This window comes from Roseivirga sp. YIW32, from assembly GCF_057219245.1.
Window position 1 is genome coordinate 807400 of sequence record NZ_JBXVVG010000002.1, and the last position, 57671, is coordinate 865070.

49 protein-coding genes (2 of these 49 only partly in view) are annotated in these 57671 nt (G+C 37.9%); 40 read left to right on the forward strand and 9 right to left on the reverse strand.

Translation table 11 applies throughout. The annotated features are described in order from the left end of the window. The 36 genes from AC2D6U_RS12345 to AC2D6U_RS12520 form a co-directional block, all read left to right on the forward strand. Positions 1-980, forward strand: partial view of a GNAT family N-acetyltransferase gene (locus AC2D6U_RS12345; protein ID WP_484721293.1) — the 3' portion only. 52 nt of this gene lie to the left of the window's left edge; only the last 980 of its 1032 coding nucleotides appear in the window; its start codon lies off the left edge, out of view; its stop codon occupies positions 978-980. Next, positions 977-2344, forward strand: a complete 1368-nt coding sequence (locus AC2D6U_RS12350) for an FAD-dependent oxidoreductase (RefSeq protein ID WP_484721294.1) — start codon at positions 977-979, stop codon at positions 2342-2344. The genes AC2D6U_RS12345 and AC2D6U_RS12350 overlap by 4 nt, the downstream gene beginning before the upstream one ends. Further along, entirely contained in the window at positions 2344-3072 is a 729-nt protein-coding gene (locus AC2D6U_RS12355) for a polysaccharide deacetylase WbmS family protein (RefSeq protein WP_484721295.1), read from the forward strand. The genes AC2D6U_RS12350 and AC2D6U_RS12355 overlap by 1 nt, the downstream gene beginning before the upstream one ends. Continuing rightward, the gene (locus AC2D6U_RS12360; RefSeq protein ID WP_484721296.1) at positions 3069-4007 is read left to right on the forward strand and encodes a methionyl-tRNA formyltransferase; all 939 of its coding nucleotides are present in this window, start codon (positions 3069-3071) and stop codon (positions 4005-4007) included. The genes AC2D6U_RS12355 and AC2D6U_RS12360 overlap by 4 nt, the downstream gene beginning before the upstream one ends. 138 nt (positions 4008-4145) lie before the next feature. Further along, entirely contained in the window at positions 4146-5408 is a 1263-nt protein-coding gene (locus tag AC2D6U_RS12365) for a glycosyltransferase family protein (RefSeq protein WP_484721297.1), read from the forward strand. Positions 5409-5511: 103 nt separating this feature from the next. Beyond that, the gene (locus tag AC2D6U_RS12370) at positions 5512-6381 is read left to right on the forward strand and encodes an NAD-dependent epimerase/dehydratase family protein (RefSeq protein WP_484721298.1); all 870 of its coding nucleotides are present in this window, start codon (positions 5512-5514) and stop codon (positions 6379-6381) included. A gap of 39 nt (positions 6382-6420) precedes the next feature. Further along, the gene (locus AC2D6U_RS12375; protein WP_484721299.1) at positions 6421-7668 is read left to right on the forward strand and encodes a glycosyltransferase family protein; all 1248 of its coding nucleotides are present in this window, start codon (positions 6421-6423) and stop codon (positions 7666-7668) included. Between the two features lie 24 nt (positions 7669-7692). Beyond that, complete coding sequence (locus tag AC2D6U_RS12380) at positions 7693-8937, forward strand: glycosyltransferase family protein (protein WP_484721300.1); 1245 nt, start codon at positions 7693-7695, stop codon at positions 8935-8937. Positions 8938-8940: 3 nt separating this feature from the next. Then, the gene (asnB, locus tag AC2D6U_RS12385) at positions 8941-10791 is read left to right on the forward strand and encodes an asparagine synthase (glutamine-hydrolyzing) (RefSeq protein ID WP_484721301.1); all 1851 of its coding nucleotides are present in this window, start codon (positions 8941-8943) and stop codon (positions 10789-10791) included. Between the two features lie 3 nt (positions 10792-10794). After that, a complete protein-coding gene (wecB, locus tag AC2D6U_RS12390; RefSeq protein WP_484721302.1) occupies positions 10795-11835 on the forward strand; it encodes a non-hydrolyzing UDP-N-acetylglucosamine 2-epimerase in 1041 nt (346 codons plus the stop codon). Beyond that, positions 11835-12449, forward strand: a complete 615-nt coding sequence (gene hisH / locus AC2D6U_RS12395; RefSeq protein ID WP_484721303.1) for an imidazole glycerol phosphate synthase subunit HisH — start codon at positions 11835-11837, stop codon at positions 12447-12449. The genes wecB (AC2D6U_RS12390) and hisH overlap by 1 nt, the downstream gene beginning before the upstream one ends. A gap of 2 nt (positions 12450-12451) precedes the next feature. Continuing rightward, positions 12452-13213: an AglZ/HisF2 family acetamidino modification protein gene (locus tag AC2D6U_RS12400; protein ID WP_484721304.1), complete on the forward strand. Its 762-nt coding sequence runs from the start codon at positions 12452-12454 to the stop codon at positions 13211-13213. 10 nt (positions 13214-13223) lie between these two features. Continuing rightward, positions 13224-14336, forward strand: coding sequence for an N-acetyl sugar amidotransferase (locus AC2D6U_RS12405; RefSeq protein WP_484721305.1), 1113 nt, complete (start codon positions 13224-13226; stop codon positions 14334-14336). Positions 14337-14343: 7 nt separating this feature from the next. Beyond that, positions 14344-15339 (forward strand): glycosyltransferase family protein, encoded by a 996-nt coding sequence (locus AC2D6U_RS12410; protein ID WP_484721306.1) that lies wholly within the window; start codon positions 14344-14346, stop codon positions 15337-15339. Positions 15340-15343: 4 nt separating this feature from the next. After that, the gene (locus AC2D6U_RS12415; RefSeq protein WP_484721307.1) at positions 15344-16483 is read left to right on the forward strand and encodes a glycosyltransferase family 4 protein; all 1140 of its coding nucleotides are present in this window, start codon (positions 15344-15346) and stop codon (positions 16481-16483) included. Next, complete coding sequence (locus AC2D6U_RS12420; RefSeq protein ID WP_484721308.1) at positions 16476-17786, forward strand: hypothetical protein; 1311 nt, start codon at positions 16476-16478, stop codon at positions 17784-17786. The genes AC2D6U_RS12415 and AC2D6U_RS12420 overlap by 8 nt, the downstream gene beginning before the upstream one ends. Positions 17787-17814: 28 nt before the next feature. Further along, entirely contained in the window at positions 17815-18624 is an 810-nt protein-coding gene (locus AC2D6U_RS12425; protein ID WP_484721309.1) for a class I SAM-dependent methyltransferase, read from the forward strand. 32 nt (positions 18625-18656) lie between these two features. Further along, positions 18657-20567, forward strand: coding sequence for an asparagine synthase (glutamine-hydrolyzing) (gene asnB / locus AC2D6U_RS12430; RefSeq protein ID WP_484721310.1), 1911 nt, complete (start codon positions 18657-18659; stop codon positions 20565-20567). Next, complete coding sequence (locus AC2D6U_RS12435) at positions 20542-22656, forward strand: bi-domain-containing oxidoreductase (protein WP_484721311.1); 2115 nt, start codon at positions 20542-20544, stop codon at positions 22654-22656. The genes asnB (AC2D6U_RS12430) and AC2D6U_RS12435 overlap by 26 nt, the downstream gene beginning before the upstream one ends. Then, a complete protein-coding gene (locus AC2D6U_RS12440; RefSeq protein ID WP_484721312.1) occupies positions 22646-24253 on the forward strand; it encodes a heparinase II/III domain-containing protein in 1608 nt (535 codons plus the stop codon). The genes AC2D6U_RS12435 and AC2D6U_RS12440 overlap by 11 nt, the downstream gene beginning before the upstream one ends. Next, complete coding sequence (wecB, locus tag AC2D6U_RS12445) at positions 24243-25328, forward strand: non-hydrolyzing UDP-N-acetylglucosamine 2-epimerase (protein ID WP_484721313.1); 1086 nt, start codon at positions 24243-24245, stop codon at positions 25326-25328. Before AC2D6U_RS12440 ends, wecB (AC2D6U_RS12445) begins: the two co-directional genes overlap by 11 nt. Continuing rightward, positions 25325-26503, forward strand: a complete 1179-nt coding sequence (locus AC2D6U_RS12450) for a glycosyltransferase family 4 protein (RefSeq protein WP_484721314.1) — start codon at positions 25325-25327, stop codon at positions 26501-26503. The genes wecB (AC2D6U_RS12445) and AC2D6U_RS12450 overlap by 4 nt, the downstream gene beginning before the upstream one ends. Continuing rightward, on the forward strand, positions 26503-27381 hold the full coding sequence (locus tag AC2D6U_RS12455; protein WP_484721315.1) for an NAD-dependent epimerase/dehydratase family protein: 879 nt from the start codon (positions 26503-26505) through the stop codon (positions 27379-27381). Before AC2D6U_RS12450 ends, AC2D6U_RS12455 begins: the two co-directional genes overlap by 1 nt. Then, positions 27365-28585 carry a polysaccharide biosynthesis protein gene (locus AC2D6U_RS12460; RefSeq protein WP_484721316.1) on the forward strand — a complete coding sequence of 407 codons (1221 nt, stop codon included), beginning with the start codon at positions 27365-27367 and terminating at the stop codon, positions 28583-28585. Before AC2D6U_RS12455 ends, AC2D6U_RS12460 begins: the two co-directional genes overlap by 17 nt. Positions 28586-28589: 4 nt before the next feature. Next, on the forward strand, positions 28590-29255 hold the full coding sequence (locus AC2D6U_RS12465; RefSeq protein ID WP_484721317.1) for a sugar transferase: 666 nt from the start codon (positions 28590-28592) through the stop codon (positions 29253-29255). 30 nt (positions 29256-29285) lie between these two features. Next, entirely contained in the window at positions 29286-30413 is a 1128-nt protein-coding gene (locus AC2D6U_RS12470) for a glycosyltransferase family 4 protein (protein WP_484721318.1), read from the forward strand. A 29-nt stretch (positions 30414-30442) separates the two neighbouring features. After that, the gene (locus AC2D6U_RS12475; protein ID WP_484721319.1) at positions 30443-33013 is read left to right on the forward strand and encodes an SLBB domain-containing protein; all 2571 of its coding nucleotides are present in this window, start codon (positions 30443-30445) and stop codon (positions 33011-33013) included. 1 nt (position 33014) lies between these two features. After that, positions 33015-34073: an exopolysaccharide biosynthesis protein gene (locus AC2D6U_RS12480; protein WP_484721320.1), complete on the forward strand. Its 1059-nt coding sequence runs from the start codon at positions 33015-33017 to the stop codon at positions 34071-34073. Between the two features lie 127 nt (positions 34074-34200). Further along, positions 34201-35223, forward strand: a complete 1023-nt coding sequence (locus AC2D6U_RS12485; protein ID WP_484721321.1) for an NAD-dependent epimerase/dehydratase family protein — start codon at positions 34201-34203, stop codon at positions 35221-35223. A gap of 10 nt (positions 35224-35233) precedes the next feature. After that, positions 35234-36148, forward strand: a complete 915-nt coding sequence (locus AC2D6U_RS12490) for a sulfotransferase family protein (protein WP_484721322.1) — start codon at positions 35234-35236, stop codon at positions 36146-36148. Continuing rightward, positions 36145-37077, forward strand: coding sequence for a glycosyltransferase family 2 protein (locus AC2D6U_RS12495; RefSeq protein ID WP_484721323.1), 933 nt, complete (start codon positions 36145-36147; stop codon positions 37075-37077). The genes AC2D6U_RS12490 and AC2D6U_RS12495 overlap by 4 nt, the downstream gene beginning before the upstream one ends. Positions 37078-37139: 62 nt before the next feature. After that, complete coding sequence (locus AC2D6U_RS12500; protein WP_484721324.1) at positions 37140-38567, forward strand: O-antigen ligase family protein; 1428 nt, start codon at positions 37140-37142, stop codon at positions 38565-38567. After that, a complete protein-coding gene (locus tag AC2D6U_RS12505) occupies positions 38564-39682 on the forward strand; it encodes a glycosyltransferase family 4 protein (protein ID WP_484721325.1) in 1119 nt (372 codons plus the stop codon). Before AC2D6U_RS12500 ends, AC2D6U_RS12505 begins: the two co-directional genes overlap by 4 nt. Positions 39683-39711: 29 nt before the next feature. Continuing rightward, on the forward strand, positions 39712-40839 hold the full coding sequence (locus AC2D6U_RS12510) for a glycosyltransferase family 4 protein (protein WP_484721326.1): 1128 nt from the start codon (positions 39712-39714) through the stop codon (positions 40837-40839). Further along, a complete protein-coding gene (locus tag AC2D6U_RS12515) occupies positions 40829-41905 on the forward strand; it encodes an acyltransferase family protein (RefSeq protein WP_484721773.1) in 1077 nt (358 codons plus the stop codon). The genes AC2D6U_RS12510 and AC2D6U_RS12515 overlap by 11 nt, the downstream gene beginning before the upstream one ends. Further along, positions 41898-43013 carry a DUF1972 domain-containing protein gene (locus tag AC2D6U_RS12520; RefSeq protein WP_484721327.1) on the forward strand — a complete coding sequence of 372 codons (1116 nt, stop codon included), beginning with the start codon at positions 41898-41900 and terminating at the stop codon, positions 43011-43013. The genes AC2D6U_RS12515 and AC2D6U_RS12520 overlap by 8 nt, the downstream gene beginning before the upstream one ends. Here the strand turns inward: AC2D6U_RS12520 and AC2D6U_RS12525 are convergent. From AC2D6U_RS12525 to AC2D6U_RS12540, 4 genes are all read right to left on the reverse strand, one after another. Further along, entirely contained in the window at positions 43003-43884 is an 882-nt protein-coding gene (locus AC2D6U_RS12525) for a glycosyltransferase (protein WP_484721328.1), read from the reverse strand. The genes AC2D6U_RS12520 and AC2D6U_RS12525 overlap by 11 nt on opposite strands. Continuing rightward, on the reverse strand, positions 43881-45317 hold the full coding sequence (locus AC2D6U_RS12530) for a flippase (RefSeq protein ID WP_484721329.1): 1437 nt from the start codon (positions 45315-45317) through the stop codon (positions 43881-43883). Before AC2D6U_RS12530 ends, AC2D6U_RS12525 begins: the two co-directional genes overlap by 4 nt. Positions 45318-45414: 97 nt before the next feature. Then, a complete protein-coding gene (locus AC2D6U_RS12535; protein ID WP_484721330.1) occupies positions 45415-47001 on the reverse strand; it encodes a capsule assembly Wzi family protein in 1587 nt (528 codons plus the stop codon). A 49-nt stretch (positions 47002-47050) separates the two neighbouring features. After that, positions 47051-47770 (reverse strand): hypothetical protein, encoded by a 720-nt coding sequence (locus tag AC2D6U_RS12540; protein WP_484721331.1) that lies wholly within the window; start codon positions 47768-47770, stop codon positions 47051-47053. Between the two features lie 79 nt (positions 47771-47849). Between AC2D6U_RS12540 and AC2D6U_RS12545 the strand changes: the two genes are divergently transcribed. Beyond that, positions 47850-49388 carry a hypothetical protein gene (locus AC2D6U_RS12545; protein WP_484721332.1) on the forward strand — a complete coding sequence of 513 codons (1539 nt, stop codon included), beginning with the start codon at positions 47850-47852 and terminating at the stop codon, positions 49386-49388. Between the two features lie 59 nt (positions 49389-49447). Continuing rightward, complete coding sequence (locus AC2D6U_RS12550) at positions 49448-50833, forward strand: exopolysaccharide biosynthesis polyprenyl glycosylphosphotransferase (RefSeq protein ID WP_484721333.1); 1386 nt, start codon at positions 49448-49450, stop codon at positions 50831-50833. Positions 50834-50857: 24 nt separating this feature from the next. Here AC2D6U_RS12550 and AC2D6U_RS12555 read toward each other — a convergent pair whose 3' ends face one another. From AC2D6U_RS12555 to galE, 3 genes are all read right to left on the reverse strand, one after another. Continuing rightward, on the reverse strand, positions 50858-51847 hold the full coding sequence (locus AC2D6U_RS12555; protein ID WP_484721334.1) for a UDP-glucuronic acid decarboxylase family protein: 990 nt from the start codon (positions 51845-51847) through the stop codon (positions 50858-50860). Position 51848: 1 nt separating this feature from the next. Then, positions 51849-53165, reverse strand: coding sequence for a UDP-glucose dehydrogenase family protein (locus tag AC2D6U_RS12560; protein ID WP_484721335.1), 1317 nt, complete (start codon positions 53163-53165; stop codon positions 51849-51851). A 92-nt stretch (positions 53166-53257) separates the two neighbouring features. Beyond that, positions 53258-54277 (reverse strand): UDP-glucose 4-epimerase GalE, encoded by a 1020-nt coding sequence (gene galE / locus AC2D6U_RS12565; protein WP_484721336.1) that lies wholly within the window; start codon positions 54275-54277, stop codon positions 53258-53260. 71 nt (positions 54278-54348) lie between these two features. Between galE and AC2D6U_RS12570 the strand changes: the two genes are divergently transcribed. Further along, positions 54349-55368 carry a phenylalanine--tRNA ligase subunit alpha gene (locus AC2D6U_RS12570; RefSeq protein WP_484721337.1) on the forward strand — a complete coding sequence of 340 codons (1020 nt, stop codon included), beginning with the start codon at positions 54349-54351 and terminating at the stop codon, positions 55366-55368. Then, a complete protein-coding gene (locus AC2D6U_RS12575; protein ID WP_484721338.1) occupies positions 55368-56228 on the forward strand; it encodes a 3-hydroxyacyl-CoA dehydrogenase family protein in 861 nt (286 codons plus the stop codon). The genes AC2D6U_RS12570 and AC2D6U_RS12575 overlap by 1 nt, the downstream gene beginning before the upstream one ends. On the opposite strand, the gene AC2D6U_RS12580 is transcribed toward AC2D6U_RS12575, so the two are convergent. Continuing rightward, positions 56216-57184, reverse strand: a complete 969-nt coding sequence (locus AC2D6U_RS12580) for an AAA family ATPase (RefSeq protein ID WP_484721339.1) — start codon at positions 57182-57184, stop codon at positions 56216-56218. The genes AC2D6U_RS12575 and AC2D6U_RS12580 overlap by 13 nt on opposite strands. Position 57185: 1 nt before the next feature. Continuing rightward, a protein-coding gene (locus AC2D6U_RS12585) for a peptidylprolyl isomerase (protein WP_484721340.1) crosses the window boundary here: on the reverse strand, positions 57186-57671 show its end. 861 nt of this gene lie beyond the right edge of the window; the window shows 486 of its 1347 coding nt (coding positions 862-1347); its start codon lies off the right edge, out of view; its stop codon occupies positions 57186-57188.

The following is a 57671-nucleotide window of genomic DNA, read 5'->3' on the forward strand; positions in this document are numbered from 1 at the left end:
ATTCATTTAAAACCCAGTATTTGTTTTATGCTCAACAGCCTTATTTAGAAATAATTCTTCAAACGACAGGAGCAACAAATGAGACTTTGATTTGGGAAGAAAGGGGGCAAATTATAGGCGTCCTTCCTTTGATGTCTAAAAATGGCAGGTATGGAAAAGTATACAACTCTTTGCCTTTTTATGGAAGTCACGGTGGAGCAATTTCGAATTCAGATCAAGTTATGCGTGATTTGAATTCTTTTGTTTTACAAAAAGGCAATTTGGGTAATGACACGGCCTTAGTAATGATTTCAGAAAATCCTTTTCACGCATTGACAATTCCGGATTACGCCTTGGATGGCATAATCATAGAAAATAGAATATGCCAGATAACTCCTCTTCATGGAGTTCAATCTGAGGATGAATTAATGGATAAGTTCCATTTTAAGACCAGAAATATGGTAAGAAAATCATTAAAATCTGGCTTTGAATTAATAGATTCGATCGAATTGATTGATCCTATGTATGGTTTGCACAAAGCAAATATGGAGGCTATCAATGGAACTGTAAAACCTTTCTCTTTCTATGAGGCCTTACAGGCCAATTACACTTATGGAAAGGACTTTCGCGTCTTGGGTGCAAAATTGGATGGTCAGCTTGCTGCAGCTTTATTAGTGTTTTATCATGAAGGTATTGTAGATTATCATACGCCTACAATCAATATTGAATATAGAGGACTTCAGCCCAATTCATTCTTAATTTATCAGTGCATGCTGGAAGCTATCAAGAACGGTTTCTCATATTGGAACTGGGGTGGTACTTGGAAAACTCAAGAGTCGCTTTACAGGTTTAAAAATAGGTGGGGGGCAAATGATTTCGATTACAGGTACTTGATTCAACTAGAGAATCAAGAGGTTTTAAACTCAAGTCCCGATGTTTTACTGAGTGACTATCAATTTTTTTATACAGTACCTTTTGATATGCTAACACAAGGAAAATGAAAAAACACATTATCGTAGGTGGAGGAATCACAGGACTTTTCACTGCTTTGCTCTTATCTGAAAAGTTTGGCGGTGAAAAGGTAATACTTGTAGAAAAGGGTAAAATTGGTGGCTTATTAAGGTCTTTGTCATACCAAAACGTGGGACAATTTGATATTGGCACACACATTCCTGCTGAAACAGGCTTGCGTGCTGTAGATAGTCGTTTAGAATCATTTCTCACCGGAAATGAATGGCAAGAATTTGACAATGAGAAGAGGGATATAGCCGGGGTATATTTCGAGAACAACTTAAATAACAAGTCGATTGCGCCCGACCTTAACGTTTTACCAAAACAAGAGAGAGAAATTGTTTTGTCTCAGATCTTGGAAAGGTCTTCAAAGGAAGAAGCATTACCTGATGGACACTCTTTGGAGGATTTTTTATTGAATAAATATGGTGATCATTTTACCAATCATTATCTGAGGGACATATTCAAAAATGTTTATGATGCAGATCTTAAGGACCTAGATCCATTTGCGGTTAATTTAGTTCCTGTCTTCAGAGTCCATTTATTTGAAAGGGAAGAATTTGATTTAAAAGTGAATACTGATAAGCTGCGTGGTGTTTTTGCTTATCCAGATCAAAGAAACATCCCTAGAGAATTTACATCAGGCTTGAAATCATTTTATCCCAAAAAAGTTGGGATTCAAAAGTTCATAGATGGTATCACTTTAGAACTTCAGTCTCGGGGAGTGAGAATAAAAGAGGGCTCTCATATTGAACTACCGTCAGGTGTAAAAGGTAGCATAAGTGAGATTGAAATTGATGGCGAAAGGGAAGCCATCGAAAGATTGTATTGGACAGCTGGTCTTATGCCTTATGCTAAATTCTTTGGTCATGAACTAGATTTTAAAAAGTTTGATCAACCCAGAACAACTGCTATTGTCAATTTAGCTTTTAATAAAGCCCTACTGTCCGGAGGAGGATACTATTATTATGATCTTTCACCAAAAAGAGATACATATAGAATTACTTTATATCAGAATTTTACGGAGGAAACTTCGCTTAACAAAGTGACCGTAGAAGTTATTACAAACCAAAATAAATGGACCGAGGAAGCATTAATCCAAAGTACGATCAAGGATTTAACAGACATGGGTCTTTTGCAATCGGGCAATCAATTAATGTTTTCAAAAGTTGAATTTTTACCTTACGGCTTTCCCAAGCCCACACTTAAAAATACTTATGCGAATAAAGAATTGAGGCAAACATGCCAAGGTAAATTTGACAATGTGACTCTTTTAGGGCTCAATACTAAAGAAGGCTTGTTTTTCTACAGGGATATATTGAAAGATGTATATCAGGAAATTATGCATAATTGATGAAGCATCTCAAATTTCAAAGAATATGTGACTTTGAAGATCTTCGAGGTTCATATGATGATTCTATTTTTCTAACCTTTGACATAGACTGGGCAAGTGATGAGGTTCTCAACTATTGTATAGATTTACTAGAAAAGTATGAAGCCAAAGCCACATTTTTTGTTACCCATCCCACGACTGTACTTGATAGAATTAGACAGAACAAAAATTTTGAATTGGGTATACATCCTAATTTCAATTTTCTACTTAATGGAGACCATAGGTACGGCTCAAATTATAAAGAGGTTATAAATTATTATCATGAAATGGTTCCTGATGCTGTTTCAGTAAGAAGTCACTCATTAACTCAAAGTGCTCCAATTGTAGATGAATTTATAGCAAGAGGTTTGAGGTTTGATGTAAATCTACTACTCATGTATATTTCAGAAATGGAACTAAAGCCTATACCTTATTATTCTGAAGGGTTTACCAGACTACCTTATTATTGGGAAGATGACACTCATATTCTCTATAATAGAGAGGTAAACATTGAAGATCTTCTTGGAGTGAAAGGATTAAAAATTTTCGATTTTCACCCTATTCATGTGTTCCTAAATACCTCTCATCTAAGCCAATACGACATTGCAAGGCCTTATTTAGATGATTATCAGAAACTAAAAGATTTTCAAATTAATGCTGAAAAGGGAACACGTAGATTTTTGGAACAATTAATGGCTTTCGCAAAATGAGAATTCTTTTAGCTGGAAGAACTGACATGTTACTTGAATCAGGAAAGCTCTTGCTTGAAAATGGGCTTGAAATAGTGGGAATAATCACTTGTAGAGCTGCCGTTGAATATTCAGCAAATGAAGATGATTTCAGAAATTTTGCTGATAATTTAAGAATTCCATTCTATAATACCCAAAGAATTAATAGTGCTGACTGCAAGCGTTTTGTGGAACAATTAGGTCAAATTGATGTAGCTGTAAGTATCAATTGGATTGGTATTATTGGTGAAGAATTCATCTCTAACTTCAAACTGGGTGTATTAAATGCTCACGGTGGTGATTTACCTCGTTATCGAGGAAATGCCTGTCAAGCATGGGCCATCATTAATGGAGAAAGCAAGATAGGACTCTGTATACACAAGATGATCGCTGGTGTCCTTGATTCTGGAGACATTATTTCCAGGTCATACTTTCCCATAAATATCAACACAAGAGTAGGTCAGGTTTATTCATGGATGAGTATGGAAATTCCTCAATTATTCTTGCAAGCAATAAATGCCCTTAAAAATGATTCTGATTTTATCCTTGAGGAACAATCTAAGGATCCATCAAAAGCCTTGAGATGTTACCCTAGAAAACCAGAGGATGGACAAATTGATTGGAAACAGAGTGCTGAATCTATAATTAGATTGGTTAATGCTAGTTCGGAGCCGTTCAGTGGTTCGTTCTGTTTTGATGAGGAAGGTGTAAAAATCATCATATGGAGGGCTCGAGTTCATATAGATGAAGAAATATATAGTGGAATACCTGGTCAAATAACTTCATTTAATAGAGAAGATTCAACTTTACATGTTTTGACAGGTAAAGGGAAGATAGAAATTATGGAGATAGAGAGAGATGGCGTTAGAGACAAACCTACAAGATTTTTCTCGAGTATAAGATCAAGATTAAAATAGCTGAAGTATAATATGAATTTCAGGACTTGGTTAATCTATAGAGTTTATTATCGGATAAGAATGTTTCTTAAGGAGTATAATGAAAGGATAAATGAGCGGTTAAAAAAGCCGAGACAGAAATTGATGTTTTATCGATTCATGAAATATAGAGTTGATAAAATTGAAAAAAGCTCTAATGAAAATGAACCACGTATACTTTTTGGTCCATGTCCGATAATTAATAATAAATATTGGTCTAGAGCTTTAAAAAGTAGTGGATATATTTCAGACTCCATCACAATGATGGTACCCAAAATTAATCGAAAGGAAGATTTTGATTTGTGTGCTGATGATATATATCCAATTTCTAAAGATCCTACAGATCTAGAACGGACAAAGCAGAGACTGGCTGTTTTTGAGTATGCGCTGAAAAACTATGACCTATTTGTCATGGCCTTTCGATTTACTTTTTTGGACGGTTTGCCATTCGAAGACAAAGAATATGAAATCATAGATAGGCTCAATAAAAAGGTAATGATCATACCATATGGGAGCGATTATTACAAATATTCGAAAATTATTGACCCCTCAGTTAAGCACAATCTAATGTTGAATTTTCCAAGCGAGATTCATAATGAAGATAATATTATCAAAAGGGTCAAATATTGGGTTAAAAATGCAGATTTCATTCAAATGGGTACAATGATAGATGATGCATCCAGATGGGATATCCTTCCTGTAAGTTCTCTTTGTGTAGATTTGGATAGATGGAAGAGAAATAAACCTCACAATAATGCGGATGGAGTTTCCAATGAAGTTTGCATTGTGCACTCGCCTAATCATAGAGGCTTTAAAGGTACTGAATTTATCATAGATGCTATTCAACAACTTAAAGATGAAGGATTGAAAATAAAGTTTGTCCTTTTGGAAAATGTTCCAAACGAAAAAGTGAGGGAAATACTTACTGAGCAGTCTGATATTCTCATAGAACAGATTATTTTCACTGGTTATGGGATGAATGGAATGGAGGGAATGGCTTCTGGAAATGCGGTAATCGCCAATCTCGAAAATAAAGAAATAACCACGATTTTTAGAAGATATTCATACCTCAATGAGTGTCCCATTCTATCTTCCTCTCCCGAAAATATAAAAGATAATTTGAGATTGCTGATTACTAATCCTGCTTTGAGAAATCAATTAGGGGATGCCTGTAGGAAATATGTAGAAAAGTACAATTCAACTGAAGCTATTACCACTTTTTTTGAACAATTTATAAAGAAGTGCTGGTATGAAGATTCTTCTGTGGATTCAATGAACTTCTTTCATCCTGTAAGAAAAGAGTCATACAATAATAGTTTGCCAAAAATTCAGCACCCCTTAGTTGAAAATAGATATGCTTCTAATAGCACATCAGCAGAATAATTACTACGCTACACTGAGAATAAATTGTATGTTTGCGTTCGTTTTAATCGAATAACCATATTTTAATATTCAATTCGATGTAAAAGAATAAACCTAGTACTTGATGGAAAAAAAGAGAATTCTAGTTACGGGCTCTAATGGTCTTTTGGGGAAAAACACTCTAAAAGGCTTGAATGAGGAATATGAAATTCACGCTATAGTGCATTCACTTCCAGCTGAACCTTTGCCAAATGTGAAATACTATGCCAAAGACTTTGTTTCAAAATGGTCTACGGATGACCTCCCCAAGGACATATTTGGAGTTATTCATTTAGCACAATCAGACTTATTCAGAGAGTTCCCTAATCATGCAGTTGAAGTGTTTGAAGTAAATGTATCTTCAACAGCTAAACTTCTTGATTATGCTAAAAATTCGGGAGCAGAAAAGTTCATTTTTACTTCAACAGGTGGTATTTATGATACAAGTGTAGGTGCAGTGAATGAAAATTCGCCAATCAATACATTTGGCCAATTGGGAAATTATTTTGCCACGAAGCTATGTAGTGAAATCTTGACTCACAACTACACAACCTTTTTCGATGTATCAATCATTAGATTGTTCTTTATGTATGGTAAGGAACAAAAGCGTTCGATGCTTATTCCGCGTCTAGTTGATAATGTCAAAAATGGGAACCCAATTAGATTGACCAAGAATGGAGGAATTCGGATAAATCCAATTCACGTCAGTGATGTGGTAAAGGTATTGGAAAAATTGCTCCAAACTAAAGGCAGTTACACTTATAATGTTGCGGGCCCAGAGCATTTCACTCTTAAAGAAATAGTTGATACCATAGGAGATAAATTAGGGGTGACACCCAAATTTGAGTTTACGGATAGTACAGCTGATAATGTATTAGCTGATACCGAGCTCCTTAAAACAAACGTCTACGAACCGAAAGTTAGGTTCGAGTCTATCATACAAGAATTGTTCTAATCAATTCTTAATTAGATCACTTTTATACTTGAACTCCAAATGGTTTCACACCTAAAATATTTTACGCGAAAAATTATTGAGCGAGTTAGTAATGTATTCGAATTACTAATTGGATTGCCATACCTATATCTTGTATGTATTTATGTTAGGTATTTCGGTAAGAAAGAAATAGACGTTGGCATTGGTCCAGAACCCTTAATCAATAATGTATACCATAAGAAGGCGTTATTACAGCAAGGTTACACTGTAGAGACTTTTGTTAATGTCGTATATTTTATCACGGATGAATTTGATTATCGAGGAGATAAAGTTATTCAACGCAAAACTAGAATTGGAAGGTATCTAAGAAAATATGCCTTTTTCATAAGGGCAGTCTCGAGATATCGATGTATTTATTTTTATTTCAATGGTGGACCGCTCTTTACTAATCCAGTTTTAAAAAAATATGAACCAATACTGTTCAAACTATCCAGAACAAAATCTGTAGTTATGCCTTATGGAGGCGATGTTCATATCATGAGTCATTGTCCAAATTTGTTATTTAAATATGCCATGGCTACAGACTACCCTCAATTCTATGAAAGAATTGAGGAGACAGAAAAACAAGTAAGGAGATGGATTACCCATGCTGATCATGTAATTAGTGGATGCGACTGGGTGGACTACACCTACCATTGGGACACACTTACATTGGCTCATTTTTCAATAGATGTCACTAAGTTCATTCCCTATAGACGAGAATCAAGTTTTTATGAAAGAGAGTTTTCTAAAGAACATCCTTTAAAAGTGCTTCATGCCCCTAATCACAGAACTATTAAAGGAACGGATTTTTTCATTAAAGCGATCGAAGAATTAAAAACAGAGGGTTACCCTATCGAGCTAGTTTTAATTCAAGGCAAGTCTAACGCAGAAGTTCTTCAAGCTATGTCTGATGTTGATGTCGTAGCCGACCAACTCATAATTGGGTGGTATGCTATGTTTGCCTTAGAGGCAATGTCAATGGCAAAACCTGTGATTTGTTATTTGAGACAAGATTTAATTGATCTCTACTTGAATTCGGGAAACTTAGAAAGCGTAGATGAAATTCCTCATATCAATTCCGACTTTTTAAGTATCAAAAACTCCTTTATTAACATCATTAACGGTGATATTTCATTGAGCCAACACAGTGAAAAGGGATTAAAGTTTGTTGAAAAATATCATTCAATAGATTATATCGGCAAAGTATTTCATAAGATTAATTCTAGTATAAAACTTCCTAGAAGTGGTAAGGAAATCATTGAATAATTATAGCTTGAAAGACTCTGTAAAATGATTAAGTCTGTCTGTTTATGTGGAATAGACGTTTCTTCTCAGTTTAGAGATCTTCGAAGATCTTTTCAGGAGTTGGGTTACGAGGTATTTTCATTTGTACAGTATCAACCACAATCTCCAATTGATACTCAAGATGAATATACATTTGTTAATACTGAAATAGTTCCTTTTGCTCGTTTGATTAATACCTTACCTATCTCTACAAAAGGCAAGAAATTTTTAAAATCAGTATCTAGACATATATCCGGTTTTGTCAAGTATGATTTTACAAAAAGAGCCTATGAGCAATTATGCTCCAAAAGTGATCTTTTTGTCTTTATGTATAATACTGTTTATACAGATAGAAGAGATTTTGCATACTTAAAGTCTAAAGAAAAAAAGGTAGTCATGATCTTCTGCGGAGATGATGCAAGATGGGCAGAGGCACAAAAGCAAGAAATGCAGAGCCTTGGTTTAGATTATATATTATATCCAGACAAATATGATTACTCTGCGACTGCCCTCAGATATAGATTACAGATCATCTCTAAAGCTGAAAAGCATGCAGATCTAATATATAGTAAAAGGGAACAGGCTCAGCTGCAGGCGAGACCTTTTATGCATTTTCCAATGACGGTTTATAGTGCTGATTTTAAAGAATCCCCGAGAGCCCAAAACAAAATCCCACTCGTCATTCATGCACCTTCATCTCCAATTATCAAAGGAACAAAACACGTGCTTGAAGCCGTAGATAGGCTAAAAAAGGAAAGAGTACCCTTTACTTTTGAATTAGTTGAAGGGATGCCCAATGAGAAGGCAAAAGCACTTTATGCAAATGCTGATATTATCATAGATCAATTGTTGGCTACTGGAGGGGGAAGATTATCTACAGAAGGACTAGCTTTAGGAAAAGTTGTCCTTTCAAGGATGAATTATGGTAAGTATGATCAGGGGATTGATTTAAAAGACTGCCCCATTATAGATGTAGGGCCAGATAATATCTATGAGGAATTAAAGACCATAATATTGGATAAACAAAAGCGTGATGAGCTTGTCAATAAAGGGCGATTATTTTTTGAGACACATTTAACAACTGAGGCATTTTGCGAGAATCTTTTGAATAATGTTCATGATCTATCCCTAGGTAAGGAATTGAACTATACCTTTACACCAAGCTTTTTAACTACCTATATACCAAGCTCGGAACAGGAAAAATTGCTGATAAATCAAAGAATAGAAGAAATTTCATACCTAAAAGATTGAGTCATGTGTGGACTTAGCGCAATTATTAATTTGACAAGCAATCCTGTTTTAACTCAAGATATCGAATCCATGAATGATAGAATTATTCATCGAGGACCAGATGATGAAGGAGTTTTTATCAATGATAATATTGGATTAGGCTTTAGAAGACTTTCAATACTTGATTTATCTGCAGCAGGTCACCAACCAATGATAGATGAAAGAGGAAATACCATTGTTTTTAATGGTGAGATCTTCAACTATTTAGAATTGCGCGAACAATTAAAGGTTAAAGGATATTCCTTTAAAACTAGGACAGATACAGAGGTTATATTGGCTGCTTACAGAGAATGGGGAGAGGATTGTTTCCAGAGATTTAATGGCATGTGGGGTTTGGTCATTTATGATGTAAGTACAAATACTGTGGTTGCTAGTAGAGATAGGTTTGGTATAAAGCCTCTTTACATCTGGAAAAGTGCAAAGCGTTTGGTCTTTTGTTCAGAAGTTAAGCAACTATTTGCTCTTAAAGATTTTAGAGCAAAATTAAATACCGAGTCAGCGGCCAGATTCTTAATTAATCGTCAGTTGAATACTTCAGAAAAGACTTTTTATGAGGGAGTTGAAGAGGTTAGCCCAGGACATAATTTTGTGATATCATTAAATGATAAAAAGGTTAAGAACTATGAATATTATGATGTTTCTAAAATTAAAGTCAATAAAAGTATTAGTTTTGAAGATGCTACAGAGGAGTTCAAAAGGCTCTTTGAAAGGGCAGTAGAACTTCGCCTGAGATCAGATGTTTCTATAGGATCTTGTTTATCGGGGGGCTTAGATAGTTCATCAATTGTATCTGTAGCAAACAAACAAACCGCATATAATCTATCTGCACTGACCATTTCTGCGTGCTGGAGTAATAAGAAATATGATGAGCAAGAGTTTATTGATGAGGTGATTAGTCAAACTCAATTCGAGTCACTTAAAATATTTCCTAATGTAAACGACCTATCTTCTGAAAACAAGCTCTTAGATATTGTTTATCATCAAGACCAACCTATAAAAAGCGTTTCACACTTTTCGGAATATTCTGTTTTTGAAGCAGCAAAGCAAGCAAAGTTAACGGTAATGTTAGATGGCCAAGGTTCAGATGAGTTTTTAGCTGGTTACTTGCCATTCAGATTCTATAATCAGGATTTACTTCGAAGTGGAAAAGTTTGGAGTTTAATTAAAGAATTGGGAGCTCAGAAGAAGCACCACTACACATATAAAGCTCTCTTGTTTAATAACTTGTCTCATATGTTAAGAACATTAAGCATAGATTATTCATTTCTCAAGAAAAATAGCCTAGATGTTTTTAAGTCATCATTAAAGAAGCAAATCATTGAAAGGGATCATGACAATATTGGTTTCAAAAATTATCATAGTAATTCTATTCACGAAGTTAAGTATTCAAGTATTCCTTATCAATTGCATTCTGAGGATAGGAATTCAATGATGCATTCAATTGAGTCAAGACTACCATTCTTAGACTTTGAATTAGCCGACTTTATGATGTCATTACCTGATAAAATGAAAATGTCAAGAGGAACAACAAAATTAATCTTAAGGGAAGCGATGAAGGGAGTGATCCCTGATAAAATAAGAAATAGACATTCGAAAAAAGGTTTTGAAGCACCAGAGGAAGAGTTTATGAGAGATAATTCAAAATATGCTATCAATATGCTGAAAAACGCATTATTTGATCATCCTGAATTTATCAAAGAAGATCTTTTAAAAAATTTCCAAGAATTTACTGAGGGTAAAAAGAGCTATAATAATACCTTCTTTCGAGTATTGAGCTTTCAAGCTTGGTATGAACGTTTTTCAATGAATAAATGACCTATGATGAAAATTGCCTGTATTGTTGGTGCTAGACCACAATTCATTAAACACTTTCCCCTTGAATTAGAATTAGCCAAGTTTTTTGAGGTAATAACAATTCATACAGGTCAACACTTTGATGATAATATGAGTAAAGTATTCTTTGATGAACTTGGTTTAAAAAGACCTGACCATCATTTTACGTTACAAAAGTTCACACATGGCGGACAAACTGCTGAAATGTTAGAATCTATTGAGAAGAATTTGATTGAAGATCAAATTGATTTATTGCTTGTATATGGTGATACCAATTCTACTTTAGCTGGAGCCTTAGCAGCTTCAAAGATTAATATTCCTGTTATTCATGTTGAAGCGGGTTTAAGAAGTTTTAATAGAAGTATGCCCGAAGAGGTGAATCGAGTTTTGACAGACCACATCTCTACATTGATGTTCTGTTCCTCAACTTTAGGTTCAAATAATTTAGTGAATGAAGGTATATCATCTGGTGTAGAAGTTTGTGGAGACTTGATGAAGGATGCTTTGATGATGCTAAAAGATAAATTGAAGAATCCAAGGGATGATAATTTTGCTCTTGCTACACTACATAGACCCTATAATACGGACCAGCCACAGAGGTTAAAAAAAATCCTAAACACTTTAAATGAGATTGATTTAAAGGTAGTTTTCCCCATTCATCCAAGAACTAAAAAAGTTTTGAAGCAGGAAGGATTTAATTTTTCAGAATGGTCGAATATAGAATTTATAGATCCAGTTGGTTATATCGAAATGCTCTCTTATTTGAAATACTGTAATCTTATAATCACTGATTCTGGAGGGGTTCAAAAAGAAGCCTATTGGATGAAAAAACAATGTATTACAGTTAGGTCTGAAACGGAATGGATCGAGACTTTAGAAGGAGGTTGGAATACACTGGTTTTTGAAAACTTAGAGAGTATTAAAAGTATTCAAAAACCGGAAGATAAGGCATATAATAATTCTCTTTACGGTGATGGTCGTTCGGCCGAAAAAATTGTACAACGCATTCTGGACATTTTTGGTTGATGATTCACATCGTAGACTACAAAACTGGTAATCTTGGCTCAATTAAGAATATGCTTAAGAAGATTGGTGAGCCTTCTTTGATTACTTCTAGCTCTGATGAGCTATCTAAAGCCAAGAAAATAATATTACCAGGTGTTGGAGCATTCGATAAAGGAGTTAGTATACTTCGCGATTTTGGATTGTGGGAGGTTTTGAATTTAAAAGCCCATGATGAAAAGATTCCAATCCTAGGTATTTGCTTAGGGGCCCAATTAATGACCAAAGGTAGTGAAGAAGGTAAGCTAGCTGGATTAAATTGGGTAGATGCCGAGACTGTTAAATTTAGAGTTTCTGACAAACAGAAATACAAAATTCCACATATGGGATGGAATAGAATAAGAAGTCTTAAAAGTAGTTTATTGATGGAAGGGATGTATGAAAATCCTAAATTCTACTTTGTTCATTCCTACCACATGAAGTTTAATACTATTGAAGAGGCCCTATTTGAATGTAAATACGACTATAACTTTCATGCAGCTTTTGAGAAAGGGAATATCTTAGGTGTTCAATTTCACCCGGAGAAAAGTCACAAATTCGGAATGCGATTACTTGAAAATTTCGTAAAGAACTTCTGAAGATGGAAATTAGACTAATTCCAATATTACTTTTGAATAATAACACCCTATACAAAGGAGTCAAATTTAAAAAACATAAATATATTGGTGATCCAATAAATGCTGTTAAAATTTTTAATGAGAAAGAAGTTGATGAACTCATATTCTTGGATATTACTGCCACTAAAAATAAGAAAGAACCTAATTATACTTTTTTGACTGATGTTGCCTCACAATGTTTCATGCCTTTGTGCTATGGAGGAGGAATAAATAGCCTCAATCAAATTGAAAAAATACTATACACAGGAGTTGAAAAAGTATCTTTAAATACGAGTGCAGTTTACAATAAGGGCTTAGTTAAAGAAGCAGTCAAAGAATTTGGTTCTTCAACAATTGTGGCATCGATAGATGCAAAAAAGCGGCTATTGGGAGGCTATAGAGTTTTTACGCACAGCGGATCTCAAAAGACAAATATTGATCCCTTAGATTTAGCAAAGGAAATGGATGATTTAGGCATTGGAGAGATATTAATTAATGCCATAGATCAAGACGGTTTGATGACTGGATATGATTTAATGCTATTAGAATCTATATCTAATGAAGTAAGTGTTCCAGTTATTGCAGCGGGAGGCGCTGGTAAGTTAGAAGACTTCAAACAAGCTATAACTCAAGGTAATGCTTCTGCGGTTGCTGCAGGAAGTTATTTTGTTTTTCAAGGTAAACATAAGGCAGTATTAATTACATATCCTAATAAAACAGAATTAGATTCGTATCTAAATTTCTAACAAGAACTTAATGAAAACTGAATATAAAATTTGTAATCGATGTGTAATGGACACCACAGATAGTGAGATTACATTTGATTCAAAAGGTAATTGTAATCACTGTAATAAATATTTCGAATTAGCGCCTAGTGTATTAAAACATGATGCACATGGTCAGCAGGAATTATCGGAATTAATAAAAGAAATTAAGAGAAAAGGAAAAAACAAAGAATATGATTGTATTATTGGACTAAGTGGAGGTGTTGATAGTACATATGTTGCATATAGAGTAAAGAAATTAGGGTTAAGACCTTTGGCAGTACACTTTGATAGTGGCTGGAATTCTGAATTGGCTGTAAAGAATATTGAGAATGTTGTTAAAAAATTAGACATAGACCTTTACACCCATGTATGTGATTGGGAGGAAATGAAGGACCTTCAACTTTCCTATTTTAAGGCCGGTGTTATCAATGCGGATGTCCCAATGGATCACGCATTTGCTGTTGTTCTGTACAGAATTGCACGAAAAAATGGAATAAAATACTTTATCACAGGGCATAATTTTGAAACAGAAGGAATCTTACCACATAGTTGGGTTTTTGGTGCTAAAGATGGACGCAACTTAGAAGCAATTCAAAAGGCTTTTGGTAGTAAAAAGCTTAAAAAATATCCCGTAAGTAGTTTATTTGAAGAATTTTATAACGATTACATTTATAAACTTAATAAAATAAGGATATTGAACTATGAGCCTTATAATAAAGAAAAGACTAAATCATTTATAGCACGAGAATTAGCTTGGAAAGATTATGGTGGTAAGCATCATGAATCTGTATTCACTAGGTTTTACCAAGGTTATTATCTTATCAAGCGCTTTGGGAAGGATAAGAGAAGAGCTCATTTATCTACTCTTATCTGTTCAAATCAAATCTCAAGAGAAGAGGCTCTTATTGAATTAGGAAAACCTCCTTATGTGGATAAAGAAATATTAAAACAAGATCTAGAGTATATACCTCAGAAACTGGGCATTAGTGTTTCTGATTTTGAGGCTATTATCAATCAACCAAATAGATCTCATTATGACTTTCCTAGTTACTACCCAATTAGAAATGTTTTACGAAAAGTCAGAAGCTTTTTACTAGGCTAAGAGTTACATGGTTACCTATCATATAGCAAAGTTTGATTGCAGTAAGTCTTCTAGATTACAAATGCAATCGAGGTGGGATGAAGATTATATATTCCTACATTTTTCTGATAAAGAGGATAAAAAAGCTGTAAAACTTTCTTTTGACTCTTTGTCTAATGCAATAAAAGAGGCATCAGAAGAGGATAAATTTATTTTCCATGCTCAATCAAGTTTGATATACCTTTTATATGCCGTGTATAAAAATTTGGCCAAAAATCAGATCATATATGATATTCATGATTTCAATGTTGTAGGTTGGAAAATAAACTATAATTGGGTTCGTTCTTGCATTTTTTATTTCATAGAGTTCTTAGTTTTGAAAGTGTTAGGGGTCACTACTATGATCGTGTCGAAAGGCCTTAGTGAAAAAATGAAAAAAAGGTATTTTCTGAGACAGATAACTGTAGTGAGAAATATTAGTATTAAAAATAATGTTCCAAGAAATGATACCAAAAGTGCCACTAAAGCTGTTGTTTACTTTGGAACCTTTGATAGGTTAGAAGATTCGTTTTTTCAGTTTCTTTTTGATCATAATTTGCAGCTTGATATATACGGAAGATTTAACTACAAATTCCAATCTAAAATTATGAAAAAAGCCATAGATGAGGGCTTTGTAAAATACTGTGGTGAATATGATCCTAATGAATTGAGCTTCTTGAGCAACTATCAATATTTATATTACAATATAATTCCTCCAGACATTAATTATAGATATGCCGGTCCTAACAAGTTTTATCAAGCCTTGTCTTACGGCTTGATAATATGTACTCCTCAAGGGTATAGTGAACTCACATATATTTTGAGAGAATTTTGCTATTGGCATAAAATCATCGACCATAAAGATTTTAGTGAGCTTGTAAGAGCACCTGAGAATGTGTCTTCTCACAAAGAACTTCTTGATTATCTGAACTTTTTAAGCTTAGAGTCAAAAAAAGAATACTTACGTCTATTAAAAATCAAATGAAAAGATGAATGTTCTCGTCTTATCAAGGTTTTTCTACCCTGGTTACAAAGCTGGTGGACCTATTAGATCTCTCAAAAATCTAGTAAAAGTCTTAAGCGATGATATTCGGTTTGAAGTATTGACAACTGATAGAGATGTTCATGAAACTAAGTCTTACAAAGGTATAGTAAAAAATGAGTGGATGTTTTGTAATGAACTTAGGATTAGAATATTTTATTCTTCGACTAGCGAAGTGTTTAGGGCTATGAAGCAAGGGATTTCTTCAAACGACTTGGTTTATATTAATAGCTTTTTTGACCCAGGATTTAGTATTTTACCATTAGCAGTATCACTTATTTTGAGAAAAAAAGTCATTCTTGCACCAAGAGGCGAATTCTCAATTGGTGCGTTAGAGTTAAAGAAATTTAAGAAACGAACATACCTTATATTTTTTCGTTTATTTAGGCTTCACAAAGCGATTGCATGGCATACTACTAATCACGAAGAGTCTCAGAGGTTAAATGATTTATTTGGCACGGACCTAAGAATTTATTCCGTCAATAATATTTCTGAAAAGGCGCAGGTACTAAACTTTGATAACGAAAAAAAGAAAGGGGTTTTAGACCTTGTATTTTTTGCAAGAATTTCGAAAAAGAAAAATTTACATTATGCACTTGAGGTTCTTTCTCAATCTCCATATTTAATTAACTATCACATCTACGGTGTCGTTGATGACTACAAATATTGGGATAAATGTTTACGCATCATAGCATCTCTACCATCTAACATCAAAGTGACTTATCATGGAACATTAGATCACCCTCTGCTCATGAAAAGAATAAATAATTATCATGCTTTATTCTTTCCTACATTAGGAGAAAACTTTGGTCATAATATTGCCGAATGTTTGGCATATTCAATTCCTGTAGTAATAAGTGATCAAACCCCATGGCAGGACTTACAAGAATTGGGTGCTGGTTGGGTTATTCCAAACTCAAAAAGAAACGAATTAAAAGAGGTGATAAATGAACTTGCGCTTATGGAAAATGAAACCTATCAGAATCTAAGAAGAAGTACTTTAGATTTTTTTACAAAAAAAACCAGTACTCATTCAAAACAAATTAAAAGCGAATATTTAAAAATGTTTGCTTTAAGTGATGATTAAACCATTTACAAAGAAATTTCCTTTTAAGGTTAGTACGATCCTTAAGGTACTTACAACAAATTTTAATCTCAAGAAGCTAAATTATGAATTTAATATAAATCCAGTTTTAGGTAAGAAATTAATCATTAATTCTTTTTTCTTCTTTGCTCTGATGCCCTATGCATCTCCAATCCCTTTAGGGTCAGATATTCAAATAGTAACTGGTTTTATAGCTTATATCTTAATGGGTGGTCTTTTGCTTAAAGACAAATTAGTAGTAAGCCCTCGTGAATTTTTAATTATAGTACTTGGCTTGTTCTTTATTGCATATATAAATACTGATGAGCCGACTTATCAATTCAGAAAGGCAATCGGACCGATTTATGCATTCGGTGTTTATTACACTGCAAAAAGATACAAAGGGTATCTTTCCCTGAAACTCTTAGATATTATTTTAGGGATATATTTTGTGGCTGCAATTACACAGTTTGTTTCACCAGGACTTTTTGAAATGACTTTTGAAAAGTTTATCAGGTTGGCGAAATTCACAGGTAATTCTGGAAGAGGTGTGACTTCTGTTACACCTGAACCTAGCTTTCTAGGTATAATTTGTATCTATATATTGTTATTTCAAGACTGGATTTATGCTCATAAAAATAGAATCAAGGATAAACAATATAATGCTAGGATGTTTTTTGCCATTCTTTTGATTTTGTTATCAAAATCTGGAGCAGGTTATATCTTACTTTTTTTGTATTTGGCATCTAAGTCTATTATTCTTCTAAAGAAGTATTGGTATGTTATTCTGCTTGTTTTAGGGATAGGTTCGAGCATTATTGCAAATACTTCTGATGATATCTCGGGGAATAAAGGGTTAAAGGATTTAATATCAATTTTAAAGACTTCTTCACCAAAGGACCTATTAATGGTGGCTTCGCTGTCGAATAGGATCAACCCAATTATTGTAGGAGTATCTGGAGCTTTAGAAGAACCACTAGGAAGAGGAAGTGGAGCATTTACAACACAGGCGAAAGAAGTTTACTTAGATAATGGAATAGACGAATTGTATCCGGTACATATAAGAGATCGATTATTATTTGAGATCTCAACAGACTCCGTTTCTACTTTTGGTAAGTATGTATTTGAATATGGTATATTCTTCATACTCTATCTTTTTTTAATTTTAATTGGACTCAACTTTCGCAAAACAGGTCTTTTTACTGTTTTTCTTCTTCTAGTAGGTTTGCTTTTTAGTTTACCAATAGTATACCCTCCTTTATGGCTAATGTTTGGACTTTTTGAAAGGAGGATTCCAATAAAATAATTTCTACGAAAAGTGAAGTGATCAAAATATGGAAGCACTAAAAAAACAAGTCTCGGATTTTTGGGAGGAGAGTTCATGTGGTGAAAAACTTTTTCTTGAAGGTTTTACTGAAGACGACTACAATAGGCAAAGTGGGCTTAGGTACGAATTGGAGCCAGAGATTTTGACTTTTGGACAGTTTGAAAGATTTAAGGATAAAGAAGTATTAGAAATTGGTGTAGGTCTTGGCGCAGATCACGAGCGCTTAGCAAGAAATGGTGCAATCTTAACCGGTATAGATCTTACTGATAGAGCTATAAGTCACACAAAGAGAAGGTTTTTTTTAAAAGGATTGAATTCTAACCTTTCTCAAGCCGATGCCGAGCAATTACCTTTCGAAGATGAAAGTTTTGATGGAGTTTATTCATGGGGTGTGATTCATCATTCTCCTAACACAGAGCAAGCAGTCAGAGAGATTCACCGAGTTCTTAGAAATAAAGGAAAGGCCAAAGTCATGATTTATCATAAAAATAGCATAGTGGGTTTTATGCTATGGGTTAAATATGCCTTGTTCAAGTTCAAACCTTTTATGAGCCTGGATACTATTTATCATAACTATTTGGAGAGCCCAGGTACTAAAGCATATACATATGAAGAGGCTAGAGAGTTATTTAAAGATTTTGAAATAATATCAATTTCATCACCAGTTACTCATGGAGATCTGTTAAAATCAAAGGCAGGACAGAGACACGAGGGAAAATCTTTGAATTTAGCACGGAAGATCTGGCCTAGATTTTTAATCAGAAAGTTTTTTCCCAACAATGGTTTGTTCTTAATGATTGAAGTTCAAAAACCATAAAGTGATAAATTTTTATCAGTTAAAGGCTGTATATGTGTGGAATTTTAGGTTCAATTAATCAACCATTGGATAAGGACTCTCTGAAGATCATAAAGCATAGAGGTCCGGATAGTGAGGGGTGGTACACACATGGACCGTTTTATTTAGGACATGTCAGATTATCTATTCAAGACTTAAGTTCAAATGCAGATCAGCCCTTTGTTTCAAAAAGTGGCAACTTGATCATTGTTTTTAACGGAGAAATATACAACCACTGGGAACTAAGAAAAGACCTTGAAAATAAAGGTGTTGAATTCAGAACAACTTCGGACACTGAAACTATTATTGAGGGATTTGAATTAGAGGGAATTGGATTTATAAATAAGCTAAATGGCATTTTTGCTTTAGGTATACTAAATAAATCGAAGAATGAATTATTGATCTCGAGGGATCGCTTTGGTATCAAACCTCTCTATTATTCTTTGACAGATGAACAATTAGTATTTGCTTCAGAATTAAAGGTAATTCCTGCTTTAAATCAAAAAATTAACGTCAAAGCACTCTCCAATTATATAAGGTTCCTTTGGAGTCCAGGAATTGATACTCCCTTTGAAGGAATCAAAAAGGTACTCCCAGGAGAGATTGTAAAGCTTTCATTGGAAAAGGGTAAGCTGATAAGTGAGCGGTCATTGCTCCAAGTGCCTACATTTGAGGGCTCATGGTTACCAAACAATGAAGAAGAGTTGATTACTGATCTAGAGAAGTTACTTCTTCAAGCCGTAGATAGACAGTTACTTTCTGATGTCCCTGTTGGGTTTTTTCTATCGGGTGGACTTGATAGTAGTCTTTTAGTTGCAATGGCTAAAAAATTAAGGCCTATCGAAGCATTGCAGTGTTTTACTATCGACACCACCACCTTTTCAAAAAGCGAAGGCTTTAGTAATGATCTTGATTATGCTAGGCTAGTAGCAGATTATTTAAAAGTCGATTTAGAAGTTATCCCTTCGGAAGTTGACATTGCTCTGGAGTTTGATAAAATGGTCTGGTATCTTGATGAACCCCAAGCCGATCCAGCGCCTTTGAATGTTTATAACATCTCAAAACGGGCAAAGGCCATGGGCTATAAGGTGTTGATTGGAGGAGCGGGAGGAGATGATCTTTTTTCTGGATATAGAAGACATCAGCTCATTCGTTTTGAACAAATCGTACAAAGCTTACCGCAGGTGATCCATAAAATGATAAGTTATCTGCCTGTTTTTAAGCCTACAACTCCTACCAAAAGAAGACTTTTGAAATTGTTAAAGACTTTTAATCATAAAAAAGGTAATAGACTGTTCACTTACTTCGAGTGGTTAGAGTGGGAAACGGTGATTGAACTTTTTAATAAAGAATATCACGAACAGCTCAAGGATCTGGATGAGTTTGATTTCTTCAAGCAGAAGCTCCAAGAGATTAAAGAAGAAAAGGCCATACTCAATCAAATGCTCTATCTGGAACAGAAGTCTTTTCTAGTCGACCATAACTTTAACTATACCGATAAAATGGGAATGGCTGCTGGGGTAGAAATTAGGGTTCCTTTTTTAGATAATGATCTGGTTAATTTTAGTTATGAGATTCCTCCGGGTTTAAAATTAAAAGGGAAGGAGACTAAGTACTTATTAAAAAAAGTAGCTGAGAAATACTTGCCCCATGAGGTCATCTACAGGTCGAAAGCAGGTTTTGGAGCGCCAGTAAGAAAGTGGATCACTGAAGACCTAGCTGATATGGTAGAAGAAAGACTGAATGAAAAGGCTATTCAAGAACATGGTATTTTTTCATATCCCTCAGTTAAAAAGCTAATTGATCAGAATAAAAGCAATGAAATTGATGCCTCTTACCCTATTTGGGCGATATTAGCAATTGATAGCTGGTATAGGCAATTTGTTAAGAAAGGATTCAATGAAACAAATCATACAAGACCTTAAAACAGGGGAAACGATATTAGAAGAATTGCCGGCCCCAATTGTAAAATCTGGGGCCGTACTTATTCAAACCAAAGTGAGTTTGGTGTCACTCGGTACCGAACGAATGTTGGTAGAGTTCGGAAAAGCTGGAATTTTAGCCAAAGCACGTCAACAACCTGATAAGGTGAAGATGGTTCTTGATAAAATGAGAACTGATGGAATCCTACCAACATTGGAAGCAGTTTTCAACAAGCTTAATCAGCCGCTGCCACTTGGTTATTGCAATGCTGGTGAAGTGGTAGCTATTGGCAAAGGGGTAAGTGAATTCAAAGTTGGAGATAGAGTGATATCCAATGGAAATCATGCTGAGTTTGTCAATGTTCCGGAAAACTTGGTGGCTAGAATTCCCGATAATGTCACTTATGAACAAGCGTCATTTACTGTAATTGGATCTATCGGACTTCAAGGCATTCGTTTGTTAAATCCTACTTATGGAGAAACAGTAGTTGTGATTGGCCTCGGACTTATTGGTCTTTTAACAGCTGAGTTATTAAAAGCTAATGGTTGTAGGGTGATAGGCTATGATTATGATGAGAGTAAAGTCAGCATCGCCCAAACCAAAGGAATTTTGGCCTATAATCTGTCTAATGGCATCGATCAAGTCAAAACAACCATGGATTTAACCAACGGAGTAGGTGCTGATGGGATTATTATAACTGCTTCGAATAAGTCAAATGATATCATTTCGAATGCTGCTAAAATGAGCAGAAAGCGCGGTAGAATTATTCTCATAGGTGTAATTGGGCTTGATATTTCCAGAGCAGATTTCTACGAAAAGGAATTGACTTTTCAGGTATCATGTTCCTACGGGCCTGGTCGCTATGACGATGCTTATGAGCAAAAAGGACAAGATTATCCTTTACCTTATGTGCGTTGGACAGAGAAAAGAAATTTTGAAAGTGTACTTCAAGCTATTGCAACAAAGCAATTGGAGGTTGACTCTTTGATTACAGAAAAAGTGCCTCTTGAGGAGTTTACCAGTATTTACAAAGGCATTGGCAATAGCAATTCAATTGCTTCTCTTCTTACATATGGAGAGGAAAGTAAGGCAATCAAAAGGAGCATCTTTATTGAAGATTTTACCAAGCCTAGTGCAAAAATTGGAGTAATAGGTGCTGGTAACTTTACTAATGCTATGATCCTCCCGGTTTTAAGAAAAATCGGAGCAGATGTGCATACTATTGCTAGCTCAGGAGGTTTGAGCGCAAAAACATTAGCAAAAAAGTTTAGAATACCACATGTTTCAAGCGATTATCTGGAAATGCTTCAAAATAAGGAAGTAGAGACTGTATTAATCACCACACGTCATAATCTTCATGCCTCAATGACATTGGAGGCGTTGAAAGCCGATAAACACGTTTTTGTCGAGAAACCATTGGCATTGACAATGGAAGATATTGATCTGATTGTCAGTGAAATGAATGCCACAAAGAAATCTGTCGTGGTAGGGTTCAACAGAAGATTCTCCCCTCACGCAGAAAAAATCAAATCATATCTTCCTTCTAAAATTCCCGTCAATGTAATTGCCACGATGAATGCTGGCCATATCCCTGAGAACTCATGGGTACATGATATGGAAACAGGAGGAGGAAGAATCATTGGAGAGGCTTGTCATTACATTGATCTACTCGTTTATCTCACAGGCAGTAAGGTACAGTCAATCTGTATGAATGCCTTGGGTAAAGAGCCAGAGGTGAATACCGATAATGCATCTATCCTTCTGAAATTTGAAAATGGCTCTAATGGAGTCATCAATTATTTTGCGAATGGATCTAAGTCCTATATGAAAGAGCGTTTTGAAGTGTACTGTCAGGAGAAAACCTTTGTATGTAGTAATTTTCGAGAAACACAGGCTTTTGGCGTGAATGGATTTAAAAAATTGAAGACCAAACTCGACAAGGGGCATGAAGAGCAATTCAAAAGGTTAAAGAATTTTGTGCAAAATGGTGGGAAACCAATCATTTCTCAAGAAGAAATAATAAATGTGAGTAGAGCAAGTATTTTAGCCCTTGAAAGTCTAAAATCTGGAGCTTGGCTAAATGTGGAATAAGTTAAAAACAATCCTAGAAACGCTAATACACTTGCGTTTCATTCAAATCTACTATCAAATCTATTATCGATTGAGGGATTGGCTTTTTGGAAAGCTCATACTATCCAAAGTAACAGAAATTGAAAGAATCCATGATCGATTTAAACTTTATCCTTTCTATCCTATAGGCCGACATATTCATGTCTTTGTTGACCCATCTGATAAAATAAATTTCACTTTTCTCAATAAATCTAATGCATTCAAGACAGAAGTGATCGACTGGAACTATGACGCGCATGGTAAACTCTGGACGTATAATCTCAATTATTTTGAGTTTCTTTTTTGTATTGAACTCGACCACGAATCCAAAGTGGAGCTTCTGAAAAGTTACTGTGAAAATTGGTCGGACTTAAAAGATGGTTTGGAACCATACCCTACATCTTTGAGATTGATTAATTGGATAAAATACCTCATTAGCACCAAACATCGAGATGAGACTCTCGAAAGATTTATACAAGCACAAGGCGCTTTATTGTATAAGTCTTTAGAATATCATTTACTAGCCAATCATTTATTAGAGAATGCCTTCGCCTTGTTATTCGTGTCGGTTTTTACCAATGACCCCAAATTATACCGTAAGGCCATAAGAATACTCAAGAAAGAATTGGATGAACAAATTTTGGCAGATGGTGCACATTTTGAACGATCCGTCATGTATCATCAGATCATCTTGTTTAGATTACTTGATTCGATCAACCTACTTAAGTACAATAAAGTCGAATCTAAGGTGCTTCCATTTTTGGAGGATAAGGCTTCTTATATGATGTCTTGGCTGATGACTGTTACTGATAACGGTAAGATTTTTCCTCAATTTAATGATTCATCACCTGGTGTTGCACCCTCAAGCCTTCAGCTCCTGGAGTATTTTCACAGCTTATCACTAAAAAAGAAAACAGGTGTAAATTTAGGGCCTAGTGGCTTTCGGTTTTCGAAACAGGGTCAGATAAAGGTTTTATTTTCAGTAGGTAAAATTGGGCCATCGTATCAGCCAGGGCATGCGCATGCAGATGAGTTGAATTTTCTTTTGTGGATTGGCGATCGACCTGTGATTTCAGAGATAGGAACCTCAACCTATGAGAAAAATGAACGAAGACAGATGGAGCGGTCTACAACTGCCCATAATTGTATCTACATTGGGTCAAAGAATTCTTCAAATGTTTGGGGTGGATTTCGAGTTGGCAGAAGAGCAAAAACAGAGTTGATCAAGGATACCCAAAACGAAATTGAGGCTTTCCACAATGGATTTAGGAAATATGGACTAAAGATCTTGAGAAAGATAAATATGAAACAGAGTGGGTTTGAAATAGAAGATGTGATAGAAGGTATGGGAGCCGAACAAGAGTGTTTCCTAAATCTACATTTTCATCCGGAAGTCAATATATCCTTAAAGCAGAATCAAATTAGAGCAGACGATTTGGAAATTTCTTTTGAGGGGTATAGAATACTTCGTTTAGAAAAATTTATGTTTGCGCATAGTTTCAACCGTCTTGAAGAGGCTAATCGATTGATAATCAAAGCTCAGTCAAAGAATAAAATTATAATCCGCAATGTTAGTTGATATTATCGCAGGTGCACGACCCAATTTTATGAAAATTGCACCCATTATTCATGAGATAGAAAGAAGGGCGCTTGACTCAAGTAGACTCTGTTATAGACTGGTTCATACGGGTCAACATTACGACAAAATTATGTCAGATGACTTCTTCGAGCAACTAAACATACCCCACCCTGATTATAACCTGGAGTCTGGTTCTGGGACTCAGGCTGAGCAAACAGCCAAGATCATGACGAGATATGAAGCACTTCTATTGGAGAAGCCTTGTGATTTAACCTTAGTCGTTGGAGATGTTACTTCGACCATGGCTTGCTCAATTGCAGCTAAAAAACTCAATATTAAAGTTGCTCACGTGGAGGCGGGAATTCGATCTTTCGATTTAGCCATGCCGGAAGAAATAAATCGCATGGTCACAGATAGTATAACGGATTATTTCTTCACTACTACGCCACTGGCAAGTCAGAATTTGTTGAACTCTGGTGTTTTGCAGTCGCAGATCTATTTTGTGGGGAACGTAATGATTGATACGTTGTATGAAAATTTGCCAAGACTGAAGAAGCCTTATTTATGGGATGAACTTCGACTTGAGGAAAACCATTTTCTATTAATGACGCTACATCGTCCAAATAATGTGGATCAAGTTGATAAACTAAAGGCATTGATCAATGAGATTGTCGCAAATTCAAATGGCTTACCTATCGTTTTTCCAATTCATCCAAGAACCGCTAAAGTTTTTGAAAATTCTGGTATAAGATTTGATAATCTTCATTTGGTAAGTCCTATGGGCTATTTGGAATTTAATTATTTGGTGAAAAGAGCTAAGGCAGTTATTACAGATTCGGGAGGAATTACAGAAGAAACTACAGTATTGGGTATTCCTTGCATGACCTTAAGAGATAATACCGAAAGACCAGAAACATGTGATTTGGGAACTAATGAACTACTTGGGACTAGAGTTGACGCAATCGCTCCAGCTATGAAAAAACTTTTTCATGGCAAATGGAAGCAAGGTAGCATACCAAGTTTGTGGGACGGTAAGACGGCAAGTAGAATTGTTGATGTTTTGGTGTCTTTATGAGATTACTCTATTTGACTTTCTATTTTGAGCCTGATTTGTGCGCTGGTTCCTTTAGGAATACGCCTTTAGTAAGTGCAATTCAACAACAAATGAGTAAAAATGATGAGTTGCATGTCATTACTACCATGCCCAATAGGTACAGTTCATTTAAAGAAGAAGCTTCAACTTTTGAGCAAAGAGATAATGTTTTCATCTATAGGATTCCACTTCCTGAGCATCAGTCCGGATTTTCTGATCAAATGCGTTCCTTCCAGACTTACTTTTTTGAAGCGATTAAACTTGCCAAAAAGATAAATTATGACGGTGTTTTTGCCTCTTCAAGTAGATTGTTTACGGGATTTCTTGGTAAGTATTTAAGTAAAAGGAGGAAAACAAAATTATATCTCGATATACGAGATATTTTCACAGATACGATGAATGATGTGATTGGGAACCGGTTTTTTCGGATCTTTTTTTTGCCAGTGATAAAAAAAATAGAGCGATATACCTTCTCTAAAGCGGATAAAATCAACCTTGTTTCCAAAGGCTTCGAAAATTACTTTGCTCAATACAAAGTTCCGTCTTATTCTTTTTTTACTAATGGCATTGATGATGTTTTCATCAATGCTAGGAGTTCTAAGTCCCTTTCTGGAAAATTGAATCTTATTAAACGAATCGTATACGCAGGTAATATTGGAGAAGGACAGGGACTTCATAAAGTTCTTCCAGAAGCTGCAAAACGTTTGGAAGGTCGATTTGAGTTTTTTGTGATCGGCGATGGTGGAGCCAAAGCGAAGTTACTTCAAGCGATTGATCAAGAGAGAGTCACAAATATTAGAATAGTCAAACCAGTAGGTAGGTTGGAATTGATTGAATACTACAAGGAAGCCGATTATCTTTTTCTACACCTAAATGACTATAAGGCTTTTGAAAAAGTTTTACCCTCCAAGATTTTTGAATACGCTGTTTTTGGTAAACCATTAATAGCTGGAGTTTCGGGTTATTCGGCTCAGTTTATTAAGGAAAATGTTAGTAATTATTTACTATTTCACCCAGGCGATCATCAAACCCTCGTCAACTTATTAGAGCAGGACAAATTTAGTAGTGGAGTAGATATTGATTTTATTCAAAAATTTAATCGATCTACTATCATGCGTGCAATGTCAGAAGATATTTTAACCGTAATGAATGGCTAATGACTAAGTCAAAAATAATTTTAGTCACTGGCGCATCAGGATTTGTCGGTAAATACTTCTGCTCAGCCCGAAATAATGATTACGTTTTACGCCCTATCTCATTACAAGGCATCGCGATCGAGGAAATCGATTTGAGTGAAATTGATACTGTGTTGCATCTTGCTGGTATTGCGCACCGAATGGAGAGGACTGAAGATAAGTTGTATTTCGATGTAAATTACGAACTCACTAAATCACTTGCTGCCGAGTGTAAAAAGGCCGGTGTAAGGCACTTTATTTATATGAGTTCCATAAAGGTCTATGGTGATGGTCATGAACACTTGACCTTAGATACTCCATGTGATCCTTCGGATGCATACGGTAGGAGTAAGCTTCTGGCTGAAGATTTTCTAAAAAGCATTTCTACTGACTTTTTCATCGTATCGATCATTCGTCCCCCTTTGATGTATGGAGCTGGCGTCAAAGGGAATTTGGCGAAACTGATTGAAATGGTTCAAAAAAGAAGTTTTATTCCACTTGGAGGAATTGACAACCAAAGAAGTATTCTAAGCCTTAACAACTTGGTTGTTTTATTGGACCGACTCATTGAAAGACGCGAGCCAGGTATTTTTCTTGTTCAAGATGATAGCCCCATTTCAACAACTTTCATTTTAGAAGCATTGGCTAAGGCAAGCGATCGAAATATTCACCTTTTTTCAATACCGGATTTTTTGCGATTCGTAATAAAAAAAGTATTTCCTCATATTTACATACGTGTTTTTGGATCTTTGATCGTTGATGATTCTGTCACAAGAAAGACATTGAATTATGTACCTGTTGAATCCTCTGTCGATGCTATCGCTAAAATGATAAAAACTAAGAATGAGCAAACTATTTGATTTAAATGAATTCATTTCGAAGTATGTCACAGAAAGAGAAGAAAGTTTATTTCTTCAGGACCTTACAGACTTTGAAAGAACACTAAAAGAAAAAACAAAAGGAAAAACAGCACTTGTTATAGGTGGAGCTGGAACCATAGGTTCTTCCTTCATCATGGCTTTGCTCAAATTTGAGATCAGATCCTTATATGTAGTTGATATCAACGAAAATGGATTGACAGAATTGGTCAGGGATATTCGAAGCAGAACGGATATTCTTATACCTGATGAGATTGTGACCTACCCAATGAATTTTTCAGATCAAGTATTTGAACGTATGTTCATTGACGCGGGTCCTTTTGATATAGTTGCTAATTTCGCTGCTCACAAGCACGTAAGGAGTGAAAAGGATCATTTTTCGATTGAAGCCATGATCCAAAACAATGTGCTTAAGGCCAAAAAGCTTCTTGATCTTTTAGTAGACCATCCAGCTGAGCATTTTTTCTGTGTTTCCACAGATAAGGCCGCCAATCCGGTAAATGTGATGGGGGCAAGTAAAAAGCTCATGGAAGACCTCATCTTGGCCTATTCAGACAAACTCCATATTACCACAGCACGCTTTGCCAATGTTGCTTTCTCAAACGGTAGTTTGCCTTTTGGTTTTATGGAAAGGCTCGCTAAAAAACAACCTTTATCAAGTCCCCTCCATATCAAAAGATATTTTGTATCTCCAGAGGAGTCGGGTCAGATCTGTTTACTCGCTTGTTTATTAGGTGATTCTGGACAAATATTCTTTCCAAAGCTAGATTATGATAAGAATATGAAGACCTTTTCCTACATAGCAGAAATGCTTTTAAAGGAACTAGGCTTTGAGGCTGAAAAATGTAAAAGTGAGGGAGAAGCTAGAGAGAGAGCGAAACAACTGACAAATAAGTCTAATAAGTATCCCGTATATTTTTTTGAGTCCAACACTTCAGGTGAAAAATCTTTTGAAGAATTTTATACGGTTGACGAAAAGCTTGACCTTCGTTCATATAGCGGTCTTGGTGTTGTGTTACAAACTCCAAAAAGAACCCTTAAAGAGTTAATGAGTATTTTTACGGAACTAGAAACTTTATTCAGTTCAAGTGAAATAACTAAAGCTTCAATTGTCAGTGCACTTAAGCATTACTTACCTAACTTTGAGCACATAGAGAAAGGAAGGAATTTGGATCAAGGAATGTAGGCCTATGTATCGTTTCTTAAAAAGAACAATTGACTTGGTGCTTTCGGTATTAGCTGCATTGTTTCTTTTACCACTGTTGTTACCTATAATGATAGGTCTTAAATTGACAGGTGAAGGCTATATTTTGTATAAGCAAAAACGAAAGGGTTACAGGAATAGAGATTTTTATATCTTGAAATTTGCAACAATGCTGAAGGATAGTCCCAACATTGGGACTGGAGTAATTACGCTCAAGAATGACCCGAGAATCACACCTATGGGAGGATTTTTAAGGAAAACCAAACTCAATGAACTTCCTCAAATTTTCAACATTATCCTTGGGGATATTAGCCTAGTTGGTCCAAGGCCTTTAGTACAGAAGAATTTTGATGCATATCCTGAGAATGTAAAGGAGAAAATATATGCATCTAAACCTGGGCTTACCGGGATCGGCTCAATAGTATTCCGCGATGAGGAATCATTAATTAGTAATGCCAAAGTTGATCCGCATGAATATTATAAAAACGTAATTGCTCCGTATAAGGGGAAATTAGAGATGTGGTATAATGAGAATGCTTCAATTTGGATTGATCTAGTCATCATTTTTCTTACTGCTTGGGTAATTTTATTTCCAAAATCAAAGATTCATTATAAAGTTTTTAGTTCACTTCCCGAAGAACCTAAGTTCTAAGTAATTACCTTTGTATCAGATAAGTAAATTATGGCTGCTCAGATTTTGGTTCTTGGGACATCTCTTTTGGTGACTTTTTTGATGTTTCCTGTTTTCATAAAGTTCTCCAGGCGAAGAAACTTTTTGGACGATCCAGGCGGTAGAAAAATTCATAGAGTTCAAACTCCTTCAATGGGAGGGTTGCCTATTTATCTTGGATTAATGATCGGTGTCCTCATTTGGTCGCCTTTGGAAATATTGAGTGAGACGAAATTTGTGATCAGTGCGATCACTATTATGTTCATTATTGGCTTGCGAGATGACTTGGTCAATTTGAAAGCTGTTCAGAAACTCATTGGTCAAGTTGCTGCTGCTATGATCATAGTAGTCGTTTATGATGTACGTTTGGACTCGTTTTATGGTTTGCTAGGAAGTGGTTCCATGAATATTATGTTAAGTTATTTCCTTTCGATCTTCACCATAATCGTAATAACCAATGCTTTTAATTTGATTGACGGTATTGACGGGTTGGCAGGAGTTGTAGGTCTCGTGGCCTCTTTATTCTTCGGTATTTGGTTTTTCTTGAATGACGAAATGGGTTTTGCGACAATTTCGTTTGCATTAGCCGGGGCCTTGATCGCCTTTTTAAATTATAATTGGGCTCCCTCCAAGGTATTTATGGGTGATACAGGATCTTTATTAATTGGCTTCTTTCTTTCAATAATGGCGATAGCATTCATAGATAAGAATCATGAGATATCACAAACTTCAGATTTTGCTTTTGACAATTCCATTGGAACAGCTTTGGCAGTTTTAATAGTGCCATTAGCTGATACCTTGCGCGTATTTACTAAGAGAATATTGAGAGGTAGATCCCCGATGCATCCCGATCGAATGCACACGCATCACATCTTGCTTCGTTTAGGCTGTGACCATGCTCAGGCCACCGGTATTTTGGTAACAGTGAATGTGATTTTTGTTTTATTGGCATTGGTACTAAGGAATCTTTCGGATGCTGTGGTGATCCCCGCTATTGTAGTCACTGCACTTGCATTAAGTATTATACTTGATTCTATTTTCAGATCTGCCATTGAGAAACGCAAAGAGGACTTGCGTGAGGAAAACAGAAGAGGAAAAGCTAAGGATAAAGTTGTTTCCTTTGACAAGTTTGCTAGTTAATGCTCATGTCGTCAGCGCTTAAATATTCAATGAGAAATCAAATCATCCTTATTCTTGTACTGGCTGTATTTAGTATCACCAGTACCCAGTTAGGTGCACAAACACTACCTGATTTCGGAAGTGTTGATGTCAAAGAATTGAGCGATACTCAACTCCAGTCTTTACTTAGGAGAAGTAAATCGCTTGGATTAGGTACTGATGAATTGATCGAAATGGCACAATTGCAAGGGCTCTCAATGGAAGATGCCCGTGTGCTGCAAAAGCGTTTGACTTCGCTTACTTCATCTAGAGTTAATCAAGGACAAGACGGAATCAATAGAAGTATTGATAGGGCTGTTAATGATATGCCGAACATTTTTTCCGAGTCGTTGATTCTAGACTCGCTTCGCAGGTCGAATCGAATATTTGGCTCGGAGTTTTTTGGGGCCAATTCATTGTTGTCTTTTGAGCCTGATTTAAACACATCTGCACCAGATGATTATAAGCTTTCTGCTGGGGACGAGCTGTATATTGACATTTATGGTGAGTCAGAGCAGTATTTTGAAGCTACAATCACCCAAAATGGGAGCATTATCATTAGTAATGTTGGGCCTATTCCGGTAAATGGCTTGACCATAGAAGAGGCAGAACAAAGAATAAAGACCCGATTTGGTACATTTTACGCTGGGTTGAATTCCAGTCCACCTTCGATTTTTTTAAAGGTGTCTTTGGGTAATATTAAAACGATCCGGGTTGATATTGTTGGTGAAGTTTTTGCCCCTGGGTCTTACAAGGTCAGTGGATTCAATACGTCGTTTAATGCACTTTACTTGGCCGGTGGGATTACCGACAATGGAACTTATCGTAGCATTAAGCATTTCCGTGATAATCAATTGCTGCAAACAATTGACTTATATGAATTTCTGATGAAAGGAGTGACTGATTCTAATTTGACCTTACAAAATGGAGATGTGATCATGGTTGGCGCCTATTCTAATCGCGTGGAAATCACGGGTGCATTGAAGCGACCGGGTATTTTTGAAGTGAAGGCAAATGAAAGTGTTGCAGATCTGATCAACTATGCGGGAGGTTTCAAAGAAAACGCCAAGACGGATCGTATCTCGTTACAACGAAATGCAAATGATCAAAAAAGTTTGATCGATGTGTTCGAGAGTCAATATGAGGCAATTTTTCTACAAGCAGGCGATGTGGTTTCAGTTGATCGTTTAATGGATCGTTTTGAAAATAGAATACTCATTGAGGGTGCGGTTTTTAGGCCAGGGGCTTACTCTTTGGAACAGGCCAAAACGCTGAAATCGTTGATTGAGAGAGCGGCAGGACTAAAAGGAGATGCTTTTTTAGAAAGGGCCTATATCATTCGAACCAATGATGATTTTTCTACAGAAAACCTGAGTTTTTCACCCTTAGCTGTAATGAGTGGTCAGAGAGACCTTAAGCTGCAAAGAGAAGATAAGGTGGTCATTTTTTCAAAATTTGATCTGGATGAAGAGGCGATCGTTGAGGTTGGGGGAGAAGTGAATCAACCATCGGTTATTCCTTATCGTGACGGTATGAATATTGGAGATGTATTACTTGCAGCTGGTGGCTTAAAACTAACCGCTGAACTTTCCAACATTGAAGTCACAAGACTCAAGTTGGGAGACGAAGATGAAGTGTCAGAGATCTTGAATGTTTCGGTAAATGAAGCCTTAGAAACTGCAGAGGATTTCGTGATACAGCCCTTTGATAAGATCACAGTAAGAAGAAAACTGAATTTTGAACCACGCATTTCTGTGATGGTGGAGGGAGAGGTGTCTTATCCCGGTGAATATGACCTGACCACTCGTACGGAACGCATTTCTGATATCATTGCACGAGCGGGAGGATTGAAAGAGTTGGCCTACGTAAAAGGGGCTACTTTGATTCGTAGAACGGAAAATTATCAATCCCCATCGGAAAATCAGGCACGCATACAGAAACTGAAGAGGATTAAGCAGAAACTAGATAGCACGCAAAGTTTGCTTTCCGAAAATGAGCAAATGATGAGGGAACGATTGTCAAAAGAGATTCAAGATCTTGAGCAGAATGATAAGACCAGAACAGATCAATTCACCAATCTGATTAAAAGCGAACGGCTTCAGAATATTCGGGAGAGAAACGGGCTCGAGTCGAATGTGCAGGTTGGCAATTATGAAACAGTGGCCATTAGGTTGGATAAGATTCTAGATGATCCCAAGGGAAACAATGACCTGTTATTGGAGGATGGAGACGTGTTAGTGATCCCAAAGAATTCCGAAACAGTCAGGATCAGAGGAAGTATTGTATTTCCAACTACACTCAAAGTGGATAATTCACGAAGTGCCAAGCACTACATTAACCAAGCAGGTGGTTTTGCGGCGAGAGCCAAGCGCAATAAAACTTATGTGATCTATCCGAATGGCGAAGTAGCTCGAACCAAACACTTTCTTTTCTTTAAAAACTATCCTAAAGTAGAACCAGGTTCGGATATTATTATTCCTACTAAAGGGCCTAAAAACCCCTTAGGGGTTCAACAGGCGTTAGCCATCACCTCGGGTTTGGCTACTGTAGCGTTACTGATCAGTCAAATCAACTTCAACTAGAATGAGCAATAGACCAGATCAGTTTACTTTTAAAGAACTTGTTTCGAGTCTTAGGGCATTCGTACACTACCTGATTGGTCAGTGGAAGGGTGTTTTTGTTATTACTCTTTGCATCACCATTCTTCTCATTGCTTTTAATTATTTAGGGGACAAAACGTATAGGGCGCAAACATCATTTGTTTTACAAAATGGGGATTCCGGTTTAAATGAGATCTCCTCGCTGGCATCCATTGCCGGCGTCAACTTGGGAGGATTAACTGACGGAAGCGATTTGTTTCAAATTGACAACGTGCAGGAACTCTACCGATCGAACCGGATGATCGTTCAAACCTTACTCAGTAGTGCGGACTTTCCGGAAGGCAAGCAGTTATTGGTGGAGCGATACATGCAGAATAAAGAATATCCCAAAAAGTGGAAAAGCAGCCCCCTTGAAGGGCTTAGTTTTGCCTCAACCAATTTTGGTGAAAGCCGATTGCAGGATAGCTTACTACTTGAATTCAGCGATGATATCAGAAAGGACATGTTGGTCATTTCTAAACCCAACCGAAAATTGAGCATACTGAATGTAGTGGTTGCAAATGAAGATCCTTATTTGGCGAAGGCTTTTAATGAAGAGCTGGTAAAGAATGTAAACTCTTTTTATAAGCAAACACGTACTCAAAAGTCAGGAGAGAACTTGGCGATTCTTCAGCGTCAATCCGATAGTGTCAAAATGGTATTGGATGGAGCAATCCTGAAACTGGCTGAGCTGCAGGAAGCAGCACCAAACAGAAATCCATTATATAAAACGGTATTAGTAGACGAGCAAAAACTCATGATAGACATTGCAGCGAGCACGGCCATTTATGAAACCGTGGTAACGAATTTAGAGTTGGCTAAGATCTCCCATCGAAACAATACACCCCTGATTCAGATCATTGATTATCCAGTTCTCCCGCTGCCTGATGATCGATGGAAATTTTCCAAAACTTTGATCATAGGCTTACTCGCTGGTGGCGTATTAGCGCTGCTTTATTTCTCCTTTAAGCGATTTTATGAAATGGCTATGAAAGAATCATAGGCATTGCTTCGCAAAATCTCACCAGCTAATCATCTTTCCCCCTCTTTCCTCCCTTAACTTTCCTTATTTAAACTAGTGAATCACTGGATTGCTATTTAATTTGGCCCAACAATAAAACTTAAAATTCATGGCGCAAACCATATTGATCACGGGCGTAGCCGGATTGCTGGGTAGTAGAATGGCCGATTGGTTGGTAGAAAATGTACCTGATGCACAAGTGATTGGAGTCGACAACCTTAGCGGAGGATATCTCAGCAATGTAAATGAAAAGGTGAGATTTTATGAAATGGATTGCGCAGATGAAAAATTGATTAAGGTTTGCGAACAATACCAACCGGACTACCTCTATCATTTTGCAGCCTATGCTGCGGAGGGTCTCTCTCCATTTATCCGAAAGTACAATTACCAAAACAATCTAGTCGCGACAGCAAACGTCATCAATGCATGCATAAAGGCACAAGTGAAGCGTTTGGTCTTTACTAGTTCAATGGCGGTTTATGGCCATGGAAAGCCTCCCTTTGATGAAGCCGACCAACCTCAGCCGATCGATCCTTACGGAATTGCTAAATATGCCTGTGAAATGGATATTCAAGTAGCCGGAGAGCAACATGGATTGGATTGGTGCATTATTCGACCGCACAATGTTTATGGCATTAAGCAAAACATTTGGGACACCTATCGGAACGTACTGGGCATTTGGATGACACAACATTTGAATGGAGAGCCGATGTCAATTTTTGGAGACGGCGAGCAGAAAAGAGCATTCAGCTATATGGACGACTGTTTGTTGCCTTTATGGAAAGCAGCAACTTTAACTAAAGCGTCAAAGCAGGTGATCAATTTGGGAGGAACAAGGTACCATTCGATCAATGAGGCTTGTGCCATTTTGAAGCAAGTGATAGGAGATGCTGAGGTTCAATATCATGAGGCACGGCATGAGGTCAAGAATGCTCATCCAACCTGGAAAAAATCGGTGGCCTTATTGGACTATGAAGATAAGACAAGTCTGGAAGATGGGCTTAGGACGATGTGGGAATGGGCTCAACGTCAACCACAACGAGAACGTTTTCGATGGTCGAAATACGAATTAGAAGATGGAATCTATGGCTTTTGGAAAAATGAATCTGAGCCAGAGTTGAAAAACCAATAGACCCCTATTTATGCTCAGAGATAAGGAGCGCATCTATCCTGATATATTTTTAGCAGGGGCACCTAAAGCTGGCACCACTACCTTGTTCGATATGCTCAATGAGCACCCACGCATTCAAGGAGCCAACAATAAAGAACCTGCATTTTATATGGATGCAGATAGCCCCCATAATCAGGCAAACCTTTCCAATCCGCAAAAAAGCTATCAAGCCTTCTATGCACCTTTTATCGAGAATGCTTTGCATTTGGATGGGAGCACCCAAACGATGTATCAGAAAGGACTTGCTAAAGAATTGGCTGCTTCTAATTTGAAACCTAAGTTTATTTTCATTCTAAGAGACCCGGCAGAACGTATCTACTCATCGTTCAATTACACGGCCAATAACCTTGCCTCAATAGAGGGGATCAGTTTTGAAGCGTATCAAGAATTACTGTTGACCGATAGGTTAAACGATCTCAAGCCTTTTTGTAAGAATGAACGTGCATTTTATTCTATGAGTCATGAATTGAAGTTCTCCCAATATCATACCTTCCTCAGTATGTGGCAAAAAGTACTGGACAAAGATCAATTTTTAGTCCTTACCTTTGAGGAGCTAAAATCAGATCCTCAGGCCATTTGGAAGGAGGTGCTAGCGTTTTTGACATTGAATGAAGTAGTATTACCTAAAGGAGTCGGCCAAAGTAATCCAACTCGCTCTGTTCGCAATCCGAAACTGCATTACTTACTACATCAAACCTATGAGAGAATGGGTAACCAGATTTCTTTACTGAATGGATTGAAAAGGACTTATAGTCGCTTACAATACAGCTCTAAGAAACCTTCCATGTCTCCTTCATTATTAGACGGGCTAACCGCCTACTTTCAGCCATGGAATAAACAACTTGCTGATGATTTTGATGTTGATGTTAGTCGTTGGAGGGCATGATGCAGAATAAAGTCGCCGTCATATTGTTGAATTGGAATGGTTGGGAGCATACCATCAAATGTATTCGTTCACTTAAAAATACTAAGCAAGGAGATCTAGAGATTATTGTGGTCGATAATGCTAGTGATGAGAAAGAGGTGAGGATGCTCGAGGAGGTTGAGGATATTCATTTGATTAAAAATAAAGAGAACATTGGCTTTGCTGGAGGCAATAATATTGGTTTGACATATGCCTACGAGCTAGGGTGCTCCTACTTTTTATTATTGAATAATGATACTACCGTCGATTCTGGTTTTTTGAATCCGTTGATTGAGGCTTTCAAGAGGGATCGTATTGGTGCAGTTCAACCCAAGATCTATACGATGCGGGATCCTGAAGTGCTTTGGAATGCTGGTGGAAAATTTGTTAAACGATATGCCAAATCGATTTCTGTTGGCCATGGACAAAAAGATATTGGACAATTTGATGAGCTGAAAGAGGTAGACTGGATCACTGGCTGTGCATTAATGATGAGTAGGCGCTCTTTCGAGGAGGTTGGGTTTCTTGATGAGCAGTTTTTCATAATGTCTGAGGATGTAGATTGGTCTATCAGGGCAAGAAAGGCGGGATTAAAGCTTTTGTATGTTCCAGATGCTAGAATCTATCATTTCGAAGGAGCAACTGCAAAGCTAAAGGAGAAAACCAGGGAAGGGACCAGAAGTCCAAGGCGAATTTATTTCAATCGAAGAAATAAGCTTTTTGTCCTTAGAAAACATATATCCGGGTTGTCTTATTTGACCGCATTAGTTTATCAAATCGCTGCCTGTATCATTTACTTGACATTCTTTCTGCTGAAAAGGCGTTTTAAAAAATTAAGGTATACTTGGAGGGCACTTAAGGAGGGTCTATGTACGCCATTGTTGGATGACAGACGGCCTTCAGTCAGATGACTTTGGTTTTCTAGCTTTTGGGTATAGCTTAAAGAAAAGTTTATCTTCGTAGTCGATCTCAAATGAATCTAGTTTCACTCATATCTTTTCTTTTTTTTGGTACCACACTAGTTACTTTGGGTCTTTTAAGTATCAAGAAGATTCTTTTTGAAGGTAAGTTGATCTTTGCCATTCTTTTTTTGGTCTACTTTTTGGCTTCAAACGCAACACTGCAGATCGTGACATTTGAGGTCACAAAAAGTGCCATTATAGCCGAATCGATCAGTTACCTCAAGGAGCTTTATGTATTTTTTGCTATCGTCGCTTGGTTCTTCTATACCAAGGGGATTGTTCGAAGAGATTTCTTTCTCTATCGCTACGACTATGCTGTGATCTTGTTCTTTGCAATCCTTGTGATTTTCTATATTCTTCCTATTGGTCCTGCTACTTTTATCAACAAGACCATCTATTTCAAAAATCTTTTGATGCTAGCGGGAATGTACTTTCTGGGAAGAAATATGCGCTTGTCTCCTTCCGATGTCAAGACCTTAGCACATTTCATTCTTTTATTGGTTGTTCTCGCTTTTCCAATTGTGCTGATTGAAAAATTATCAAATACTCATTTTCAATCAATGATAGGGTACACGGATTATGTCATTGCGAAGGGAGGTGAACCTACAGGAAGCTACGGGCTACAATATACTTTTCAAGCCAATAGTGGTGCGAAACGTTTTGCCTCATTTTTTGCTAGTCCCTTAGAATTGGCAACAGTTTCTGTCCTTGCCTTTGCCACAAGTTTCATCCTCGCCAGTTTGTGGAAAGAGAGACGTTGGCTCTACGCTCCCGTAGCAGTAATTTCTTTTATATGCCTAGTTTTTTCCTTTTCACGCGCTCCGCTCGCAGGCTTTTTCTTGATGCTGGTATTTATTGGTTATCTCTATGGCTATTGGCGATATATCTTGGCTTCGGCGATCGTCACACTGGTATTTTTAGCCATTCCATTTTTCTTCGGAAATGACGATCTACGCTTTTTTATCATTGATACATTCACGCTAGCAGACCCGTCGAGCGTTGGTCATTTAGTCGATTGGCTAGAAGGGATTGAAAGCATGCTCATAAGTCCCGAAGGAATTGGCATGGCGACTAGTGGAAATGCAGGAGGCGTCGATCCGGAGCTTCAGGTGGGTGGCGAAAATCAATTCATCGTCTTTGGTGTGCAGTTCGGCATTGTCGGGCTGCTGATCTATTTGTGGCTGGTTGTCAAATCAATTGTCATTTCAAAGAATGTATTTCAAGAGCTTAAAGGACAAGAGTCAAGCATCATTCCTTTCATAACGGCTTCATTTAAGGTTGCATTTTTCATGTCCCTAATGACAGCCAATGCTGAGATCTATAATTTGGTGGCTTATTTGGCCTGGTGGATGATTGGCCACGCTATTCAGTTAAAACATTCTTTGGCGTTTAAGGAAATTGAAAGGCCGACTTCTTTTTCTCAATTTGTAAAAGCATGAAGAAGGCAAGGGTGCTAATTGATACCTACCAATTACGAATTGCAAAAACAGGAATTCGCAAATATGTCGAAGAGCTAGTTGCCTTGATTTTGTCAAATCACTCCAAGGAGTTTGAGTATTACTTTTTCCCTGAGCTAGGATCATCAGAATTAGAAGAAAGTAACTCGAAATGGAACCGCCTTAGAGAACAATGGAAGTATTTTTATTTTAAGCAATTCAGTCTTCCTAAGGAGGTAAAAAGGCTGAATGCAGATGTTTTGCTTCTGCCGGATTACTATGCACCCATGACCGCTTTGGATGTTCACAAAATCATTGTTTTCCACGATGCTTTTTTTTGGCAAAACCCAGAGCGATATGGAAAGATGTGGTGGTTTTATTTTCAGCGAATGATAAAAGCTGGCCTTCGAGGTAGGTCGTCCATATTAACTATTTCGAATCACAGTAAGGATCAATTGAAAAGCGTATTGCCTTCGACAAGTGCAATAGACGTATTGCATAATGCACAGAGAACGCCCATTGAACCCGACAAGGACATAGTATCAAGTTTAGACTTGAAAAAAAGGAATTACTTTTTGCATGTTGGGGTTTTCGAACTAAGAAAAAACCTCAAGACATTGATCGATGCTTTTGCAAACTTTAAAGCACTAAGAGGTCATGAGCAAGTGAAGCTTGTATTGGTTGGTTCAGAACCTTCAGGTCAAACCATGAGCGCTTTACCTTCTATGAAAGAACAAATTGTGAGTCACAATTTGGTGCTTGACGTTCTATTACCTGGTTATTTGAGTGATCAGGAAATTGCGGCATTATATGCTAATGCTGCAGCTTATGTATTCCCTTCTACGAATGAGGGTTTCGGTTATCCCGTGCTGGAGGCTTTTGCTTATCAATGTCCGGTTTTGATCTCGAATCAACCCGCCTTGGTAGAAGTTGGCGGGGACGCGGTATTGGTTTTTGATCAAAACGACGTGGATGAGTTGACTCAAGGGTTGGTGGATCTTTACCAAAATGAGCAACTTCGACAAGCGTACATAAAAAAGGGAACAGAAAGACTCAGGCATTTTGATCGCCAAAACTACATTGCCGATCTTGAGCAATTAATGACAAAATACGTGTGAAAAAGAGAAGGCCCAGCAAATCTATACTGATGCTTCACGCAAGCTCTGATCTATACGGTGCATCAAGAGTGCTTTTACAAGTGGCCGTTTTATTCCGGGAGAAAGGTCTTGAGCCCATTTTGGTTCTTTCTGCACCCGGACCATTAGTTCATGCATTCGAGGAGGAAGAAATTAAGGTGTACATTAAGCCATTGGCCATACTAAGGCGTAAGTACTTCTCCTTCTCCGGAATTGTAAATCGTTTTCGAACAATGGTCAAATCTAAACGGGAGCTATCTAAGCTCATTAAAAAGCATCAGATCGATACCATTTATACCAATACTGCGGGCGTTTGGGTCGGGGCCTTATTAGCGAGGAAGTTTAAGCTTAGGCACCTCTGGCATCTGCATGAAATTATTCAGAGGCCTAGGTTTCTCACCCAAACTGTTAGCTGGTTGGCCAGACGTTCATTTGCAGAGGTTATTGTCGTTAGTCAGGCGGTGAAAGAGCACTGGCAACCGCATCTTCGCAACGTTAGAATCGTTCAAATTTACAATGGATTTGATTTCACCTATTTGGATGAAGTAGAGCATGGTGAAATCAAAGAGGCTATTACATCTGCTGATCTTGTCATTGGGATGATAGCTAGAGTTCATTTTTGGAAAGGGCAAGTGTACTTCCTTGAAATTGCGCATGCATTGAAACAGCTGGGGGTTAATGCAAAGTATGTAATGGTTGGGGATGCATTTCCCGGATATGAGTACCTGTATGATGAGATCAAAAACAAATGTCAATCATTGGGATTGAATGAGGATGTGATCAATTTGGGGTTTAGAAAAGACATCGGGCACGTCTTGGACTCCTTTGATTTGTTCGTATTGCCTTCCATTTTGCCAGACCCTTTGCCTACTACCGTATTGGAAGCAATGTCAAAGGCAAAACCCGTGGCAGCAACGGCTCACGGAGGCGCACTCGAAATGGTTGTTGATCAAGTTACAGGTGTACATATTCCTTGGAACGATCCAGAAGCGTCGGCTAAACGCATATATGATGTACTGATTGATCGAAAAATACTCAGTATTATGGGTCAAAAAGGTGCTAAACGTGTGGAGGAACAGTTTTCTGAAGAGGCTTTCAAAAGGAACATGCTGAAACTTATTGAGAATAGTGCAGGGTAAGGTACAACGATATGAGGCCTTAGATGGAATGAGGGGCATCGCTGCGATCATGGTTATCTTCTACCATTACAGCTTGCCTTTTTTCGATCCAGTGGGTGTTTTTCGGAATCAGTTTTTCATCAGTACCTCTTATGCTTTTGTGGATTTGTTTTTTGTGTTGAGTGGCTTCGTAATTGCTGCGAATTACCTGACCCGTATTCATACAGCAATTGATTTAAGAACTTATGTGGCAAAGAGATTTGCGAGACTCTATCCACTCTTGCTTTTTACGGTCATCTTGTACATGGGGTTAAAGGGATATGCATTGGTAGCAGGCTTTACTTTTGATACACCTGACTATGGTTGGAAAGATTATTGGATCGATATTGTAGAACCTCTGACTTTTTTAAACTCAACTCCATTGATTTCGTCAACAGCTGGCATGAACCCTCCTTCATGGTCTATATCAGCAGAGATGATCTCTTATCTTATATTCGGTATTATTGTGCTTTTTTTCAAGCAGGCCAAATGGCCGCACGTAATCTTAGTAGTTCTTTCACTGCTCTTTATTCTAGATCAGGGAAGGTATATGTTTGCCAGTGACTATGGTTTTGTCCGTGGGATTTTAGGCTTTGCAACTGGTGTTCTTGCTTTTCAAATGAAAACACTCAGCAAGCGATTCAATGGGTACCATGAATGGCTTTTTTTGGTCCTCCTGGTCACTTCATTTTATCAAATTCATTACTCTGTCACCGAGTTGACGAACTTAATATTGCCACCTCTTTATTTTTATGGAATCTTAGTGTTTTCTAATGAATCGGGCCTGTTATCAAGAGGGTTAAAGACTTCCTTATTCCAGTTTTTGGGTAAGATCTCATATTCTGTTTATCTCATGCATTTTATTATTCTTTGGACATTTTATCAGTTTGCTTGGAATGTGATAGGTCTTGAACCAAGTGCAGGACTTGCTTATCTGGGAATTATATTGGTGTTACTGACTGTGGTGATCACATCACACTTCACCTACATGTGGGTTGAGCGTCCTGGAATGAGTTTCTTAAGAGCTAAATTGGCAAAAAATGGATAAGCAGCTCCACGTTGCAATTTTGGGCTCTAGAGGCTACCCCTATGTTTACAGTGGGTACGAAACATTAGTTCGGCATCTCGCAGAGGGACTCGTTCAGAATGGTGTTACCGTTACCGTTTATTGTCATAAAAATCTCTTTGAAGAGAGGCCTAAAGAGGTCAATGGGGTGAATTTGGTTTATCAACCGACAATTGAAAAAAAGTCTCTAAGCCAATTAACGCACACAGCCTTGTCTATGTGGCACGCGTGTCGCAGTGAAGCTAATGTCATCTTTGTGGTGAATTCAGCAAATGGACCTTTCGGGCTTTTAGCGAGACTCTTTGGGAAACCTACTGCTATTAATGTGGATGGGTTAGAATGGTTGAGACCTAAGTGGAAGGGTCTGGGTGCGCGCTATTTCAAATGGTCTTCAAAAATTGCCACTAGGTTATATGATCAGATCATAACGGATGCTGAGGAGATGCGAAAGGTATACCTAGAGCTTTTTAAAAAAGACTCTACTGTCATTGCATATGGTGCCGAAATCAAGGATTCGTCGAAACCAGAGTTAATTGAGCAATGGGACCTTGAGAGAGAAGCTTACTATTTGATTGTTGGGCGGTTAATTCCCGATAATAACGCTGACTTGATCGTTGATGGGTTTGTAGCATCGAAAAGCAAAAGAAAGTTGGTGGTTGTGGGCGATGTGCCATACAAAGATGACTATGCGGATCGAATCAAAGCAACGCAAGATGATCGCTTGGTTTTTACTGGTTATGTCAAAGATCAGGAAGCCTTAGCGGAGCTGTATCACAATGCCTATGGTTATTTTCATGGACATGAATATGGTGGTACAAACCCTACCATGATCAAGGCCATGGCATACGGATCAGCCATTTTGGCTTTAGATACCGTTTTTAATCGAGAGATGTTGCAGAATGGTGAGTTTGGTAAGTTCTTCAAAAAGGACATTGGCTCGGTTACATCATTGATTGATTTGATGGACGCGAAAATGGAAGAAATGGCAAAAATGAAAAAAGCGTCAGTTTACGGTGTCTCTGCCAAATACAGCTGGCCACATATTGTTGAGCAATATCAGCAGGTATTCAAGGGTCTTCTCAAGCCTTGAATTTTTTCAATGTAAGGTGCTTTCGAATTCTTTTAATGAGGTAAGGTTTATTCTTTAGGGTTAAAAAATGCTCGAAAATTTGGCGTTCGCGATTGGCCATTTGATCACCGAAAGTCAAATAGAATCTTTCTGCTAGTAAGAGCTCATCTTTCAAAAAGTCTTCAGTTTTCTTTATCCTTTTTTTAGCCCTTTTCTCTTTGGGCTGTTCTTTAAAAGCCACGTTGTGATCGTGAAAGCGGTATTCATTCAGTGCCTGCTCAACTCTAATGATTTCTCCAAATGTCAAAGCATACAAGGCTAACCAAGCATCATGAAGTGTTTCGAGGTCTTCAGGAATTGTATGTACGATCTTACTTACTGCCTTATTGAATAAACTACTCCCTCCTGTTACAAAATTCCCGAATAAGAACGTTTCCAACCGGTGCTCGTAATGACTTTGACCTAACAAGTTCCAAAATGAATCATGGATGACGGTTCCTTTAGCATCAATCACCTTTGAATCATGATAGACAAGGGTAGGAATATCTGGAGAGGAATTCATGATAAACGAATACAGGGTATTGAGCTTCTCTGTCTGCCAGATATCGTCTTGGTCACTTAATGCAATGAATTCAGCATCCAAATTGAGACGAATGGCTTTCTTAACGTTCGAAATAACACCAAGTGTTTCATTGTTTCGATCAATGGTAAATTGAGGGAATTTTTCAGAACAAAGCGTTTTTAACTTTGAATAGAAATGAGGGTTGGAGTAATCATCTTGAATATGAAGACGCTCAAGACATTGTTGTTGGGCAATGCTATTGAGTTGTTCTTGAATGAAAGCATCACCATTGAAGGTCACCATAACTACACGGATGGAGCAACTACTCATGCACTTGTCTTTGATCTAATGGTCGCTATTAAGGTATTGACCAAGGTGTTTTTAAAGATATAATGTTGAATCGCAAAATAGATGCTCGCCGAGAGCAGAATACTTAAAATGAGTTCAAGAATGGAGTGTAGTTCTATCTTTTGTAGTGCGGCATGGACTAAAAAGAATGTTAATGCCGAGGCTAAACCAAAAAACACCTCTTTATAGGGTAGATTGGCAATAAGGTACTTAGGACAGAAGAAAATGTAAGAAATTGTAACAACTATTTCAGTTGCTAATATGGCAATAGAAGCGCCCGTAGCACCAAGTTCTTTAGTAAAGACCCAATTCGTCAGAATAAAGACAATGACACCAAGCAGTGTAGCCAAAAAAAGTGACCGATTTAGATTGTTTGGGACTAATACTTGCAAGCCAAACAGGTAGCCTAGTCCAATGAACAGTGGTAGGAAGCTAAGATAGGCCATACTTGAGATGGCTTCCATGTATTCAATTCCAAGAAGGACAGAGATAAAAAGTTCTCTAAAGGTAAATAAGCCTAGTGATATGGGAATCCCTAAAAAAAGGATGAAAGAAAAGCTTTTGGAAATCATTCGAATTTCATATAGCTTATCATTGGCCTTGATGGCCTGAGAAATGCTCGGAATTAAAACGGCGCTTAGTCCAGTAACGATAGGGATACAGACTTTAGAAAGTTTTACCCCTGCGCTATACAAACCAATCTGATAATCATTGCTCAAGAGGCCAAGGACTACGCTGTCCAGAGACGTGTAGACGGTAGTTGCAAATGTTGAGGATAGAATAAACAACAGGGGTTTTTGGTGTCTTCTGAGAGAGAGACCATTGAAAGTCAGACTCACTTTCTTCCGAATCAAGAATAGATTGAGTAAGTAATTGCCGACGTAACTGAAGGTCAGTATTGCTAAATAAACAAGCACATCGCCTTCATTTTTCACAAAACCATAGAGCAAGAACAGGGAGATCAGTTTTATGGCGACAGATCGTAGGGTAATCACCTTAAATTCTTCTAGGCCACTAAAGAACCAATCTACATTCAATGGAGCAAAGAGGATCAATACACCACAAACTAATGAAAAACTCTCTTTTACATCCAAATTAGGCACATAACCTAGTGCTAATAGATAAATGGACAGACTCAGAAATGCAGTCAAAAAACTGATCACCAATAGCTCAGAAAAAGTCCGCTGTAGTGCTAATTGATCATTTCGACTTCTACCAATTTCTTTGATGCCATAGAACGGAATACCAAAGGAGGCAATTACGCTAAAATAAAGAGCAAGGTTGAAGGCGAACTGTGCCTCTCCGAGTCCTTCGGGTTGTAAAACGCGGGCGACATAAGGGAAGGTGATCAATGGGTATAAAATGTTTATCCCATTCAGTGTGATTTGATAAAAGTAATTCCGACGAATGCCCAAAGATCTAATTCAAAGTTCTGTACTTACAAACTTACTTTTTCCATGAATTGATTTTCGCTTATGGAGTACATTATTTCTTTACAAAAAAAGTATAGTACTAAAAGAAATAGTGCAGGTTGAACTGGAGACTGTAATTATTTACATCAATATAACCAGGTTCAAAACCAGTGGTTTTAATAATTTGGTATTGGTAATTTAACGATTCAATGTAATTGAATTCTCCTTCAATAAGAACCTTATTCAATTGAACAGCTCCAAAAACAGCTGCACTAATGTCCACCCAAGGACGCATCCAATCTTCAGTGTCAGATAAAAGATCTATGAATAGATCTTCATTGTGGGTATATCTTTCTAGCCGTATGCCGAGTTTGTTTAAATCTTCCACATAGCTGACAGATAAGGTTTGACTATTGCTGCTAGGCCCTATACCTGCTCCTAGTATTTCTCCACGATTTGTGTACCCTTGCCTAACTCTACTGTGGATATAGAATGTACTAGCATTCCTAAACATACGACTTGTGCTTTGTTCTAGGATTGTCCATTCGGCATTTGCTTCAATGAATTGATTCTCTTTCTTTTGAAAAGGGAACAGTTTGGTGAAACCAAACAAATAACCTGCAGAGTGATTGGGTTCTATGAAGAAATCCCTGAAATCAAAAGCTGCATCGTTTCGAGCAAACTCGAAATAAAATTCCGTGTTCGCCTTGGTAGAGTAGTACCTGATGTACAGACTTGCGAGTTGATCCCTAACAATGTCATTGAAGGCGTCGTTACTTCTAAACAGGTTGGAAAAACTACCAAACCAATCGTTATTTTCATTGGCTGTCGCACTGTATTGCTGAACGACTCGTGATGCCCCTAGTGAAAGCCCTTTGATCCATTTGGGTTGATAATTCATCGTAAAGCCAGAAAGGTATCGCCAATCTGGGTCTTTATCTCTGAATACAAAACTTCCGTTTTGAACAAAGAAGGCATTTGGGGGATCGAAACCCGAATTCTCTAATCGCCCTCCGATCACTTGCAGTTCGAAGCTTCCGATGGGAGTTCGAATTGGCCGACGTGTATTGAGGGTAAGATGCTGGAAACCTCTGGCGTTGTTCGACATTACTAGCGAATTTCTTTTACCTGGCCCCCACCATATGTTCTGATTTGACCAACCCAATTGCATCGGGCCTACATCCAATTTGATGAAGCTCTGGCCGAGATAAAAAGCAGAAATTGGTGAAGCACCGAATGTCTCCGGTGTATCGATGAAATTGAGTTGACTATTGAAATAGCGTTGCCATAAGACGTTTCCCGCATTCAATGGGAAACCTTCGTAAGGTTGATTTTCTCCAAAGTGGTATTCAGGGTAGAATTGAATATGTAATGGACCTGATTTTAGCGCGAAACCAGCACTGAACAGTTGTTGATAGCCACTTAACGGCAACATTGATCCGTCATTCCAACTGTAGGGGTGTTTGTCCATATAGCGAGTTTGCACGCTGATAGGCAAAAGGCTGATATCCAGCCAGGATGCCAAAGGAATTCTTTTGTAAAAAGAAGTGTCTGGTAATGCAGCATCGATGGGTCTGATCAAAAAAGAGGAAAGGGTGTCGTACTTACCTAAAAGTTGCTGACGACGAAGGTATTCCTCTTGTGCACTTCCTACTAGTAGTTGTCCTTGTGCAAAGATTTTATTCACTTGACAGAAGCAAAGTAATAGTAGCATGTAGATTGAGGTCCTTAACATATTACCTCGGCTTTTGAGTGTATGTTGTTACTTTGAGATTGTCTATCGACCAACTTTTTAAGCAAAGATCAGCACCACTATCCTTGATGTCTGCTGCAATATTGATGCTGAGATTCCTCGAGGAATGAGGGAATAACTGATCAATTTTGATCAATTTGGTCCCTCCAACTTCTCCTTCAAAATGACAAACTCCCGGCAGGTCGGCTCGATTTATTCCGGCGTTCTCTGGGTTTGTTCCTTGATTGATGATATTAGGAAAACTCTGGACTGTATCGCAGTTTCTGTCTAAGCACTTGGTGTTAACGATAGAAGAAAAATGTAGCGTGCTATTGTCTATCTTAAAGATAAAGACATCCTCTCCATTTCCTCTGAGTCCATTCCCTTCCCATTTGTCATGGATGTAAAGATCAAATTCTACCCGAATGTAATTATGAGGAATAATGCCTTCTATGAACTGGGTTATTCCCCCTCTTTCGAATCTACCCAAGTTCCTATCTCCGTTAAACTCGAAGTATCGTTCCTCGGAATTGTGATAGGTTGTAAAAGCCGTATTATGACCTCTTTGCTCAAGTGGCGAGAATTGTTCAAAGGTGTGATGGTAAATGATCAGTGCATCAACTTGGTCGAATGTACAACCAAAAAGACCAAAGGATAGTAAGGTCACCATCATTGGGAGAATAGTTCTATTCCTTTTTGGTCGCGTCAAGACTAATTTATGCATGGGGAAATACAAATTCCAACTTTTAGTGTTCAAAACTAATCAAAGTAGTCAGTAAAAAATTACTTTGCTTTAGTTTTACATGGCAGTTGCTAAAGTTTCACGCATATTTGTGCTTTTCTACTCATTCATGGTCAAGATTTTATCCGTTATTATAGGTCTATCTTTTGTGTTTTCCTTAGCTGGACAAACTTCTAAGGACACTTTGTATGCTGAGGCTGGATTAGGCTACTTAGGAAGTAATGAGGAGTTTGTTCCATTCTTATTGGAGCATAACCGCTGGGGGATTGTCAATCCAGAACAGCAATCCTTTATCCAAGGTAATGTCTTTTATGGAAGAAGGTTTTCAAAAGACTGGACAGTTAGTGCGGGTACGACTTTCAGGAATGATCAAATGAACGAGTATTTTGTATCCGGAGCGTATGATTTTGTTGATCTAACCATCGGGGCAAAGCAAACCATTATTGGTGGTATCCAAAGCGATTTGATGATGGTCAACTATGGCTTGGGACGTAATGCAGCACCGGCACCGATGATAGAATTGAATATGAACAGGTACCTTGATGTTCCTTTTACTCAGGGCATTGTGAAATTCAAGGCGAGAATAGGGCACCGATGGTTAGAAGAAAACAGATACCAAAGTAAGGCGCTGATGCATAATAAGGACCTATATGTACTTTTTGATTTCAAAAAATCAATTGGTTGGCAGATAAGCACGGGTTTAGTACATATCGCACAGTATGGTGGTACTTCCCCTTGGGGATTAGAACAACCAAAGGACTTCTCCACCTACATGGATGTCTTTTTTGGAAGAGGAGCAGGAGAAGGTTCAGGCACGGCAGGTGAAAATAATGGACGCGGTAATCATTTGGGTATGCACGAGATCATGTTCAAGAAATATATAGGAGAACACGAACTGACGCTTGATTATCAATCTCCCTTCGAAGATGGAGGGAGCATGCAGTACGTTAGCTTTCAGAACTTTTTACTTGCTTTGAATTGGAAGCCATCGAAGAAGATCGCCTGGTTGAGCGAGGTTCAAATCGAATACACACAAACTCTCAGACAAAGTGGTCCTGGTTTACCCGATGCTACCCCGAATTTCCCCGATGAAGATGCCAACTTTGGAAATGAATTTGGTGGCAGGGATGATTACCATAACAATTGGTTGTACCGAAATGGATATACTTATCGTGGGTTGATTATGGGCAATCCTCTATTTCTGACACATGATTGGACAATGAACTTCCTAGATCCATACAAGTCTTATGATGTTACGGTCAGTAGCAATAGGATTCAGGCATGGGTGGCTTCAGTTCAAGGGTCTATTTCAGAAAAATTTAATTATCGTGTTCAATATGTTCGCAGCAGACATTTTGGTTCCTATAAAGGTCTATATGACGGGCGGTTCAACTGGGGTGGTATTCAGCAAGATCCAAACTACGACTATCCATTTTGGCCAAGTAAAACACAACACTCTTCATTGGTCTCACTGTCATATGTTGAACCCATAGGTTTTGAGAACATCAGGCTGAACTTACTCTTTGGCTATGATTTTGGGGAGTTGTATGAAAACTTGGGCGCAGAGCTGTCTTTGACTTATACTTTTTTGAATAATTAATATGAACATCATTATGTTTGGTAGAGATTATTAATTTTGTAGGAGATTAAGAAAACGGTTTGAAAAAACGATTCAATACTTACTTCCCTTCACTCTTTATTCTTGGAGAGACCTTGGTCATGCTGACCATGTTTTTCGCCGCATTTTATGTTTCGAAAACCAACTTGCCAATTGCCAAAAATGAGCTCCTAGGAATCGGTCTGAGTTTATTGGTTTGGGTAATTATTGCCTTGTTTACAAGAGATTTTAAAATAGGGAGGGCTGTAGATTTTTATCATACCTTTAAGAAAGCCTTTCGAAGCGTATTTTTGTTCATTTCTTGCATTTCGTTGGCTTGGGTTCTGATTGGAGGAGAAAGTTCTTTTGATCGCCATTTTCTAACTACTTTTTTTCTTTTACTTTTTGTTTGGATCAGCATCTACCGGGTAACTGTTCATCTGGTGTTGGATCGTTACCGCACCTTTGGTGGTAATATCCGTAGATCTGTTATCGTAGGATATGATCAATTAGGATTTGATTTATTTAAACTTTTAGCTAAACGGCCTCAATTCGGTATTCGCGTGAAAGGCTTCTTTTCCATTAAGGCCAACGAAGAAGAAAATTTTTCATATCCCTTATTGGGTAATATCGACCAATTGTTCTCAATCGATTACACTACACTAGATTTCATATATGTTAGTGACAGAGTCTCGTCAGAAGTGAAATCGAAAATTCTGGATTTTGCAGATGAAAATCTGATCAAAGTAAAGCTATTACCAGAGATCAAACTTGATGTGTTAAAGAGCTTAGTTCTTCGCCGCTATGAGCACATCTCAGTCATAGATCTGAATCAGATTCCCTTGGATAGTTTATTCAATAAATTGGTTAAAAGGAGCTTTGATATTGTCTTTTCTCTGGCAGTCGTTCTTTTGGTGATGTCTTGGTTGTATCCTATTGTAGGACTTTTGATCAAACTGAATTCAAGAGGTCCGATCTTATTCAAACAAAAGAGACATGGAGCTAACAACGAAGTGTTCAATTGTTACAAGTTCCGGACTATGGTAAAGAATAACGAGGCGGATGAAAAATGGGCAACAAAGGATGATTATCGAATAACTAGAATTGGACGCTTTTTAAGAAGAACAAGTATCGATGAATTGCCTCAGGTATTCAATGTTTTGTTGGGTCAAATGTCCGTTGTCGGTCCACGTCCTCATCCGATCAAACTCAATGAGACCTATCAAAATAGAGTGCAAAAATATGCAAACCGTCATAGCTTCAAACCAGGTATAACAGGCCTAGCCCAGTCCATGGGATTTAGAGGTGAAATCAAAGAGTTTCACCAAATGAACTCTAGGGTTAGATTAGATCGTTTTTATCTGCAAAACTGGTCTTTTTGGCTTGACCTCAAAATAATAGCTAAGACGATCATATCACTATATAAAGGGCAAGAACTGGCTTATTAAGTCAATTCTTGCTCATATACGGATTCATAATTTCACGTAATTCTTGAAGTCTTTATGCTCTTTCTTGAAGAGTTTTTCATCAGGTAAGGATTTGAAGTATTCGTAAGTGATTTTCAATCCTTCTTCACGATTTACCCTAGGTTCCCAACCTAAAATTTCCTTAGCCTTTGTGATATTTGGCTGTCGTTGCATTGGGTCGTCTTTGGGTAGATCTTTGTAAATTACTTTTTGATCTGTACCAGTCAGTTTAATGATCTCCTCCGCAAATTCTGCGATGCTTATTTCATCAGGGTTGCCGATGTTAACAGGTTGAGCGTAGTCTGACATTAATAGTCTAAATATGCCATCAACTTGGTCAGCAACGTAACAGAAGGACCTCGTTTGGCTTCCATCTCCAAAAATGGTTAGGTCTTCTCCTCGAAGAGCTTGTCCGATAAAGGCAGGTAATACACGTCCATCGTTGAGTCGCATCCGTGGCCCATACGTATTAAAAATACGAACGATGCGTGTTTCTAATCCATGATAGGTGTGATACGCCATTGTCATGGCTTCCTGGAAGCGTTTGGCTTCATCATAAACACCTCTTGGTCCTACGGGGTTGACGTTTCCATAATACTCTTCTGTTTGGGGGTGTACCAGAGGATCGCCATATACCTCCGATGTGGAGGCAATTAGCATTCGAGCCCCCTTGTTTCTTGCTAAACCAAGAAGATTATGGGTTCCAAGCGAGCCCACTTTCAATGTCTGAATTGGAATCTTAAGATAGTCAATCGGACTTGCTGGAGAAGCGAAGTGCAAAATGTAGTCTAGTTTTCCAGGGACATAAACGTAGGTTGATACGTCATGATGGTAAAATTCAAAGTCTTCTCTTGGCATCAGGTGCTCGATGTTGTCCATCGAGCCGGTGATAAGGTTATCCATTCCAATGACATGAAATCCCTCTGCTAAAAATCGATCACATAAATGTGAGCCTAAGAAGCCTGCTGCCCCGGTGATTAATACACGTTTTTTCATATTATTGGAGGCCTATGCCGTAATAAGTGAAACCATTTTCTTTCAGCTCTTCACGGTCATAAATATTACGGCCATCAAAAATTACTTTGTTCTTCAACAATTTACCAACCACTTTGAAATTTGGTACTCTGAATTCTGGCCACTCTGTAACGAGGAGCAGGGCATCTGCATCAACTAAGGCATCATATTCATCGTTTGCATAGGTAATGCTATCTCCAAGATCTCTACTCGCTTCTTCCATAGCGATGGGATCGAATGCTTGAACTTTGGCACCCGCGGTCATTAACTCTTCAATGATGACAAGTGATGGGGCTTCCCTCATGTCGTCTGTTTTTGGTTTGAAAGAGAGTCCCCAGATGGCAAAAGTCATTCTTGATAAGTCCTCACCATAGTGTTTTTTCACTTTTTGAACCAAAACGGATTTCTGTGCATCATTGACATTTTCAACTGCTTTTAACACCTGCATGGAATAGCCGTTTTCGTCTGCTGTTTTGATCAACGCTTTTACATCTTTAGGAAAGCACGACCCTCCGTAGCCTACGCCAGGATATATGAACTTATGACCAATCCGATTGTCACTACCAATGCCTTTCCTAACCATATTGACATCTGCTCCCATGATTTCGCAAAGATTAGCGATGTCATTCATAAAGCTGATTTTCGTTGCTAACATGGAGTTGGCAGCATATTTTGTCATTTCGGCTGAAGGGATGTCCATGAAAATGGTAGGGTGACCGTTGAGAAGAAAGGGTTTATATAGTTTCTCCATGGTCTTTTTGGCATCGTCCGATTCGACTCCCACAACGATACGATCAGGCTTTAAAAAGTCTTCTATTGCTGCTCCTTCTTTTAAGAACTCAGGATTTGAGGCTACATCAAACTTGAGGTTGGCACCTCTTTTTGCCAATTCTTCACTGACGGCAGCTTTTACTTTCTTGGCTGTTCCAACGGGCACTGTACTTTTTGTTACAACAACGGTATAATCTTCAATGTGCTGCCCTATCTCCCTTGCTACTGCCAATACATACTTTAAGTCTGCACTACCATCTTCTCCGGGAGGTGTTCCTACAGCTATAAAAGCGGCATCACTGCCTTTAACGCTTTCTCCGAGGTTAGTTGAAAAGTGCAATCGTTCTTTGGCATAGTTTCTTTTGACCATGGCTTCTAAACCTGGTTCGTAAATGGGCATAATGCCTTCCTTTAGGCCATCAATTTTTTTCTTATCAATATCTACACAGGTCACGTCTATACCTACTTCTGAAAAACAAGTACCAGTGACAAGGCCAACATATCCAGTTCCTACTATTGTGATTTTCATGATTTTATTCTTTTTACAAAGGTCGCATTGGAGACCCTTTATATCTTATTTCTTCGTTAAATGGGGTGTTGATTAAGTCGAATGAAGTTGCCCTATCGTTGAGCCAATCGCTGTTCCCAGTTCCATGCATCTCGCATGGCGTCTTCTAAACTATACTTCGCTTCCCAATTCAATCGGTCTTTGGCATAAGCACCATTTGCATAGATTTTTTCTACATCACCAGGTCTTCTTGGTCCTATTTTATAATTCAATTCTCTTCTTGAAGCTTTTTCAAATCCTTTGATGGCTTCCAAAACTGTACTTCCCGTACCTGTTCCAACATTGATGGCTTCAAAATACCCTTCGCTCTTTTCGTGGTCAAGAATGTCTAGGGCTTTTACGTGCGCGTCTGCTAAATCCATCACATGGATATAATCTCTTATGCATGTTCCATCGGGGGTATCATAATCGTCTCCAAAAACAGTGAGCTCTTTTCTTTTTCCAATGGCAGTTTGCGTAATGAAAGGAACCAGGTTGCTTGGTACGCCAATGGGCAGTTCTCCAATCTCACCAGAAGAGTGGGCTCCAATTGGATTAAAATACCTCAGCGCAATGCTTTTTAGTTTAGCCCCACTTTTGACCACATCTTCAAGGATCTCCTCATCGATCTGTTTGGTGTTTCCATATGGGGAATTTGCAGGTTGTTTCGGTGCTTGCTCGGTGACAGGAATAGATTCGGGTTGTCCATAGACCGTGCATGAAGAGGAGAAGACAATGTTCTTAATTTCGTTCGATAACATTGACTTCAAAAGATTGATCAATGCAGAAACGTTGTTCTCGTAATAATAGAGTGGTTTTTCAACTGACTCGCCTACGGCTTTTTTGGCGGCAAAGTGAATAACACCATCAATTTGTTGTTCACGAAAGATGGTGTCAAAAATACTTGGTGTTAAGCAATCCTCTTTATAAACAGTGAACTCCTTGCCTGTGATATGCTTTAGGCCCTTTAAAACGCTTGGATCGGAGTTCGAAAAATTATCCAAAATGATTGGATTGACTCCTATTTGATGCAAGCATACAACGACATGTGACCCAATGTAGCCAGCTCCACCAGTTACTAAAATATTTTTCATATAGTCAAATTATGACCTGTTTAGGACAATTAATAGTTAGGACTATTATTTTTGTTGCATATTATAAAGATATGGCAAATAGGATTGAGGAGCTAAAAAAGGAGATCAATAATTGGAAATGTTCGACCGAGAATGAACTCGAAGAATACCGCCTAAAATTTATTGGTCGAAAAAATGTATTGATCGATCTTTTTTCAGAAATCAAATCAGTGCCTAATGATCAGAAAAAGGCCTTTGGCCAATCTGTAAATGAATTAAAGGAACTGGCAAAAACCAAATTTCAAGAGTTGATCGAAGCCATGCAAGATGACGATCAGGATGTTGATACGCCTGTTGATCTTACATTGCCTCCAGTTCGCACTACTTTTGGCACCATTCACCCTCTCACAGCCACAAGGCAACGCTTTATCGAGATCTTTGAGCGCATTGGGTTCAATGTCTCTGAGGGACCTGAGATCGAAGATGATTGGCATAATTTCACGGCGTTGAATTTCCCTGAGAATCATCCCGCACGGGAAATGCAGGACACTTTTTTTATAGAAAAGAATCCTGATATCGCCTTAAGGACACACACTTCTAGTGTACAGATTCGAGTAATGGAGAATGAAAAACCACCGATTCGAACGCTATCTCCTGGAAGGGTCTTCAGGAATGAAGCAATTTCAGCGAGGGCGCACTGCGTTTTTCATCAAATGGAAGGGTTATATGTAGATGAAAACGTGTCTTTTGCGGACTTGAAACAAACCCTGTATCACTTTGTACAAGAGATGTTTGCACCGGAAACAGAGATTAGGTTTAGACCTTCATATTTTCCTTTTACTGAGCCTAGTGCGGAGATAGATATTTCCTGTCAGATCTGTCATGGGGACGGTTGTAATGTGTGTAAATATACCGGTTGGGTAGAAATAGGTGGGTCTGGCATGGTTGATCCTAATGTCTTGGAGAACTGTGGGATTGATTCGGAAAAGTACACAGGCTTTGCTTTTGGAATGGGTATTGAACGGATTGCCATGTTAAAATATGGGATCAAAGACCTGCGATTATTCACTGAAAATGATGTCCGTTTTTTGAAACAGTTTAAAACGATCTAATGGAATTAGGTGACATTAAAAGAATTGGAGTTTTAGGAGCCGGTACAATGGGTCAAGGAATTGCCCAGGTTGCTGCCTTGAATGAGTTCAAGGTGATTCTGTTTGACATCCACAACGCTAGTCTTCGGAAAGCAGAAGAGCAAATCATTCGAAATCTTGACAAAGGCATAGAAAAAGGAAAGGTAACCCCTGATCAGAAAGATAGAGCTCTTCGATTAATTGAATTCACAGATGAGATCAGTCATGTCCGTTGTGAGGTGGCGATTGAAGCGATCATTGAAGACTTACATGCCAAACAAGAACTTTTTTTGAGCTTGGAAGAATTTAATTCATCAGATACAATTCTGGCTTCGAATACGTCGTCTATTCCAATCACCCGAATTGCAAAAGTATTGAAACATCCTGAGCGGTTCGTTGGCATGCATTTTTTCAATCCGGCGCATATCATGAAATTGGTGGAAGTGATCGCCGGTGCATCTTCATCCGACCAAGTCGTTCAAACGATTAAGAAACTGGCAGAGAAGCTAGGGAAGAAGGCGGTAGTGGCGAAAGATGCTCCGGGATTTATTGTTAATCGGGTGGCAAGGCATTTCTATGTTGAAGGGTTAAAGGTTTTGGAAGAAGGAGTGAGCGATATAGAAGGAATTGACAGGCTCATCGAGTCTTCTGGTTTTAAGATGGGACCTTTCAGGTTGATGGACTTAATTGGAGTGGACACTAATTATTCGGTGACCGAAACCATGTTCAACTCTTTTCATCAGGACGCAAAGTTCAGACCTTCTCGCATTCAGCAACAAAAAGTGGATGCTGGTCATCATGGTCGAAAGTCAGGAAAAGGTTTTTACGATTACAGCAATTGATCGATCAGATCATTGATGGTAATTCCTTCTGCTTCTGCTTTAAAGTTTCGCACAATTCGATGACGTAAAATTGGCTTTGCCACCGCCTTAACATCTTCTATGTCGGGTGAATATTTACCATTGATCAATGCATTACATTTTGACGCGATGATCAGGCTTTGCGAGGCTCTAGGTCCTGCTCCCCATTCAATGTAATCTTTTGTGGCCTGTGGTGCACGTTCACTTTCAAAGCGCGTTTTGTGCACTAGCTCTACAGCATACTCTACCACATTATCGGCTACTGGAACTTTCCTTACCAAATGTTGATATTCCAGAACTTCTTTGGCACCAAGAATGTGCTTGACATTGGTGATTTCATCCGTTGTCGTGTTTTTCACAATATCAATTTCTGCCTCATAGCTAGGATAAGTCAATGCGATATTGAATAAGAAACGATCTAATTGTGCTTCAGGCAACGGATAAGTACCCTCTTGCTCGATCGGGTTTTGGGTGGCCAGAACGAAGAATGGTTTTTCTAAAGGGAAGTGTTGTCCTGCTACAGTTACGGAGTACTCCTGCATGGCTTCAAGCAGAGCCGCTTGCGTTTTAGGAGGAGTTCTATTGATCTCATCCGCTAGAATGATGTTGGCGAAGATTGGCCCTTTGACGAACTTGAAATTCCTTTCTTTGTCGATGGTTTCTGCACCTAAAATGTCAGAAGGCATCAAATCGGGAGTGAATTGAATGCGCTTGAAACTCAAGTCCAATGCAGAGGCAATGGTTTGAATCAATAAGGTTTTCGCCAAACCCGGCACTCCAACTAACAAGCTATGTCCCTGACAAAAAACGCTGGTGAGCATCAGGTTCACTACATCTTCTTGTCCGATGATTACTTTTGATATTTCTTGTTTGAGTGATTTAAAGTCCTCGAAAAACTTATCGGCCAAGGCCACATCAGAGGTAGTTTCTGTCATCATTTTATTCGTTTACGATATTGCATCTTTTGTATTCCGGATCTATCTCCAAATAGACCTCTAGCAATTTCTCTTTTAGGTAGTCTTGTCGCTTCAACGCTTTTTTCATTTCAAGTGTTGCTGCTTTTAGTTTTTCATAGTCATCCGTCAGGTTTGCTCGATGCGGAGGCACTCTTTTTTTGTAATAGATAATTCGAGCCACCTCGGTGTCGGCGCTTATTTGCACTTTCTGTGGGGCAGATATTTCACCCTCTTTCATTTTATCAATGGCAAAAAACAATTCAGGATCTAGCCCTGCTGCAGGAATACGAAAGGATCCGAATTGCTGATTTTGCAAGAAGCCACCATTAACACTGGTTGATTTATCATCTGAATACTCCTTAGCAGCCTCTTCGAAGGTAATGTTTCCTTCTTCAATTTCGGTTTTTAGGCTATCCAGAAAATCCATGGCATCTTGTGTATCTTGAGCAGTTGGCGTTGGAGTGATCAA

Bases quoted from the DNA above. Each gene is read 5' to 3' on its own strand.
- AC2D6U_RS12350 (WP_484721294.1), top strand. From the start codon at position 977: ATGAAAAAACACATTATCGTAGGTGGAGGAATCACAGGACTTTTCACT.
- AC2D6U_RS12355 (WP_484721295.1), top strand. From the start codon at position 2,344: ATGAAGCATCTCAAATTTCAAAGAATATGTGACTTTGAAGATCTTCGA.
- AC2D6U_RS12360 (WP_484721296.1), top strand. From the start codon at position 3,069: ATGAGAATTCTTTTAGCTGGAAGAACTGACATGTTACTTGAATCAGGA.
- AC2D6U_RS12365 (WP_484721297.1), top strand. From the start codon at position 4,146: ATGAAATATAGAGTTGATAAAATTGAAAAAAGCTCTAATGAAAATGAA.
- AC2D6U_RS12370 (WP_484721298.1), top strand. From the start codon at position 5,512: ATGGAAAAAAAGAGAATTCTAGTTACGGGCTCTAATGGTCTTTTGGGG.
- AC2D6U_RS12375 (WP_484721299.1), top strand. From the start codon at position 6,421: ATGGTTTCACACCTAAAATATTTTACGCGAAAAATTATTGAGCGAGTT.
- AC2D6U_RS12380 (WP_484721300.1), top strand. From the start codon at position 7,693: ATGATTAAGTCTGTCTGTTTATGTGGAATAGACGTTTCTTCTCAGTTT.
- asnB (WP_484721301.1), top strand. From the start codon at position 8,941: ATGTGTGGACTTAGCGCAATTATTAATTTGACAAGCAATCCTGTTTTA.
- wecB (WP_484721302.1), top strand. From the start codon at position 10,795: ATGATGAAAATTGCCTGTATTGTTGGTGCTAGACCACAATTCATTAAA.
- hisH (WP_484721303.1), top strand. From the start codon at position 11,835: ATGATTCACATCGTAGACTACAAAACTGGTAATCTTGGCTCAATTAAG.
- AC2D6U_RS12400 (WP_484721304.1), top strand. From the start codon at position 12,452: ATGGAAATTAGACTAATTCCAATATTACTTTTGAATAATAACACCCTA.
- AC2D6U_RS12405 (WP_484721305.1), top strand. From the start codon at position 13,224: ATGAAAACTGAATATAAAATTTGTAATCGATGTGTAATGGACACCACA.
- AC2D6U_RS12410 (WP_484721306.1), top strand. From the start codon at position 14,344: ATGGTTACCTATCATATAGCAAAGTTTGATTGCAGTAAGTCTTCTAGA.
- AC2D6U_RS12415 (WP_484721307.1), top strand. From the start codon at position 15,344: ATGAATGTTCTCGTCTTATCAAGGTTTTTCTACCCTGGTTACAAAGCT.
- AC2D6U_RS12420 (WP_484721308.1), top strand. From the start codon at position 16,476: ATGATTAAACCATTTACAAAGAAATTTCCTTTTAAGGTTAGTACGATC.
- AC2D6U_RS12425 (WP_484721309.1), top strand. From the start codon at position 17,815: ATGGAAGCACTAAAAAAACAAGTCTCGGATTTTTGGGAGGAGAGTTCA.
- asnB (WP_484721310.1), top strand. From the start codon at position 18,657: ATGTGTGGAATTTTAGGTTCAATTAATCAACCATTGGATAAGGACTCT.
- AC2D6U_RS12435 (WP_484721311.1), top strand. From the start codon at position 20,542: ATGAAACAAATCATACAAGACCTTAAAACAGGGGAAACGATATTAGAA.
- AC2D6U_RS12440 (WP_484721312.1), top strand. From the start codon at position 22,646: ATGTGGAATAAGTTAAAAACAATCCTAGAAACGCTAATACACTTGCGT.
- wecB (WP_484721313.1), top strand. From the start codon at position 24,243: ATGTTAGTTGATATTATCGCAGGTGCACGACCCAATTTTATGAAAATT.
- AC2D6U_RS12450 (WP_484721314.1), top strand. From the start codon at position 25,325: ATGAGATTACTCTATTTGACTTTCTATTTTGAGCCTGATTTGTGCGCT.
- AC2D6U_RS12455 (WP_484721315.1), top strand. From the start codon at position 26,503: ATGACTAAGTCAAAAATAATTTTAGTCACTGGCGCATCAGGATTTGTC.
- AC2D6U_RS12460 (WP_484721316.1), top strand. From the start codon at position 27,365: ATGAGCAAACTATTTGATTTAAATGAATTCATTTCGAAGTATGTCACA.
- AC2D6U_RS12465 (WP_484721317.1), top strand. From the start codon at position 28,590: ATGTATCGTTTCTTAAAAAGAACAATTGACTTGGTGCTTTCGGTATTA.
- AC2D6U_RS12470 (WP_484721318.1), top strand. From the start codon at position 29,286: ATGGCTGCTCAGATTTTGGTTCTTGGGACATCTCTTTTGGTGACTTTT.
- AC2D6U_RS12475 (WP_484721319.1), top strand. From the start codon at position 30,443: ATGAGAAATCAAATCATCCTTATTCTTGTACTGGCTGTATTTAGTATC.
- AC2D6U_RS12480 (WP_484721320.1), top strand. From the start codon at position 33,015: ATGAGCAATAGACCAGATCAGTTTACTTTTAAAGAACTTGTTTCGAGT.
- AC2D6U_RS12485 (WP_484721321.1), top strand. From the start codon at position 34,201: ATGGCGCAAACCATATTGATCACGGGCGTAGCCGGATTGCTGGGTAGT.
- AC2D6U_RS12490 (WP_484721322.1), top strand. From the start codon at position 35,234: ATGCTCAGAGATAAGGAGCGCATCTATCCTGATATATTTTTAGCAGGG.
- AC2D6U_RS12495 (WP_484721323.1), top strand. From the start codon at position 36,145: ATGATGCAGAATAAAGTCGCCGTCATATTGTTGAATTGGAATGGTTGG.
- AC2D6U_RS12500 (WP_484721324.1), top strand. From the start codon at position 37,140: ATGAATCTAGTTTCACTCATATCTTTTCTTTTTTTTGGTACCACACTA.
- AC2D6U_RS12505 (WP_484721325.1), top strand. From the start codon at position 38,564: ATGAAGAAGGCAAGGGTGCTAATTGATACCTACCAATTACGAATTGCA.
- AC2D6U_RS12510 (WP_484721326.1), top strand. From the start codon at position 39,712: ATGCTTCACGCAAGCTCTGATCTATACGGTGCATCAAGAGTGCTTTTA.
- AC2D6U_RS12520 (WP_484721327.1), top strand. From the start codon at position 41,898: ATGGATAAGCAGCTCCACGTTGCAATTTTGGGCTCTAGAGGCTACCCC.
- AC2D6U_RS12525 (WP_484721328.1), bottom strand. From the start codon at position 43,884: ATGAGTAGTTGCTCCATCCGTGTAGTTATGGTGACCTTCAATGGTGAT.
- AC2D6U_RS12540 (WP_484721331.1), bottom strand. From the start codon at position 47,770: ATGCATAAATTAGTCTTGACGCGACCAAAAAGGAATAGAACTATTCTC.
- AC2D6U_RS12545 (WP_484721332.1), top strand. From the start codon at position 47,850: ATGGCAGTTGCTAAAGTTTCACGCATATTTGTGCTTTTCTACTCATTC.
- AC2D6U_RS12555 (WP_484721334.1), bottom strand. From the start codon at position 51,847: ATGAAAAAACGTGTATTAATCACCGGGGCAGCAGGCTTCTTAGGCTCA.
- AC2D6U_RS12560 (WP_484721335.1), bottom strand. From the start codon at position 53,165: ATGAAAATCACAATAGTAGGAACTGGATATGTTGGCCTTGTCACTGGT.
- galE (WP_484721336.1), bottom strand. From the start codon at position 54,277: ATGAAAAATATTTTAGTAACTGGTGGAGCTGGCTACATTGGGTCACAT.
- AC2D6U_RS12570 (WP_484721337.1), top strand. From the start codon at position 54,349: ATGGCAAATAGGATTGAGGAGCTAAAAAAGGAGATCAATAATTGGAAA.
- AC2D6U_RS12575 (WP_484721338.1), top strand. From the start codon at position 55,368: ATGGAATTAGGTGACATTAAAAGAATTGGAGTTTTAGGAGCCGGTACA.
- AC2D6U_RS12580 (WP_484721339.1), bottom strand. From the start codon at position 57,184: ATGATGACAGAAACTACCTCTGATGTGGCCTTGGCCGATAAGTTTTTC.